The sequence below is a fragment of the Marinobacter sp. G11 genome, from assembly GCF_021282325.1.
GTDB lineage: Bacteria > Pseudomonadota > Gammaproteobacteria > Pseudomonadales > Oleiphilaceae > Marinobacter > Marinobacter vinifirmus.
Genome location: NZ_JAJSPB010000031.1, coordinates 1 through 41,307, shown reverse-complemented (window position 1 = coordinate 41,307; position 41,307 = coordinate 1). Strand labels below are relative to the sequence as shown.

59 protein-coding genes, 1 tRNA gene and 1 pseudogene are annotated in these 41,307 nt (G+C 57.8%); 36 read left to right on the top strand and 25 right to left on the bottom strand.

The annotated features are described in order from the left end of the window. Window positions 1-128: 128 nt before the first annotated feature. A pseudogene (locus tag LWH94_RS16135) lies at window positions 129-473 on the top strand (manganese efflux pump MntP); the annotation flags it as partial. 875 nt (window positions 474-1,348) lie between these two features. After that, window positions 1,349-2,050 carry a VIT1/CCC1 transporter family protein gene (locus LWH94_RS16130; RefSeq protein ID WP_227498342.1) on the top strand — a complete coding sequence of 234 codons (702 nt, stop codon included), beginning with the start codon at window positions 1,349-1,351 and terminating at the stop codon, window positions 2,048-2,050. 671 nt (window positions 2,051-2,721) lie between these two features. On the opposite strand, the gene LWH94_RS16125 is transcribed toward LWH94_RS16130, so the two are convergent. The 23 genes from LWH94_RS16125 to LWH94_RS16015 all read right to left on the bottom strand — a co-directional run bounded on the left by LWH94_RS16125 (window position 2,722) and on the right by LWH94_RS16015 (window position 13,033). After that, window positions 2,722-3,855: a phage integrase Arm DNA-binding domain-containing protein gene (locus LWH94_RS16125; protein WP_232902887.1), complete on the bottom strand. Its 1,134-nt coding sequence runs from the start codon at window positions 3,853-3,855 to the stop codon at window positions 2,722-2,724. Continuing rightward, complete coding sequence (locus LWH94_RS16120; protein ID WP_232902886.1) at window positions 3,855-4,058, bottom strand: DNA-binding protein; 204 nt, start codon at window positions 4,056-4,058, stop codon at window positions 3,855-3,857. Before LWH94_RS16120 ends, LWH94_RS16125 begins: the two co-directional genes overlap by 1 nt. A 29-nt stretch (window positions 4,059-4,087) precedes the next feature. Continuing rightward, window positions 4,088-4,276, bottom strand: a complete 189-nt coding sequence (locus LWH94_RS16115) for a hypothetical protein (RefSeq protein WP_232902885.1) — start codon at window positions 4,274-4,276, stop codon at window positions 4,088-4,090. Then, complete coding sequence (locus tag LWH94_RS16110) at window positions 4,266-4,409, bottom strand: hypothetical protein (protein ID WP_232902884.1); 144 nt, start codon at window positions 4,407-4,409, stop codon at window positions 4,266-4,268. Before LWH94_RS16110 ends, LWH94_RS16115 begins: the two co-directional genes overlap by 11 nt. After that, a complete protein-coding gene (locus LWH94_RS16105) occupies window positions 4,406-5,221 on the bottom strand; it encodes a hypothetical protein (protein ID WP_232902883.1) in 816 nt (271 codons plus the stop codon). Before LWH94_RS16105 ends, LWH94_RS16110 begins: the two co-directional genes overlap by 4 nt. 437 nt (window positions 5,222-5,658) lie before the next feature. Further along, window positions 5,659-5,943, bottom strand: a complete 285-nt coding sequence (locus LWH94_RS16100; protein ID WP_232902882.1) for a hypothetical protein — start codon at window positions 5,941-5,943, stop codon at window positions 5,659-5,661. Beyond that, window positions 5,940-6,329, bottom strand: a complete 390-nt coding sequence (locus LWH94_RS16095; RefSeq protein WP_232902881.1) for a hypothetical protein — start codon at window positions 6,327-6,329, stop codon at window positions 5,940-5,942. Before LWH94_RS16095 ends, LWH94_RS16100 begins: the two co-directional genes overlap by 4 nt. A gap of 179 nt (window positions 6,330-6,508) precedes the next feature. Continuing rightward, window positions 6,509-6,799, bottom strand: a complete 291-nt coding sequence (locus tag LWH94_RS16090) for a hypothetical protein (protein ID WP_232902880.1) — start codon at window positions 6,797-6,799, stop codon at window positions 6,509-6,511. Then, window positions 6,792-7,088, bottom strand: coding sequence for a hypothetical protein (locus tag LWH94_RS16085; RefSeq protein ID WP_232902879.1), 297 nt, complete (start codon window positions 7,086-7,088; stop codon window positions 6,792-6,794). Before LWH94_RS16085 ends, LWH94_RS16090 begins: the two co-directional genes overlap by 8 nt. Next, window positions 7,085-7,408 (bottom strand): hypothetical protein, encoded by a 324-nt coding sequence (locus LWH94_RS16080; protein ID WP_232902878.1) that lies wholly within the window; start codon window positions 7,406-7,408, stop codon window positions 7,085-7,087. Before LWH94_RS16080 ends, LWH94_RS16085 begins: the two co-directional genes overlap by 4 nt. Beyond that, window positions 7,405-7,773 carry a hypothetical protein gene (locus LWH94_RS16075; protein WP_232902877.1) on the bottom strand — a complete coding sequence of 123 codons (369 nt, stop codon included), beginning with the start codon at window positions 7,771-7,773 and terminating at the stop codon, window positions 7,405-7,407. The genes LWH94_RS16080 and LWH94_RS16075 overlap by 4 nt, the downstream gene beginning before the upstream one ends. Window positions 7,774-7,788: 15 nt before the next feature. After that, on the bottom strand, window positions 7,789-8,361 hold the full coding sequence (locus LWH94_RS16070; protein WP_232902876.1) for a 3'-5' exonuclease: 573 nt from the start codon (window positions 8,359-8,361) through the stop codon (window positions 7,789-7,791). A gap of 78 nt (window positions 8,362-8,439) precedes the next feature. Next, window positions 8,440-9,300, bottom strand: coding sequence for a DUF2303 family protein (locus tag LWH94_RS16065; protein ID WP_232902875.1), 861 nt, complete (start codon window positions 9,298-9,300; stop codon window positions 8,440-8,442). A 3-nt stretch (window positions 9,301-9,303) separates the two neighbouring features. Continuing rightward, complete coding sequence (locus LWH94_RS16060; protein ID WP_232902874.1) at window positions 9,304-9,669, bottom strand: hypothetical protein; 366 nt, start codon at window positions 9,667-9,669, stop codon at window positions 9,304-9,306. Continuing rightward, complete coding sequence (locus LWH94_RS16055) at window positions 9,666-9,971, bottom strand: hypothetical protein (protein ID WP_232902873.1); 306 nt, start codon at window positions 9,969-9,971, stop codon at window positions 9,666-9,668. Before LWH94_RS16055 ends, LWH94_RS16060 begins: the two co-directional genes overlap by 4 nt. Window positions 9,972-9,974: 3 nt before the next feature. Next, window positions 9,975-10,403, bottom strand: coding sequence for a DUF7673 family protein (locus tag LWH94_RS16050; protein ID WP_232902872.1), 429 nt, complete (start codon window positions 10,401-10,403; stop codon window positions 9,975-9,977). Further along, a complete protein-coding gene (locus tag LWH94_RS16045) occupies window positions 10,400-10,606 on the bottom strand; it encodes a hypothetical protein (RefSeq protein WP_232902871.1) in 207 nt (68 codons plus the stop codon). The genes LWH94_RS16050 and LWH94_RS16045 overlap by 4 nt, the downstream gene beginning before the upstream one ends. 10 nt (window positions 10,607-10,616) lie before the next feature. After that, window positions 10,617-10,865, bottom strand: a complete 249-nt coding sequence (locus LWH94_RS16040) for a hypothetical protein (protein WP_232902870.1) — start codon at window positions 10,863-10,865, stop codon at window positions 10,617-10,619. Next, window positions 10,865-11,158: a phage antirepressor KilAC domain-containing protein gene (locus tag LWH94_RS16035; RefSeq protein ID WP_232902869.1), complete on the bottom strand. Its 294-nt coding sequence runs from the start codon at window positions 11,156-11,158 to the stop codon at window positions 10,865-10,867. Before LWH94_RS16035 ends, LWH94_RS16040 begins: the two co-directional genes overlap by 1 nt. Next, window positions 11,155-11,352 carry a hypothetical protein gene (locus tag LWH94_RS16030; RefSeq protein ID WP_232902868.1) on the bottom strand — a complete coding sequence of 66 codons (198 nt, stop codon included), beginning with the start codon at window positions 11,350-11,352 and terminating at the stop codon, window positions 11,155-11,157. Before LWH94_RS16030 ends, LWH94_RS16035 begins: the two co-directional genes overlap by 4 nt. Next, entirely contained in the window at window positions 11,352-11,762 is a 411-nt protein-coding gene (locus LWH94_RS16025) for a helix-turn-helix transcriptional regulator (RefSeq protein ID WP_232902867.1), read from the bottom strand. The genes LWH94_RS16030 and LWH94_RS16025 overlap by 1 nt, the downstream gene beginning before the upstream one ends. An 88-nt stretch (window positions 11,763-11,850) precedes the next feature. Beyond that, complete coding sequence (locus LWH94_RS16020; RefSeq protein ID WP_232902866.1) at window positions 11,851-12,588, bottom strand: hypothetical protein; 738 nt, start codon at window positions 12,586-12,588, stop codon at window positions 11,851-11,853. A 28-nt stretch (window positions 12,589-12,616) separates the two neighbouring features. Next, window positions 12,617-13,033 (bottom strand): hypothetical protein, encoded by a 417-nt coding sequence (locus LWH94_RS16015; protein WP_232902865.1) that lies wholly within the window; start codon window positions 13,031-13,033, stop codon window positions 12,617-12,619. 86 nt (window positions 13,034-13,119) lie between these two features. On the opposite strand from LWH94_RS16015, the gene LWH94_RS16010 reads away from it, so the two are divergent. The 34 genes from LWH94_RS16010 (at window position 13,120) to LWH94_RS19450 (ending at window position 40,728) form a co-directional block, all read left to right on the top strand. Further along, a complete protein-coding gene (locus LWH94_RS16010; protein ID WP_232902864.1) occupies window positions 13,120-13,356 on the top strand; it encodes a YdaS family helix-turn-helix protein in 237 nt (78 codons plus the stop codon). Between the two features lie 67 nt (window positions 13,357-13,423). Beyond that, complete coding sequence (locus LWH94_RS16005; protein WP_232902863.1) at window positions 13,424-14,320, top strand: toprim domain-containing protein; 897 nt, start codon at window positions 13,424-13,426, stop codon at window positions 14,318-14,320. Further along, on the top strand, window positions 14,307-15,803 hold the full coding sequence (locus tag LWH94_RS16000) for a DUF5906 domain-containing protein (protein ID WP_232902862.1): 1,497 nt from the start codon (window positions 14,307-14,309) through the stop codon (window positions 15,801-15,803). The genes LWH94_RS16005 and LWH94_RS16000 overlap by 14 nt, the downstream gene beginning before the upstream one ends. A gap of 1 nt (window position 15,804) precedes the next feature. Continuing rightward, window positions 15,805-15,939 (top strand): hypothetical protein, encoded by a 135-nt coding sequence (locus LWH94_RS19455; protein ID WP_269802632.1) that lies wholly within the window; start codon window positions 15,805-15,807, stop codon window positions 15,937-15,939. A gap of 2 nt (window positions 15,940-15,941) precedes the next feature. After that, window positions 15,942-16,397, top strand: a complete 456-nt coding sequence (locus LWH94_RS15995) for a hypothetical protein (protein ID WP_232902861.1) — start codon at window positions 15,942-15,944, stop codon at window positions 16,395-16,397. 310 nt (window positions 16,398-16,707) lie between these two features. Further along, on the top strand, window positions 16,708-17,028 hold the full coding sequence (locus LWH94_RS15990; RefSeq protein ID WP_232902860.1) for an antiterminator Q family protein: 321 nt from the start codon (window positions 16,708-16,710) through the stop codon (window positions 17,026-17,028). A 209-nt stretch (window positions 17,029-17,237) separates the two neighbouring features. Next, entirely contained in the window at window positions 17,238-17,783 is a 546-nt protein-coding gene (locus LWH94_RS15985; protein ID WP_232902859.1) for a glycoside hydrolase family 108 protein, read from the top strand. Between the two features lie 8 nt (window positions 17,784-17,791). Next, complete coding sequence (locus LWH94_RS15980; RefSeq protein ID WP_232902858.1) at window positions 17,792-18,226, top strand: holin family protein; 435 nt, start codon at window positions 17,792-17,794, stop codon at window positions 18,224-18,226. 35 nt (window positions 18,227-18,261) lie between these two features. After that, window positions 18,262-18,510: a holin gene (locus LWH94_RS15975; RefSeq protein ID WP_232902857.1), complete on the top strand. Its 249-nt coding sequence runs from the start codon at window positions 18,262-18,264 to the stop codon at window positions 18,508-18,510. Beyond that, window positions 18,507-19,292, top strand: coding sequence for a hypothetical protein (locus LWH94_RS15970; RefSeq protein ID WP_232902856.1), 786 nt, complete (start codon window positions 18,507-18,509; stop codon window positions 19,290-19,292). Before LWH94_RS15975 ends, LWH94_RS15970 begins: the two co-directional genes overlap by 4 nt. 51 nt (window positions 19,293-19,343) lie before the next feature. Continuing rightward, window positions 19,344-19,697, top strand: a complete 354-nt coding sequence (locus LWH94_RS15965; protein ID WP_232902855.1) for a four helix bundle protein — start codon at window positions 19,344-19,346, stop codon at window positions 19,695-19,697. A 302-nt stretch (window positions 19,698-19,999) separates the two neighbouring features. Beyond that, window positions 20,000-21,037: a reverse transcriptase/maturase family protein gene (locus LWH94_RS15960; protein ID WP_232902854.1), complete on the top strand. Its 1,038-nt coding sequence runs from the start codon at window positions 20,000-20,002 to the stop codon at window positions 21,035-21,037. 4 nt (window positions 21,038-21,041) lie between these two features. Beyond that, window positions 21,042-21,680 (top strand): DUF4376 domain-containing protein, encoded by a 639-nt coding sequence (locus LWH94_RS15955; protein WP_232902853.1) that lies wholly within the window; start codon window positions 21,042-21,044, stop codon window positions 21,678-21,680. 19 nt (window positions 21,681-21,699) lie between these two features. Next, window positions 21,700-22,047 carry a hypothetical protein gene (locus tag LWH94_RS15950; RefSeq protein ID WP_232902852.1) on the top strand — a complete coding sequence of 116 codons (348 nt, stop codon included), beginning with the start codon at window positions 21,700-21,702 and terminating at the stop codon, window positions 22,045-22,047. Window positions 22,048-22,172: 125 nt separating this feature from the next. Further along, entirely contained in the window at window positions 22,173-22,691 is a 519-nt protein-coding gene (locus LWH94_RS15945; RefSeq protein WP_232902851.1) for a terminase small subunit, read from the top strand. Continuing rightward, window positions 22,576-24,603, top strand: a complete 2,028-nt coding sequence (locus LWH94_RS15940) for a phage terminase large subunit family protein (RefSeq protein WP_232902850.1) — start codon at window positions 22,576-22,578, stop codon at window positions 24,601-24,603. Before LWH94_RS15945 ends, LWH94_RS15940 begins: the two co-directional genes overlap by 116 nt. After that, window positions 24,600-24,806, top strand: coding sequence for a gpW family protein (gene gpW / locus LWH94_RS15935; protein WP_232902849.1), 207 nt, complete (start codon window positions 24,600-24,602; stop codon window positions 24,804-24,806). Before LWH94_RS15940 ends, gpW begins: the two co-directional genes overlap by 4 nt. After that, window positions 24,803-26,404, top strand: a complete 1,602-nt coding sequence (locus LWH94_RS15930) for a phage portal protein (RefSeq protein WP_232902848.1) — start codon at window positions 24,803-24,805, stop codon at window positions 26,402-26,404. The genes gpW and LWH94_RS15930 overlap by 4 nt, the downstream gene beginning before the upstream one ends. 55 nt (window positions 26,405-26,459) lie before the next feature. Then, a complete protein-coding gene (locus LWH94_RS15925) occupies window positions 26,460-27,785 on the top strand; it encodes a S49 family peptidase (protein WP_232902847.1) in 1,326 nt (441 codons plus the stop codon). A 42-nt stretch (window positions 27,786-27,827) separates the two neighbouring features. Then, window positions 27,828-28,199 (top strand): head decoration protein, encoded by a 372-nt coding sequence (locus tag LWH94_RS15920; RefSeq protein ID WP_232902846.1) that lies wholly within the window; start codon window positions 27,828-27,830, stop codon window positions 28,197-28,199. Between the two features lie 40 nt (window positions 28,200-28,239). Further along, window positions 28,240-29,250 carry a major capsid protein gene (locus LWH94_RS15915; protein ID WP_232902845.1) on the top strand — a complete coding sequence of 337 codons (1,011 nt, stop codon included), beginning with the start codon at window positions 28,240-28,242 and terminating at the stop codon, window positions 29,248-29,250. Between the two features lie 72 nt (window positions 29,251-29,322). Further along, entirely contained in the window at window positions 29,323-29,514 is a 192-nt protein-coding gene (locus LWH94_RS15910; RefSeq protein ID WP_232902844.1) for a hypothetical protein, read from the top strand. Between the two features lie 2 nt (window positions 29,515-29,516). Next, window positions 29,517-29,852: a head-tail joining protein gene (locus LWH94_RS15905; protein WP_232902843.1), complete on the top strand. Its 336-nt coding sequence runs from the start codon at window positions 29,517-29,519 to the stop codon at window positions 29,850-29,852. After that, on the top strand, window positions 29,836-30,453 hold the full coding sequence (locus LWH94_RS15900) for a phage tail protein (RefSeq protein WP_232902842.1): 618 nt from the start codon (window positions 29,836-29,838) through the stop codon (window positions 30,451-30,453). The genes LWH94_RS15905 and LWH94_RS15900 overlap by 17 nt, the downstream gene beginning before the upstream one ends. Next, a complete protein-coding gene (locus LWH94_RS15895) occupies window positions 30,453-30,866 on the top strand; it encodes a hypothetical protein (protein ID WP_232902841.1) in 414 nt (137 codons plus the stop codon). The genes LWH94_RS15900 and LWH94_RS15895 overlap by 1 nt, the downstream gene beginning before the upstream one ends. A gap of 54 nt (window positions 30,867-30,920) precedes the next feature. Beyond that, a complete protein-coding gene (locus LWH94_RS15890; RefSeq protein WP_232902840.1) occupies window positions 30,921-31,892 on the top strand; it encodes a hypothetical protein in 972 nt (323 codons plus the stop codon). Then, window positions 31,889-32,395: a hypothetical protein gene (locus tag LWH94_RS15885; protein ID WP_232902839.1), complete on the top strand. Its 507-nt coding sequence runs from the start codon at window positions 31,889-31,891 to the stop codon at window positions 32,393-32,395. The genes LWH94_RS15890 and LWH94_RS15885 overlap by 4 nt, the downstream gene beginning before the upstream one ends. Before the next feature lie 194 nt (window positions 32,396-32,589). Beyond that, window positions 32,590-35,298, top strand: coding sequence for a phage tail tape measure protein (locus LWH94_RS15880; protein WP_232902838.1), 2,709 nt, complete (start codon window positions 32,590-32,592; stop codon window positions 35,296-35,298). Then, window positions 35,295-35,645 carry a hypothetical protein gene (locus tag LWH94_RS15875; RefSeq protein ID WP_232902837.1) on the top strand — a complete coding sequence of 117 codons (351 nt, stop codon included), beginning with the start codon at window positions 35,295-35,297 and terminating at the stop codon, window positions 35,643-35,645. Before LWH94_RS15880 ends, LWH94_RS15875 begins: the two co-directional genes overlap by 4 nt. A 233-nt stretch (window positions 35,646-35,878) precedes the next feature. Beyond that, window positions 35,879-36,025 carry a hypothetical protein gene (locus LWH94_RS15870; RefSeq protein ID WP_232902836.1) on the top strand — a complete coding sequence of 49 codons (147 nt, stop codon included), beginning with the start codon at window positions 35,879-35,881 and terminating at the stop codon, window positions 36,023-36,025. Next, complete coding sequence (locus LWH94_RS15865; protein WP_232902835.1) at window positions 36,022-37,317, top strand: hypothetical protein; 1,296 nt, start codon at window positions 36,022-36,024, stop codon at window positions 37,315-37,317. The genes LWH94_RS15870 and LWH94_RS15865 overlap by 4 nt, the downstream gene beginning before the upstream one ends. After that, window positions 37,317-39,806, top strand: coding sequence for a hypothetical protein (locus LWH94_RS15860; protein ID WP_232902834.1), 2,490 nt, complete (start codon window positions 37,317-37,319; stop codon window positions 39,804-39,806). Before LWH94_RS15865 ends, LWH94_RS15860 begins: the two co-directional genes overlap by 1 nt. Window positions 39,807-39,879: 73 nt before the next feature. Beyond that, entirely contained in the window at window positions 39,880-40,152 is a 273-nt protein-coding gene (locus LWH94_RS15855; RefSeq protein WP_232902833.1) for a hypothetical protein, read from the top strand. A gap of 447 nt (window positions 40,153-40,599) precedes the next feature. Then, window positions 40,600-40,728 carry a hypothetical protein gene (locus LWH94_RS19450; RefSeq protein WP_269802631.1) on the top strand — a complete coding sequence of 43 codons (129 nt, stop codon included), beginning with the start codon at window positions 40,600-40,602 and terminating at the stop codon, window positions 40,726-40,728. 138 nt (window positions 40,729-40,866) lie between these two features. On the opposite strand, the gene LWH94_RS15850 is transcribed toward LWH94_RS19450, so the two are convergent. Both LWH94_RS15850 and LWH94_RS15845 read right to left on the bottom strand, forming a co-directional pair. Continuing rightward, window positions 40,867-40,943, bottom strand: a tRNA-Val gene (locus LWH94_RS15850). Window positions 40,944-40,986: 43 nt separating this feature from the next. Then, the coding region (locus tag LWH94_RS15845) for a DMT family transporter (RefSeq protein WP_232902832.1) at window positions 40,987-41,307 on the bottom strand (321 nt) is incomplete at its 5' end.

Below are 41,307 nucleotides of genomic sequence, written 5' to 3'. Positions count from 1 at the left end.
TATGGGGCGGCGACAACTTCGCCAGCACGGAGGCTTTACGTTCTTCGGAATAACGAGGCACTATCAACACCTGAACCGCCCAACTGGTTAAAAATTAAGTAGTGCCAACTATCCTGCCAGAGGGGGGGATCGCGTTTGCGCTACTGATGATTCTCGGTCTTCATATGATTTATGAGGGTATGAAACCCGAGGAAGACGGCGTAGAAAAGCCGGCGGAAAAGTCCTTGCTCCGGACCTGCATTACCGCTTTCAGTACCAGTATTGACGCCATGGCGGTGGGCGTGAGCCTGGCATTTATCAACGTCAATATCTGGATTGCTGCGGCTTTAATCGGACTGGCAACAACCCTGATGGTGACTATTGGCATAATGCTGGGCCGCGCTATCGGAGCTGTGATGGGGCACCGAGCAGAAATATTCGGCGGTCTTACGCTGGTTGCGGTGGGCGCCTGGATATTATACGGCCACCTGTAAGTTTCGTTTCTGAGGCTCAGAGTCACTTAGGCCCGGCATTCAAACCGGCGAGCATCGGTGATTTCAGGTATTAAACTGTTGCCTTGACTTCATCGATGGCCTGCCGACCTGGCTGTAGAGGCCAGACAGAATCGTCGAGGAAATGTCCGGATGCGATTGATGCGTATGGGTGATTGCCATGTTAACTCCCACGGTTGACTACAATGATATTTGAAATATCCAGCAATCTTGAAATCAGTCCTGAAGTTGTCTCTGAGCTGTTTACGATGGAAGGGGTCAATAGGGAGCTAAGTCCTCTCATCCGCAGACGGCCCCCTCCGAGTGGTCAAACAAGGCAATCTCCGATTGGCCTACTGGTAGGGTGCTGTTTTCAAGCTGGATACTCCTGTTTGGTATCGTGCCTATCGATCGACACAAGTTCTTTTTCGCTAGCATCGATCGACAAGTGGGATTCGCGGAAGAATCCAGCTCGTTTTGCAATAGGTTGTGGCGCCATCATCGGAACATAGATCGATACGGGACGGCATGCAGGCTAACCGACACTGTCGAATTTCAATGCAGGTTGCCCATGTTCACCTTGTTACTGACACCGGTTTACCGGTTCATTTTCAAGCATCGCCATCAGGTTCTCAGGTCTGCTTATGGTCGATCTTTCGATGCACCGCGTGCTGATTAGCACGCACACTATTCCAGACCGCGTCATTCTTGAATTCCGCGGGATAACGTTGGTTGCTCATGGCACTCTCTGCTATGCTCTAATCATAGGCTAGAAGTTTCTAGTGGACCCGGGTAAGTCCACCCTTTACATTGCGCCTTCGGCTCCATTTCATGGGCGCGCATGCTGCAAACGTTAGTAACTTTCTCTTCCTTTTTAATTGGAACTTGGTATGAGGCATGCTGAAAGGCACAGGACAGAACGGATTGGCTGGCTCCGTGCTGCGGTTCTGGGCGCAAATGATGGAATTGTATCTACCGCTAGTCTGGTTCTTGGGGTTGCGGCGGCAGGGGCGGACTCGAAGGCTGTCTTGGTTGCTGGTGTTGCCGGTCTTGTTGCAGGCGCTATGTCGATGGCAGCGGGTGAGTATGTGTCAGTCAGCTCTCAATCTGATACGGAGCGGGCGGATCTTGCCAGAGAGAGTGGAGAGCTCGTTAGGGAGCCCGAACAAGAACAAGCGGAATTGGCTGAGATCTACGTAAGGCGAGGGTTGGATCCAGAGCTTGCAAGCACAGTAGCAATTCAGCTCATGAAGCATGATGCGCTTGGGGCTCACGCACGCGATGAACTTGGTATTTCAGAGGTATCGACGGCTCGCCCGATTCAGGCCGCGTTTGCGTCGGCAGGTACATTCTCGGTTGGCGCGGCACTTCCCCTGCTCATCGTTTTGTTGTTGCCGAGTCACATACTTATGTGGGCTGTTCCAAGCAGCTCTCTCTTGTTCCTTGCGTTGCTGGGCTCACTAGCAGCAAGAACGGGGGGCGCTCCCGTTCTTGTGGCTGCTTCTCGGGTAACTTTTTGGGGCGCCCTGGCAATGGCCCTGACTGCGGGGATCGGTGCCCTTTTTGGGGTGGCCATTTGATTTGCCTACAGTGCTTTGTATCGCCTAAGAAGGCGCTGCTGCCGGACATATTTTCCACTGCGCTCCAAATTTGCCGTAGAGCGCGGCGTTATTCCAAAACCTGAATGTTCGCTTTGCGACCTTACCGGCCACTCCGGTGTCTCAAGTTTCGCCCAAGTTGTGGCGACATGACGAATCGATGTTGAAGCTCGGTCGGGGCTGGTGCGCAGGAAACGGCGTATTTCTAGTTCGTCGTTGATAATCAGAATACAGGGCTTTTCCCAGTTATGATCCTGTGCGGGTGTGTGTAAGCTATTCCTACAGCGATGACAACCCCCGGGGCTCTCGGCTTCAGAGTATCCATAACATGGAGATCATTGAAGTCGGATGTGCCTTCGCCGCTCTGAGAGGGGAACTGCTGGATGCCTGCTCGTTTATGGTGTGTCTTTGTGTGGGAGATCATGCGGAGAAACAAAAAAAGCCAGTTCTCACGATCTCCGTAAGCAACTGACTTTCTTGGCAAGATTGGTAGGACCACGCGGATTCGAACCGCGGACCTCTACCATGTCAAAATTAAGTTTCTAGCTCTGCAACCATCTGAATATAAAGAATTTACCCGCCAAAATTGCCCGCCCTTTTTGCACAATTTGCACACCTTAGAAATCAATGCATTGCGCACTGTATATCGGGAATCAATTCTTGCTTCTGGCAATGCTCAACCCCGCCTCAACCCGCACCCACTCCCGCTCATGCCCCTGCTGATAATGCTCCGTCATCTTCTGATCGGCGTGGGCCATAAGCGGCTGTATGTACGTTTCGGTGTCGTAGCCCTGTTTTTTGTACAACCAGGAGCCCAGGGCGCGGATTTCGTGGAAGGTGGGGCGCGCTTCTCTGGGCATTTTCTTGAAGCTTTCGCACTTATCCCGGGTTTTGCGGAATTCTGCGGTGAAGGTGTTGGGGGTTAGCTTGGTCCAGTGGTCCCGGCCTTCGGCTTCTACCTTGCGCACCGGCCGGCGGTGGATGATGTAGGGGCTGGGTACGTTGGATTGCCGGGCCCTGGTGATGATTTCTTCCAGCTGGGGGCAGTGAATCATCAGGTGTGAGTGCTCGTGCTTGCTGGATTTCTGGCGGATTACCTGAAGGGTTTGGTTGTGGTAATCGGCGAATTTCATGTTGATGACTTCGGCGCGGCCCTGCAGGGTGATGAGCGCTATTTCCATGGCCAGCTGCATCCACGGCTCTGCTTTGGCGTGGATCTCCCAGAACTGTTCCAGGGTAAGACGGCGGCGGGCTTTTTCGTAATCGGATTTGGCGTAGGTGATCTCTGCCGGGTTGCCGATATCGGCCGGGTACAGGCCTTTCATGATGGCGAAGCGGAAGAGGTCTATCAGGGTGGCGCGGTGCTTGATGTAGGCGTCACGCTCGAAGCTGTCGTCCAGGTACTTGGCGATGGCTTGCACGTCTACTTCATCGATCTGTTTGTTGCCGATGTCCCGGCTGATTCGGTTCAGGCGGTACTCGAGTATTTTCTGGGTGCCAGGTGCCAGGCGCTTGGAGGGCAGCAGTTCTTCCTGGTACCGGGTGATGAGGTGGTTGATGTCTTTGCCGGCGGTGCCGAGTACGCCACCTACCAGATCGGCTTCTTTGATGAGTATGCTGTTGAGCTGGCGCGCGGCGGCCTGGGCTTCGGCTTTGTTGTTGCCCATGGCGTGGTACTGGCCGGTACCGGGGTGGCGGTACTGGTAGTAGGTGACGCCGTTTTTCACGCTGGCGTATAAGTTTTGCGCCAGATCTTTGTTCCGTTTTAGCCGCCTTCTGGGTGCCATTAGCTTGCCTGCAGTACCTTATCTACCAGCGGGTTGCCGGTGGTTCGATTTGCTTTGTCTGGATCCACAAACCAGAGCCCGCCAATTTTACGCGCCCCGGGAATGTGGCCTTCATTCGCCCATTTGTAAACAGCCCGCATGGATGGGCCGGGTTCTTCAAAGGTTTCTTCTCGCCATTTTTCCAGTGATTTGAGTTTGGCCATAGTGGTCACCTTGCTACTTTCGGTTTTCTTCAGGCGTGAATATCGCCCCATTCGGTACTTTTGGCCTGCTCCAGACAGCGGGCGCATTCAAAACCGGATTCTCCGTTGTAGTTTCGGTACCAGTTTTCAGTAATGGCACCGCAGCAGTTGCAGGGCCCGCGCTCTTGAGCTGCTGGGCTGGCATCAACAGCGCCATCGCAGTATTGCTCAATCGCCACAACACACTCCGATAATGTCGTACCAGAACCAGGCCGATTGCGGCTCTCCCGCTAGGGCCAGCCCGTATGTGATCAGCCCGATAGTGGCACACGCGCCCAGCATTACTGCCACCTGGATAAGCACCTCTCTCATTGTTCTGCCCCGGCATTCAGCGCCGAACGAATCACCCGCTCCGCATCGTTCCTGGCAGCTGCAACCACCATCGGGCCCCAGCTGTCCGGCCAAACGCTGCCGTCTTCCCAGGCCACCAGGCGCTGGGCTCCGGCTTCGATCATCTCATCAGTAACTTCCGGTCCGACCGCCGGCTGAACACTCTGACCACCTGCAGCTTCCGCCAGATCACACAGCGCGCTGATATCCCGCATCTGCACCGCTGGCCATCCATCGGGCTCGTGGTCTTGCTCAAGGCTGCGCATTCTTTCTATCAGCCCTTTCGCGCCGCCCTCCACCAGCTCTTTGTGGGCCGGCCCGGCAGCACTGGATGGATGCTCTCGAACTGGGCTGATGCTGGCGCCCCGAAAACGGTCTGCCCTGGCGTAATTCAGCGCCGAACGAATCACCCGCTCCGCATCGTTTCGGGCCGCTGCAACCACCATCGGGCTACAGCTATCCGGCCACTCGCTGCCATCGTCCCAGGCCACCAGGCGCTGCGCTCCGGCATCGATCATTTCCGGTGTGATAGTTACTTCGCTTCCTGAGCTATCAAGGATTCCTTGACAGTTGCCCTTCAGCCCCCGGAGTTCGCCAACCATTTCCAGCATCATGTCGTGCTCAGCTTTTACGTGCGCCTCGGATTCTGGCCACTCGCCCTCAATCGAGTGCGACAGCATCAGCTCATAGGCCTGGCCAGCAATGAGTACGGCAGCGCCATCAATCAATCGCTCGGCTTTACTCTGGCCGCTCAGCTTGCGGTCCAGTGCATCTTCTCGTTCAGTTGTTGCCATGCTTCTTCTCCCATTCGCTCAGCTTCTTGCGCTGATTCCGCACCTGCGCCCGAAGTCTTTTGTTCTCGCGCACTTAGTAGTCTTTCCGGTCACGCAGCTTGCTCAGGCGTTCCAGTAAGGCGCTGCATTTGTCGCAGCTCATGTCGAACCACCAGCCGACGAGCCTATAAGTCCGCTAACCAGGTCTTTCTGTTTGGCCCTGTAAAGCCAGGCCCCTTTGTGGAGCTCGACTTCTTCCGTGTTCTCCCGAAACCAGTCAAGGTTCTGTACAGCTCGGTCTATACACTCATAAGTCACGCTCGCCACTTGGTCTCGGTAGCGCATTTCAATAGGCCCGGGCAGCTTCGGATACCTCGGATGTTTCAGGAAGCAAAGCTCCCAGCCTTGAAGGATCATCCGTTTGAGATCCGGCACCCGGGTAACGTCAGGAAGCCGTTTCATGCCACACCCCCGATCGCATCATGTTTATCCAGCGGCCGACTGCTCACGATCCGGCTTGCCTTCAGCCGGCGGCCATCGACTACCATCGGAATCATCGCTCTTGCTTCACGGAAGCCTGCTTCCTCCGCCTGGTTCTCGCTGGTTGCCCGGACATAAACCGAACGGGTGGCAACGATCTTGCGGTTGCCATGGGCCCGGTAACCCACCAGCACCTTGTATGGCCAAGGCCGTGAAGGGTCGGTGCGTAGCGGGTGGTCCGGTGAAAGGTCGCGAATGTTCATGCCGCCCTCCGAATTTGCTCTGCCTGCTGCTGGTAAACCTGCTTCTGCCGGCGCACCAGCGTGGTTTTGGAAATGTTGTGCCGAGCCATCATGGCCTGATCGCTGTACCGGCTCTGAAATTCCTCACGAGCCAGCCAGTAGATCCGCCGACGACTGAACGCTTCTTCCAGCTTCTTCTGGTCAATTCGCGGGAATAGCGCCGGGCAGACTTTGCGCAGGCGGTCCACTTTCTGGATGGTTCGAGCCGAAATACCAACTTCCAGAGTGACAATCTCGGCGGCGTTCTCAGCCATGCGCCGCCGCAGCTCTTTGCGCTTGATCAGATCGGCGTCAACAGCTGCCCGCTCATGCGCTTTGAGGTGATGTCTTTTTCGAATCTGTTCCATCGTCTCTCACCAATTCGCCATTGATCAGCTTGTAGGGATACTTCGCCGGCTTATGCTCCGGGTTGTCGTCCCGCTCGATGGCATGTCCATGTACTCCCTGGCTGTGCTTGCAATCTCAATCAGCACGTATCGAAGCCTTTCTATGTCGCGGGCTCCGTGATGGTCTGGGCTTTCGGGTTTCACGATTTCATCCTCCGCACTGTCTCTTCCCTCCGCACCTCCAGCCCTCGGCTGGTGATGGTCCAGTTGTGGCTGCGTTGCAGTTCTATCAGGCCCTGGGCTTCGGCTTCGTTCAGGGCTTTGCGCAGGCGCTCGGGGCGCCATGAGGTTTTGGGGCGTTTGTCTGGGTTTTCGAAAACGCTGTGGTAACGCTGCAGCAGGTCTGTCCAGCTTTGGGGCACGTCTATGCCCCGGTGGTTTTCGAACAGGCGCAGCAGGATCAGTGCGTCATTCGAGATTGGCTTACTCATTGGGGTGGCCCTCCGGGTGGCTGGGTGTGTCGAAGCCGCGCAGTTCTGCCACTTTGCCTTCCGGGATGTTGAACACTACGCCGCCCATGTCTACCTGGGCCGGGCCGGCCAGGTAGGTGGTGGGGGCTTTGCCCTGGTATTCGTCCCACAGTTCGGCTTTGTTGGTGAGTTCGCGGATGTAGCGCACCAGTTCGCCCTGCATGCGCTGGCCGCGGTCCCGGCAGGCTTCGCGGATGTCTGCCAGCAGGTGGAGCAGGGCGGTGGTTTCGTCGTTTTGCTGCTGGCTCATGCCGGGTACTCCGCAAGGCTGGCCATGGCTTTCCGCGCGGCACGCAGCATGGCCTGCCGGTGTGATTTCTTGTCTATGCCCTGGTGGTTCATCATTACCAGCACTTGGGTGATTTCGCCGATGGTTTCTACCGGATTTCTGTTGGCGCTGTTGATGAGGGTGATGCTGCAGTCATCGGCGCTGGTGTTGATCAGGCGCTCCATTTTGGCTTTCACAACGCTGAAGATTTCGGCACCGGTGAGCTGCGGGCGGGGCTGCTCAATGCCGTCTTCCCGCAGGGCTTCTTCAAATTCGGCTTTGGTGCAGGGTTCAACGCTCATGCCACGCTCTCCGCTGTTGTAATCACTTCCGCTTTGTCGATCACTTGCTGCAGCCAGTCTGCGTAGGCACACAACCGGGCCATGCGGCCGCGCCATCGGCCGGCCTGCTCGGCTGGGCTCATGTCTTCAAAATCAAAGCTCACATCTACCTCGTTAACGCGGGCGTAGCTGCTGCCCATGCTGTACCTGGTGTCTGCCGGCAGGGTGCGGGCGGTAAAACGGCGCACGTGGCCGCTCATGTCTACAAAGCTGTGAGCAAGCCCTAATTCAGAAATCTGGGCGCTTAGCCGCAGGATTTCGCAGGCTTTTTCAAACATGGCGGCGGTCATCCGGGGGACGCTGGTTTCTACTGGGGCGGTTTCCATGGTGCTGTCTCCTGTTCAGGCTGCTTTTGGCAACCAGGCGGCCATTTTGTTAATGAGTGCCAGGGTGGTTTTGCAGTCGGTTAGGGCCCGGTGGGCTTCGCCGTCTACTTCGATCTGGGATTGCCAGGCGGCGTTGGCCAGTGATTGCCATTTCCAGCAGTTGCGGTCTTCGTCCCACTGGCCGTAGAAGCGGGCGTAGTTTTGCATGGCACAGTGGGTGCTCATGCGGGGGCTGGGCAGGCCGTGGCGGGTTGCGCTTTGGTGGATCAGCCGGCTATCGAAAGGAGCGTTGAACATCACCACGGTGCTGCCGTGCACTATGCCGGTGAGGTCTGGCAGTACATCGGCAAAGGTGGGGGCGCTGGCTACGTCTTCCATGGTGATGCCGTGCACGCGGGCTGCGCCGGCGCTGATTTCACCCAGGGGTTTTACCAGGGTGTCTAGCAGTACGTTGCCCTGGCAATCGATGGCGCTGATTTCCACAATTTCGTCTGTGGTGTCCAGCCCGGTGGTTTCGGTGTCTATAATGATGGCGTTTTCTTTGATCCAGAACCGGGCCATGTCTGCTGCGAGTTCTTTGGGTGTCATGCTGATCTCCTTTCTGTTGGCATCTGGCAGGGCTCTCGGTGAAAGCCCTCTCAGATGCGCCCCGTGGGGCGCGGCTGGTTACAGGGTGTGAAATTCGCCTACGAAGGTGCGCACTTCGGAATCCTCAAAGCCTGCGCGCAGTTTTTCTTCCAGCTCTTTGGCCATGTCTTCCTGGGCGGTTTCCAGGCGCACGATGCGGGCGCTGATCAGGGGCTTTTCGCCGGTGATCAGGCTGAGGCGTACGGTGAAGGTGCGCTCCTGCAGGCCCTGGTAGGGTTCGCAGGTGAATTTCAGGAAGGCCGGCAGCTGGTCTTTGTGCTTGGCCTCTACTTCGGCCATGGCGCTGCGGCGGCTGCTGAAGGTTTGTTCTTCACTGGTGGCTTCTGCGTTGGTGCCGATGGTGATGCGGCGGATGGCGGCTACCGATGCAGCCAGTGGCAGTTCGGTGCGGCCGTCTTCGGCAAAGGTTTTCAGGTGGTCTATCCAGTCTTCCAGCCATTCGGCCAGTTGGCGCTGGTCAAAACGTTTGCCGTTGATGTTCAGCAGCTCGCGGAAGGCTTCGGTTTTTTGCAGGGTGAGGTGTGCCTGGTGGTCTCCGTGGCCGGGCTGGTCGATGTCGCCCAGGTTGAAGAAGGCGATGGCGCGCATGGCCTGGGGGTTGATGAAGCACGGGAAGTGTTCACCGGTGAACTCGTCGTACCCGCTTACGGTGACTTTTACGAATTCCACAAACTCTTCAATCAGGTTGGTAGACATGCTGCCCCGGAAGCGGCGGCGGGTTTCCAGGTACTGTTCCAGATCGGCAATCTTTACGCCTTCCGGAAGGGCCACGGCGGAGCCGTCAGACTGCGAAAAAATGAGTTGTTGCAGTTCTTTGGCCTGAACGGCTTTGGTGTATTCGTGCAGGGCGCTGTTGTCGTGCAGCAGTTCGGTGCTCATGGCTTATTCCTTGTCGTCGTCGTGGCTTTGGGGCTCACCTTTGCGGGTGAACAGCTGGCTCTGGTTTTCGGGGAACATGCTCATGCGGCCGCCGGTGTTCACGTGCATTACGCTTTCGGTGGTGTTCTCCTGGCTGTAGCTGCCGTTGGCTTCGGGCACTTTGTAGGTGAGGGCGTGCTTAACGCCTACCCGGTAGCTGTTGCCGATGCGTTCCAGCTTGAGCTTGATGTTGAGTTCGCCTTTGCCGTCGTGGTCGATCACGCCGGCGGCTACGTCGCTTAGGGCGCGTGATACTTTTTCGGCGAACACTCCGCCGTCCAGATCGTTGATGAATTGGGGCAGGTCTGTACCCCGGTTTTGGCTGCTCACAGGGCTATCTCCGGTTGGTGTGAAAGTACTCTTCCTATGGTTTGCACCTCCCGGCCCACCAGATTGTGGAGGCCCGGGCGGCTTGGGTAGTACTGCTGGGCAGCCAGCAGTTCGTGGCACAGGTGCAGTGCGTTCAGCGGGTTGGCGGCGGTGGCCTTCTGGATCTCTACGGTGAGTTCCAGGTTGGACAAGCGCATCAGCCCTGCCAGGTTGTGGGTTTTTGCTACACAGGCGCGCGGCACGGTGCTTTCCTCCAGCCAGGCAATCATCTGTTCTTCGTGGGTGAGTGCTGGCGCGTTCATGGGTTACTCGTTACCCCAGGCGGTGATTACCGGGGCAATCTCGCTGGGGGCTATCAGGTGCCTGCCGGTGGTGCCGGTGGCGCTTACAAAGTTGATCAGGTGCCGGGCCGCACGGTTAAGGTGTGCGGGCAGGCGGGCGATGTCATTCAGGGCCAGGGGGTACTGGTCTGGGGCCCATAGGGACAACAGTAAGCGGCCGGCCTGCCGGCCTTGCAGGCTGGCTGCCATGGCGGCGCGGTACAGGGCGTTCAGTGCGGTGGCGATGTGGGCGGGCTTGGTATCCAAAGCCAGTTCGCACAGTTGGTTTTCCTGGCTGTATAGGCTCCAGCTGCTGACTGTGCGAGAGGTAAATTCGGCTGGTTCCGCCTGGGTGGTGGATGGCAAGCCAGTGCACGGTTTTTTTGCGGCGTATTCCGCTTTCGGTGAGCTCATGGGTGCTTGTCTCCTGCAGCGTGGCGTTGGCCAGCAGCCACACGGCTGCCAGGCTGATCAGCAGTAAGGCGAGTGTTTCGGCCATTGGGGGTGTCCTCCGGTTGGCGGCGGGCGGGTTTTACCTTCAGGCTTTTGCCCAGGGCGCCGAATGCGCGTTCCAGATCCGCAATGGTTGTGGTGTCTGGGATGGTCAGGGTTGCCATGGGTGTCTCCTTACAGGTTTCTGAGCAGGGTGGCGCCGCGCACCATGTGGGCACGGATGGCGTTGGGGTTGCCGCTGTAGGCGGCGATGGTGCGCCGGATTCGGGCCTCTACTTCGGAGCGGTTACCCTTGGGGAACAGCCGCACGTGGCCTTCAATGGCTTCTTTGATTTCGCTGGGCTTGCCGTTCAGCTTGCGCTGCCACAGGCGTTGCCAGCTCATGAGCAGTTCTTTGGTGGTTGGGCGGTTTTCGCTAAGCATTAGTGCGCGGCTCCTTCGGCTTGGTTGTTGGCTTTGGCTATTTCCACCTCAAACTGTTTGGCCAGCCACTGGATGCCGGCATCGGTTACGTGCGGCGTGGCGTACAGCTTTGGGCCCAGGGTGGGGTGTTCGTACTGTTTGAGTTCGCTGGTGAACAGCCCGCGCACTACGTAGCAGCGGTAGGGCAGGTTGTTGTTGTTCAGCACCTTGCGGGCACGCAGGGCGCGGTAGAGTTTTTGCGGGCCCAGGTTGAGCATGCGGGCGGCTTCGTGCAGGGGGGTGGTTTGGTTCATGCCTGGATCTCCCCCAAGGCTTGAGTTGTGTCTCTGCACAGCTCCAGCAGTTCGCCAATAGTTAGTTCTTTGGTTGTTTTGCCAGTGGCCTGAATGCGCTTTGCCAGCTCCTGCTGGTAATAGGCATTGGTGCCGCATTCTCTGTCTAAGTCCCAGATTGGCCCCAAGATTTGGCATACGGTTTTGATATCCATCACGCAGCACTCCCATGGTTGGCCGGCAGTACTTCTTCCCAGCGCACGCGCTGGGCGCTTTGGGTGCGGCTGCTGGCTGTGCGCAGGAATGAATCACCGGTGCCGGTACCCGCAGAAACGCCGCTGACGACAATCAGCAAAGCGGCAACCACCTGCAGGGTGTTGCGGGTGGCTTTCAGGTAGCCGTTGGAGAAGGCCCGGGCGATGGCCAGGCACCGGTTGTTGCAGTTGAGTTTGTGGAGTACCGACGACACCAGCTTTTTGGCGCCGGGTTCGCCGTGGCCCCGCAGCAGGCCGATGGCGCTGTTTTCTTTGCCTTCCGCCATCCACGCGAGGGTTTCCAGCTCGGCGCGGGTGAACAGATGGTTCAGGTTGCAGGCTGTAAATTCTGTGGCGGTGAAGGTTTGCATTTAGTCTGCCTCAATTTGATTGAGAATTAAGGCAAACTTAACCCCGGTTTAGCGGAGAGTCAAGTAAATTTAGAAAAACTTAATGCGGTTAATTTCTGAAGGGGGAAAGTTCTTTTTCAAGCAACAAGAATTTAACAAGCGCCTTTCGAAGATCTTTGTAGTGGGAAGAGCCTTGGCGGGTGACTACAGACCATGGCCGGGATCGCTCACGAGTTACTAGCTCGCCTTCAGCGCCATCCCAATCATAATCTTCGTAGGTAGGAGAGTAGGCCAAGGCGAGTGCTGGCGTTTTTCGGGGTTTCATGTTTTTGAAGTGGTCAAATAGTTCTAGCCGATCATCCACGTGTTTGACCGTCCAGCCTTTAACCTCAAAGGCAGGCAGGTAATCGCGCTTGAAGGAATCTATCGACTCTAACGAGCCGTTGGACTCGAAGTCCTGATAAGTAACAGGTGTGTCGGAAGGAAGAATCTTAATTTTCTCAACGAAGAAGTCTTTTTCACTCTTGGAGGTGTGGCAATAGGCGCGAACCTTGTTGCTATGGAACTTGATTGGGAATATTTGCCGGGTTGTTCCTGGCTGCATGCCGCCAGAATAAGCGACAGTAAGAACCTCTCCATCCTTAAGTGCCTGCAGCAGTAGCCGTTCATTTTCTAGTTGGCTTTTGGTTCGCACCCTGGGCTTTAGCCTTTTAGGGCCGGAATCCTGCTGATATTTCCGCTCGGCGCCTTTTTCAGGCAACTTGCTTCGGCGCCGCTTGCTCCCCTTCTTCGGTCCAAAAATGGCCGCAAGTATGAAAATGATAAAAAGCCCGGTAAGAAATTCCATGTCCTCTTCCGTGGTGCTGGCCAGCCGGCTATCTGTTGGTGAGTGTCTTTATGAAGCTGGCGAGGTGGGTGATTGACTGGTCTGAAAGTACCTTGGTGGCATGCGCCTTGCGGATTGCTTCGATTAACTGCTCAACTTCGCTTGATTCGGTGTCTGTGTCCCTGGCGTAATAAACCTTGGCGTTCTCTTCCTCCATGTACTCCCTGCGGTTTTCAGATACGGAGGAGATGCGCTTGGTGCCGGTGCCGTGTTTTATCCAGAGGTAGCGGTAGCCGCTGATTTCGCTGAGTGAGAACAGGTTGTTTTTGCTGATCTGGCCCTTGCGCTTCCACCGGGCAACAGCCTGCTCGGATACGTCGCAGTATTCGGCAATCCGAACCTGCTTGGCGTCCCCGTCTTTTATGGCTTCGTTAAGCCGATTAAGAAAACCTTCATGTGTATCCATGGCGCAACGTTAAATTCTAACCTTGTCATTGCCCAGCAAGGGGGTTAAGCTCGTCTTAATTAAATTAAGTTTGCGAGACCGGAGCGATGACCCTCAACCAGATATTCGACAAGCTGACAGCTCACCCGAACATCAAAACCAAGCGCCAAATTGCGCATATCTGCGGTATCACTCCGCCTGCCCTCAGTTGCTGGAAGCGTGTGCCATCCGAACACTGTATTGCCCTTGAGACCGCCTGCGACGGTGATGTAACCCGTTATGACATGCGGCCGGATGTGTTCGGGCCTGCCCCAAATACTGAAACAAAACAATCAGTGGCATAAGTAACCACGCGGATACTGGATAGAAGGGCTCTTTCCATGCGATTTTTGTCTGTTCCTGGAGGCCGCCATGAACATTGATGCGGTGCTCACTCAAATGCGTGAACTCGGCCTTGTGGTCGATTCTGTTGATACCTCGGGCAAGTTGGTCCGGGTTCCTGTCTGTTTCCCTCGTGCCGATAAAGGCAAGAAAAAATCCGGCTGGTATGTGGTGCATGAGTTTCGGCTTAGCTCTGGCGGTATCGGGCTGGCTGGCTCTTTTGGCAACTACAAGGCCGATGAGAAGCGCAAGGTTGGCATGCCGGCCGGATCGCTGACAGAGGCAGACCGGGCGGAATACGAAAAACGGCGCAAGTTGGCCCAGGAGAAAGCCCGCAAAGAGGCGGAAGAGGCAGCCCGCAAGTGCAAAGCGCGTGCGCAGCGTATTTGGGCTGGCCTGCCAGAGCAGGGGCCCAGCCAGTACCTGGCAAAGAAGGCGGTGGCGCCGTTTGGCTTGAAGTTCAGCCGGGGCAGTGTGGTTGTGCCGCTGTACAAGCCGGTGGCTACCGATGGCCCGGAGCTGTTCGCGCTGGATTTGGTGAGCCTGCAGTTTATCGATGCCGAGGGTGACAAGAAGTTTCTCACCGGCACACCCAAAGAGGGCTCCTTCCATTGGCTGGGCCCGGTACCGAACGCGGAAGACCCGGTTGTGATTGTAGAGGGCTACGCCACGGGTGCCAGCGTGCGCATGGCCACGGGCCTGCCGGTGGCGGTGGCGTTTGATGCGGGCAATCTGGTGCCGGTGGCCCGTGCGCTGCGCCAGTTTATGCCCACGGCGGTGATTTGCATTGCCGGTGATAACGACACAGACACCGAGCAACGGCAGGGCAAGAACCCGGGCCGGGTGAAGGCCCAGGCAGCTGCGCAGGCGGTTGGCGGGGTGTGGGTGCTTCCGGAGTTTGCGGAGGCTGCCCATGGCGCTGAGTGATTTTAACGACCTGCACAAAACCAAGGGGCTTGAGGCTGTTCGGGGCCAGGTGATGGCCGCTATCAAGGCTGGCCCGGCTAATACGGAACAACCACCGGCATCTCCCCCGGCCCCCTCTGATGCTGGGGGTGCGGGGGAGGCTGACCCCCTGGCGAATGCCCTCAAGCGTTATGCGCTGATCCATGGTGAAACCAAGGTTTACGACGAGCACGCCAAGAAGGTTTACAAGCAGGCGGGCATGAAGGCGACCCTGGGCGCAAAGGTGTTTAATGAATGGCTGAATCACGAGGGGCGGCGAACCACCACCTGGGTGGCAATTAATAGCGCCGGTGAAACGCCCGAAAAGGGGGGAAGTACCGATCCTCTGGAGAAGATGATTAAGCGTTTTACCTACATCTACCCAACAAAGAATGTATGGGATGACGATTACCAGGACGTGGTTACGCTTGAGGCGCTGAAGGCGCTACATCCTAATGAGTTTGCCAGATGGAATGAGCACCCAAGGCGGAAGGTGAAGCTGCAGGAAAACATTGTTTTCGACCCTACTCAGCAGGCAGACCCAGAGACAACGATTAACACCTTTACGGGCATTCCGCTGGCGCCAGACGAGCCGGCGAAAGCCGACGGGTATTCTCGGTGCCAGTCGATTATGGCGCTGATAAAGCACCTTTGTAACGGTGATGAAGAGGTGCTGGACTGGGTTCTTAAGTGGCTGGCTTACCCGCTGCAGCATGTGGGTGCCAAGCTGGACACGGCACTGCTGTTTCATTCGGACGTGCAGGGCAGTGGTAAATCGCTGTTCTTTGGCCGTGTGATGACCACCATTTACGGCCGTTATGCTTCGATCCTTGGCCAGCACCAGCTGGAAAGCCAGTACACAGACTGGCGCAGCCGGTTATTGTACGCGGTGTTTGAGGAGGTGCTGTCTCGCACTGAGAAGCACAACCAGATGGGCACCATCAAGCACATGATTACCGGCACCACCCAGCGGATTGAGCGCAAGTTTGTTTCCGGCTGGGAGGAAGCCAACCACATGAACGGCGTGTTCCTGAGTAACGAGATACAGCCGTTCCCGCTGGAGCCTTCAGACCGCCGGTTTCTGGTGGTGTGGCCCAGGCATACCCTTAGCCCGGAGTTGCAGCACGGCGTTAGCCTGGAGCTGGACAATGGCGGCCCTTCGGCGTTCTACCAGTTACTTTTGGACTACCCGCTGGGCGATTTCTCTCCCCATAGCAAGCCGTTGCAAACGCGGGCCCGCGAGCGGATTGTTGAGTTCTCTCTACCCAACTTCGAAGTTTTCTACCGTGAGTGGAAGAATGGCGAATTGGATGTGCCTTTTGGGGCCTGCCTGACGCGGGACTTATACGGCGTTTATCAAACCTGGTGCAAGCGCACGGGTAACCGTGCCCTGAGTGAGACCAAGCTGATCACGATTTACGCCAGCCGGATTAATAAAGAACGTAAGTTCTACCGGCTTGAATGATGTGGCACCAAAGTCAGGTATGTTCTTTATTCCGGAAGGCTGCAACAAGCCGGACAACACCACCGATATGGATTGGCTGGGCGGTTGCGTGAGAGAGTTCCGTAACAAGCTATCTGACGATGAGGAGGCATTCTGAACATGACGAGTGACAGTGTTGTTATTGCCGTAGGTGGAAATGTTGTAGGCGTTACCCAGGTGGCCCGGCAGCTGGGCATAACAGAGGATAAGCTTCTTAAAGCCATCCGCGGTGCGGGTTCTGGTGTGGCTGAAGGGGTGGAAGCGTTCTATAAGGCCTGGCTGGGCGGTGAGCTGCCCATACCGGTGATGCCTTGCCGATCTACCAGCCTGTACCGGTTTTATTCCTGGTGGTGCGCCCAGCGCGGTGCGCGGGTGCTGTCTGAGGTGATGCTGCTGCGCACGATGCCGGTTGGGCTTTCCAAGGTGAGGCGGTGGGTAAAGGTGGGTGGCGCAATGAAAACCTACACGTTTATTGAGCCAGACGACTGGAGGCCACCGCAAGGCGTGCCACTGGCAGAGGTGATGGCAAAGCATGAGGCGGAGTTTTCGGAGAGGCTGGCAGGCATAAGGGGGTAGTTCAGCCGGTTTTATACAGGGTTTACAGGCACCATTTTTAAACCCTGTATACGTTCAGCCCTTGGGGCACAAGGGATATACAGGGTCTACAGGGTTTACAGGGTTTTCCGCGCGCGTGTGCGCATAAATCCAGAATAACAATAAGCGCTGCGAGTGATTAATTTTTTTTCTTACGCGAGAGAATAACTATGTAAACCCTGTAGACCCTGTATATCCCTTGCAGCAGAAGGGCTAGATATATACAGGGTTGTGGTTTAACCCTGTATATACCCTGAATATTCAAAAAAAACGGACAGAGGGGAGTTGCGTGATGTTGGAAGACACCAAAAACCGGCTGCAGGATTGGGGTGAGTGGGTGCGCAGTGGCGGGCCCAGCCTGGGGTATTCTGCCGTTAAGCTGGCCGCAAGCTGTGGCGGCTGCACGGTGCCGGATGATGAGGCCCTGGTGGTAGACCAGGCGGTGGCACGGCTTAAACGCCGTGAGCCGGTGCTGGGCAGGGTGCTGGTGAATTACTATGTGCGCCGGTGGGATTACACGATGATTGGGATGGAGGTGAAGATGAGCCGGGAGAAGGCCCGGGTGCTGCTGCGGAGTGCGGAAGCCTGGGTGGATGGGCGGCTCTTCACTTAATGGAATTCATATAAACTAAATTAGGTTGACTCCGTGCATGCACGAAGGTAGGCTAAATCCCGTACAGTCGCAGAAGTGCGCACTGAACACCAAGAGCCCGCAGAACCCCAGTCAGAAATGGCTGGGGTTTTTTTTGGGGTCTGCTTTTTCCTGTTGGTTGACTCTCACAGCGCTTGCCCTCGTTTGAGGGCTTTTTTCCGGAGGTTTCCATGAGCAAGCTGATTCGCGTGATCGATGGCCTTATCGAGCGTGAAGGGGCGTTTGTGGATCACCCGGACGATAAGGGCGGCGCAACCATGTACGGGATTACGCAGAAGGTGGCCCGGCTGCATGGCTGGGATGGCGATATGCGGCACTTGCCCAGGGCGTTGGCGGTGCAGATCTACAAGGATCAGTACTGGAGCGCTCCGAATTTTGACCGCGTGGCAATGCTGAGTACCCGGGTGGCGGAAGAGCTGCTGGATACGGGTGTGAATATGGGCATTGCCTGGGCCGGTAAGTTTTTGCAGCGCAGCCTGAATGCGCTGAACAACCAGGGCACGCATTACGCGGACCTGGTGGTGGATGGCCTGGTTGGCAATGGCACGCTGGGCGCGCTGAAAGATTACCTGGATATCCGGGGCCGCTCCGGTGAGGACGTTCTGATGAAGGCGCTGAACTGCCTGCAGGGCGCTCGCTATATTGAGATTGCTGAGGCCCGGGAGAGAAATGAATCGTTTGTGTTCGGGTGGTTTTCACACCGCGTGAACCTGTAGGAGTGGTTATGGCGTTCCCGATTCCGGTGATTGATGGCCTGCTGGATGTAGGCGGCAAGCTGATCGACAAGATTTGGCCAGATCCCGCTGAACGCGATAAGGCGAAGGCCCAGCTGCTGCAGATGCAGCAGAACGGGGAGCTGAAGGAGCTGGAAACGCGCATGAGCGCCATTCTGGCTGAGGCCAATAGCAAAGACCCATGGACAAGCCGGGCCCGCCCTTCGTTCCTGTATGTGATGTACGCAATGATTCTGGCGGCTATCCCGATGGGTGTGCTGCATGCGTTTGAGCCGGCGGTGGCCAGTTCGATTGCCGAGGGCATGAAGGCGTGGCTGGCTGCGCTGCCAGAGGAGCTTTGGTGGTTGTTTGGCGCCGGGTACCTGGGGTATTCCACAGCACGCAGCGCAGACAAGCGAGGGCTGCTTAAGGGGCGGGCCGGGTGAGTTTGAGAGATCTCCTGGAGTCTGCAGGTTCCACTATGCATATCAAGGCTGACGCGGTTGTGCCTCAAACGTCGTATTGGACAAACGGTATTGGCTTTGCTTTTGGTGCGATTTCGTTCAATCAGTGGATTATGGCGATAACACTGCTGCTGGGTGTGGCTACGTTCCTGGTGAACTGGCACTTTCAGCGCCGGCGTGATTTGCGTGAAGCGGAGCTGCACCAGAAGCGCATGGCGGAGGCGCGCGGTCTTTACCAGGATTTGAATCATCGGAGTGAGTTATGAGTGGATCAAGACCGCTGTTCCGCCCCCTGTTCGGCGGCACGCAACCCCAGGCCACCGGCCCGGGCTCCCAAACGCCGATTGTAGACGGCTTCTACGGCGAGGTTTCTGCCCAAGAGCTGTATACGGGTGATGAGCTGGCTTTGATGCTGGGGGTTACTGAGGGCGTTTCGATTAACAGTGATGCGGGCTGGCTCAAGTTTGCGCACGAAGACAGCATTCTGTTTATTGCCAAGCGGCCTTTTCGCTATTCGATCAGCTGGGCGCATTTGTATGAGCGCGGGCTGGTGTATGGCACGGACGATACCGGCAAGGCGCCCTATGGCACTCCGACGAATCAGCTCACCAAGGTTCGGAAGAACGGCAATGATTTTGTTGTTCGGCTGATGACTGGGGCGAATGCGGATCCTTTTGCTGAATCTGATCCACTGTTTTTTACGGCAGATATGTATCAGCAGAATGTTGGCGGCGGATCTGAGTGGAATGATCTGATCTATCGGATTCACCAGGCGGTGCCGAGTGATCCGGCTACTGACGGTTTTCAGGCTGACCGCCATGGCGGCCCGCAGGCTGGTCCGAACTGGGCCAATTATACGGATGCTGATATCGGTATTGCCTCTGGCCTTGCACGGGCTTCATGGGTCCAGGAGCAGTCTGACGTGAACTCCGCCTACCGCGCGTACCGTGGCCACTATGACCTCGCGTACTTCTATTGCTATACCGCGACGTATGTGGCTTCGTCTCTCGGGTGGCGGCCCGTCTTGCAGCTAATCCCTAACAACTGATTGCGCGCCGCTCGGCGGGCTTGACCCGCCGGCAAGCGTTTGAGGACCGACATGGAAGTAACGCACAAGCCTGGCGACGCGGAAAGCTTGAAGCTGTACGCAAAGGCCCAGGCACTGCTGATGAAGGTTTATCCGACGTTTCAGAACTACCCCCGGGTAGAGCATCACCAGCTTTGCGCCACGATCAAAACCCTGTTCGCAAGGCTGCTGGAGCATATTGCCCTGGCCAAGTATGCAACCTCTGTGAGTGTACGCATGGCGGCCTGCAAAAAGGCCGCAGGTGTGCTGCAAAACCTGACTACCTGGTATGAGCTGAGCTCCAAAAGGCGCTACATCAAGAAAGAGTTTTTGAGGAGGTGGATACTGATCTCACCGAACTCAAAAAGATCCTGGCAGGCTTCATGAAGACTGTCGGGGAACCAAGGCGCAAGCCGTAACTCCGCCAACCGCGCGAACCGTGGCAACAATGACCTCGCGAACTTCAATCGCAATACCGCGACGAATGTGAATTCGAATATCGGGTGGCGGCCCGCCCTGCTGTGTTTCTCCATCCCGGCGGTTACGGCTTCCGGGAGGTACTGCGTGCGTACGCGCACTGCAAGGGGGCTTGTGTCTGCTGCAGGTGGCTTTTGTCATCAGGCAGAAAACCGAAAGAGGGCGTCACTCTCTGTATTGGCGCCCTCGACCTAATTTGACAAGGATCGTTGATGTTTTCCGAAATCACGTCGAAGGAGAACTTCGACGAGGCTTTCCGAAAGACCCAGCTGGGCGCCCCGAAATATAAGCCAGATGCCATTCGCTTCACCGAGAACCAAACGGTAAACCTTGCCCGGCTACGGCAGCTGGTGATCAGCGGCGAATACCAGCCTGGCGAGTATCTGGAATTCTCGGTGTTTGAGCCGAAAGAGCGTGTGATCTACGCGCCCAGGTACAAAGACAAGATTGTGCAGCATGCTGCCAACAACGTGCTTCGGGATTTCTACGAACCGAAGTTCATCTTCGATAGTTATGCCTGCATCCGGGGCAAGGGCAATCAACGGGCAGTTCTGCGCATTCAGCAGTTCGAGCGCCGGGCCTCGCTGACGTATGCCGATCCCTGGATCATCAAAGCCGATGTTCAGCGGTTCTTCTACAGCATAAACCGGGACGTGATCCTGGCGATTGTTCGCCGGAAGATCACTTGCCCGGAAACTTTGGCGCTGCTTGAGCGGATTGTTCTGAGCTCCCCGGGTGATCTGGGCCTGCCACTTGGCAACCTGACTTCGCAGTTACTTGCGAACGTGCTCATGAATGAGCTGGATCACTACATCAAGCGCACCTTGGGCGTTCGGCTGTATGTGCGCTACGCAGATGACCTTGTGCTGATCGTGGACGGCAAGGCCCAGGCACAAGACGTTCTTGCCTGTATTCGGGCATTTGGCCGCGATGTGCTGGACCTCCACTTCCCAGACCGTAAGTGCTTTATCAGGCCGCTGCACCTTGGCCTGGAAACGCTGGGTTACCGGATAACGCCAGCGGCGATCTTGCTCACATCGGCGGCTAAGTCGCGCTTCATTAAACGGCTGAAGGCGCTGGAAGGGCTTCTTGCCAGCAAACGGATTACGCCAGCAGAGGCCTTGCGGTCACTCACCAGCTGGTACAGCTACGCAGGCACAGCGGCCTGCCAGAGATTTGTTCGGGATGCCTGCTTGCGCACTGATCGCATACGGTTTGCCGACAACGAACGATTCATCATTCTAGGGTGATCACATGATCAAAGATGACATGACCCCATACCGGTTTCGGGTGCGGTTTGAGGATAACGGCGTAGAGCGCACGCATTACACAGACGACCGCCGGTACTTTGAGCAGCTGATTGCTGCACACGGCCACCTTTCAGGCCTGCACATTGATCCTCTGATCCTGACCCCTGAACAGCAGCAGCGCCTGGATGACATCAAGTCTGCAGGCCTGACCGGCCATGATGCTGGCGTGTATGTGCAGCACGGCACCACCGAGGCGGAAGACACCGGCTATTACGATGCGGCAAAGATCGATGCCTATCACCGTTCTATGATTGAGCCTTCGGTTAGATGTCAGCGGAAAATGGCGGAAGTGGCCGGCGTTGTGATCAACGGCGTGCGCTACGCAGGTGATGCCGGAAACCGGCAAGCGCTGCAGGAAGCCATTCTTGCTGCGGACGATGGCGGTATGACGGTGTTTTCGGCGTGGAAAGACTCAGACAACCAGTACCACGTAAACCACCCGGTCTCCGCCGTGAAAGATGCACTGCGCAAGATTGGCCAGCGCAGATCCGCCTTGATTGCCCTTGAAGCGCTGTACGTTGCCCAGGTTGCAGATGGCACTGCTGATCTGGCCAGTTTGGACTGGACAACCGAATACGACTGATCAACCTGATAGGTGACTTATGGTGCACACAACTCTGAACCCGGACATGGACGATAAGCAGTACCTGGATAACCAGGCCATCCATCGGCAGCGCTTCAACCACAAAGAGCAGGTTAACGGTACCGGCGATTGGGTGCTTATCCCCCCCGGCCCGGCTGAACTTGCCGTGAGCGTGGAGCCTTCTTCTGGTACCGCACGCATTGAATATACCCAGGACCCCATTGCAGATGTTGAGGCAGGAACAGCTTCCGGAAAAGTCTGGCCCGATGGTGACGTTGCCGGCTACACCAGCAGCGTGATGGCCAACGCGGTTACTGCGGTCCGGTGTGTGAGCACCGGCGCCACAGATTTCCGGGTAACCATGTGATGTCCAGAATGGGCACGGGTCCTTCCTGGCACCTGGCCTGCTGAGGGGGCGCAGACTCGCGGTTTTTTCGCAGACTCAGGGCACCCTTGGCCTTCCTTCCTCAGTTCTGATTCAGGTAGTTATCGATGGGTAAGCGAGTTAACAAGAGAGAGCTCGCTGAAATTTTCGGCGTGTCTGAACGGTCTTTCACGGAGTACCAGAAAGACCCGACGTTTCCGATTGCCAAGGCCGGTGGCCGTGGCCAGTCGAACGAATACGACACGCAAGACGTGCACGAGTGGCTGATGGATCGGGCGGTTAACGGCGCCCGCCGTGAGTCTGCCCGTGAGCGGCTGGAACGAATCAAAGGGGACCGGGAAGAACTGGCCCTGGCGAAAGATCTTGAAGAACTGGTGCCGGCGGCACTGGTAGGGGCTCGACTGGAATCCGTGGCGTTGTCTATCCGGAGTGAACTGCTGACCGGCAACCCGAAACTCAAGACAGAGATCGACACGCTGTACGACATCGATCTCGATATCGAGCTACTGAATGAGCATTCTAGATCCGTCCTCCGACAGCTGGCAGCGCTTGGCCGCGAACCTGAACCTGGTAGTCACCCAGGCTCTGGCCAAATTCCAGCCGCCGGAGAAGATCAGCTCAACTGATTGGGCGAACCGGAACCGGTATCTGGCGCAGGAAAGCAGCCCTATGCCGGGAAAATACTCCACGGACCTGACCCCGTGGGTGCCCGGCATGCTCGATGCGCTTGATGATACCCAGGTGAAGAAGGTGGTTTGCCGGAAGTCTGCCCAGGTGGCATGGACAGACGGCGTGTGGAACAACTACCTGGGCCGCCGGATCCACAACGATCCGTGCCCCATCGTACTGCTGTTCCCGAAAGACAAGACGATCCGCAAGTACCTGGATCAGAAATTCGTGCCGATGGTGGAAGCCAGCCCGGTGCTGCGGCCGCTGGTGGATGTATCCACATCCCGCACCACCGGAAACCGTACGGACTACAAGAAATTCCCCGGTGGCTTTCTGGCCCTGGTGGCATCCAACGCACCGGACAACGTGAAGTCACTCTCCGCCCCGGTGGTCTGCGTAGAAGAGCCAGACGACTGTAACACCAACGTCCGGGGGCAGGGCGACTCCATCAACCTGCTGGAAGAGCGGGCCAAAACCTACGAATACCGTAAGGTGATCTTTGGCGGCACACCCACCGTGAAGGGCCTGTCCCGGGTGGATGAAGCGTTCCAGGGTAGTGATCAGCGCATGTTCATGGTGCCCTGCCACGAGTGCGGAGATGAACACGTACTCAGCTGGGAAAACGTGGTCTGGAACGAAGACAACCCGGTACCGGACGAAGTACTCGGCAAAGCCCAGACGGAAACCGCCCGTTACGCCTGCCCCCATTGCGGGGTTTTGTGGCGTGACGTGGACAAGAACCGCAACGTGCGCAAAGGCTACTGGAAAGCCCACAAGCCCTTCCGGGGCGTTGCTGGGTTTTACATCAACGAGCTGTACAGCCCGTTCCCTGGCTCCAAGCTGGCCCTGCTGGTAGAGAAATACCTGAAAGCCCGGCACGCGCTGGAGCAGGGTGACGACAGCTACATGATCGGCTTCGTCAACAACACGCTGGGCCTTTCCTACGAATACCAGACAGACGCACCAGACACAGACACCCTGCGCGAACGCGCCGAAAACTACGTGGAGCTGTCCGTTCCGGCCGGTGGCCTTGTGCTCACGGTTGGCGTGGATGTTCAGCACGACCGCCTGGCCATCATCGTTCGGGCCTGGGGGCGTGGTGAAGAAAGCTGGCTGGTGTTCTGGGGCGAAATCTACGCCGCACAGAGCTGCACAGACAAAGCGGACCCGGTCTGGGATGAGCTGGACAAGTTCATATTCGGGGCCTACAGCCACGGGCTGGGCTTCAACATGCCGGTATCGGCGGCCAGTATTGACTCCTCAGACGGCCAAACCAACGACGCCGTTTACCACTACGTGCGCAGCCGCAAAGGCCGCGGCGTGAAAGTGATGGCCATCAAAGGCGAATCCAACAACCTGAACCGGGAGATCGTAACCCCGGCCAAGAAAGTAGACGTGAACAGCAAAACCACCAAGGCCGCCCGCTACGGCCTGCCGGTGTTCATGGTGGGCACCGAAAAGGCCAAAGACCTCATCGATGCGCGCCTAAAACTCACCGGCAACGGCCCGGGCAGAATGCACTGGTACAGCAACGTTCGAGACGACTACTACAGCCAGATAACCGCCGAAATCAAAGCGCCGGACCGTAAACGAGGCGGCCGCAAAACCTGGCAACCGAAAGCCGGTGTGCGCAACGAAGGCCTGGACTGCGAAGTTTACGCCCTGCACGCAGCCAGAACCCTGAAAGTACACGTGCGCAAGCCAGACCAATGGGATGCCCTGGAAGCACAGCTCATGCAGGGAGACCTGCTGGCACCCACACCGCCGGCACCGGTGGCAGACAACAAGCCCAGAGCCACCCAGACCAAAACCCAGAATTCAAAGCCAGAGGGCAGAAGCCTGGCTGACATTGCCCGGAGAATGCGATGAGCGTTGAAACCCAACTGACAGAGGCCCGCACGGCCTACCACAACCTGCTTACCGGGCAGTCTGTGGTGCGGATTCAGCGGGACGGCAAAACCGTGGAATTTTCACAGGCCAGCAAACGAGACCTGGCCGCTTACATCGCCAGCCTGGAAAGCCAGCTGGGTGGCGCTGGCCGGCGCATGCGGCCGGGGAGGGTTAGCTGGTGAAACTACCTGACATCAACCTACTCGACAGCTCTGGCCGCCCGATCCCGAAGGCAGACACAGGCTACACCGGCGCCGGCGAGGGCTTTGGCGGGCAAATGCGCCGCTGGAACCCGCGCCCACAAACCGCCGATGCCGCCCTGCTGCCCAGCCTGAAAACCGGCAATGCCCGCGCGGAAGACCTGGTGCGCAACCACGGCTTGGCCAGCAACGGCGTACAGCTGCACGTTGATAACATCGTTGGCCACCTTTTCCGCCTGAGCTACAAGCCCCGGTGGCGTGCCCTGGGTATCAGCGAAGCAGACGCCCGGGCCTTCGCCAGCGAAGTAGAGGCTGCCTTCACCGAGTACGCGGAGGACCCCATCAACTGCTGGGTAGACGCAGAACGCAAGCGCACCCTCACCATGATGATCCGTGAAGTAGTGGCCACCCACAGCACCGTAGGCGAGGCCACCGGCACGGCGGAATGGATAGAAAACCGGCCCGGCTCACTGTTCAACACCGCCATCAAACTGGTGAACACCCACCGGATCTGCAACCCGCAGAACAAACCCGACTCCCAGAGCCTGCGGGGCGGAGTAGAAGTTGACCGGTTTGGCGCGGCACGCCGTTATTGGGTGCGCTCCACAAGCATCAACGGGCTGGGCCTGAACAACGGGCTTGGCGACATCTGGACCCCGGTAGACCGGGAAACCAGCTGGGGCCGGCAGCAGTTCCTGCACGTATTCGAGCCCCGCGGCGATGGCCAGACCCGTGGCGCTAACCAGTTCCTGAGCGTAATGGAGCAGCTGCCCCAGCTGGGCAAGCTGCAGCAAACCAAGCTGCAGAACGCCATCGTGAACGCCATGTATGCAGCGGTGATCGAAAGCGAACTGGGCAGCGAAGCCGCTATGGAAATCATCGGCGGCGAGATGAGCACCGACAAGCTCACCGACTACATGGCCACCCTGGCGGACTACCACGAAGGTGCAGATATTCGCCTGAACGGCGTGAAAATCCCGCACCTGATGCCGGGCGAAAACCTGAAGTTCACCACCAGCAGCAACGCAGACAACGGCTTTAGCGAACTGGAATCCTCCATCATCCGCTGGATTGCTGCCGGCCTGAACGTGCCGTACGAAGCCCTGGCCAAAGACTACAGCCGGACCACCTACAGCAGCGCCCGGGCCAGCATGATGGAAGGCTGGCGCTACTACATGGGCCGCCGCAAGATCATCGCCAGCCGCTGGGCCAGCATGGTATTTGCCCTGTGGCTAGAAGAAGCCCTGGACCGGGGCATCATCCGCCTGCCAAGGGGTGCAACCCGCACCTTCTGGGAGGCCAAAGCTTCCTGGTGTAACGCAGAGTGGATTGGCTCCGGCCGCATGGCCATCGACGGCCTGAAGGAAGTCAAGGAATCCATACTCCTGATCGAATCCGGCCTGTCTACCTACGAAAAAGAGCTGGCGAAGATGGGAGAGGACTACCAGGAAGTCTTTGCCCAGCAAGTGCGGGAAATGGAAGAGCGCCGCAACGCCGGCCTGCCACCGCCCAGCTGGGTAAAAGCCCTGGCCCTTGCCCCGGACCAGGAAGAGCCCGAAGCGGCCCCGGCCACCGCCTGAACGAAGACCTGACCAACCCCGCCCCGGCGGGGTTTTTAATGCCCGGAGAAAACCTATGCACAACCACAACATTGCAGCCCGCGTACTCAACCAGGCGCTGTTGCTGGAGCCTGGCTACGCCCGGGTATTCCTTGGCGCGCTGGCTCCCAAGCTTGGGGTTACCTCGCTGCGGGATGAATCCGGCCTGATCGAATCGCAGGAAAAGCTGCGCATGCGGGCGGATTCGTTCGAGACAGACCGCCCCCGAAATCGACCCTACGAAGTGATCAACGGCATTGCCGTGGTACCGGTATCCGGCACCCTGGTGCACAAGTTCGGGCACCTGCGGCCATATTCCGGCATGACCGGCTATGACGGCATTGTGGCCCGCATACAGGAAGCCCTGGCAGACAGCACCGTGAAGGGCATCTTGATGGACCTGGATACCCCGGGCGGCGAAGTGGCCGGGTGCTTCGACACCGCCAAACGCATTGCAGAGCTGCGGGGCGTGAAGCCTATCGGCTCCATCTCTTACGACATGGCCTGCAGTGCCGGCATGGCCATCCACAGTGCAGCGGACTACCGCTACACCACCACCACCGCGCGCACCGGCTCGGTAGGCGTGGTGATGATGCATGCCAGCTTTGAGGAACAGCTCAAAGCCAACGGCGTAGACGTAACCCTGATTCACTCCGGCGCGTTCAAAGTAGACGGGAACCCCTACGAAAACCTGCCGGAGCGAGTGCTCCGGGACTTTCAGGCTGAATCTGACCGCATCCGCAACGAATTTGCGGCCATGGTGGCAGACCAGATTGGCCTGAACCCATCGGATGTGCTTGCCACCGAGGCGGCCATCTACACCGGGCAAGACGCAATCGAAGTGGGATTTGCGGACGAGCTCATCAACGGCCACGACATGCTGGCCGCCTTCTCTGACTACATCCAAACCACCCAGAAAATCGGAGTAAGCACCATGACGGTAGAAAACCAGAACAAGCCGGCAGCTACCGCACCGGCCACCACCCCGGAGGCCTCCACCACCCAGGCGGAGACCGTAGACACGAACAAACTGGCGGCCGATGCCGCTGCTACAGAGCAGGCACGCATTGCCGGCATCCTGCAGGCGGAAGAAGCCGAAGGCAAAACCAAGCTGGCCCAGCACCTGGCCTTCAACACCCAGATGTCTGTTGCCGATGCCAAGGCCACCATGGCGGCTTCCGACACCGGCACCCCGCAAGCTGCAGCACCCACCGGCCTGCTGAATGCGGCCATGAGCAACACCCAGCAACCGAACATCCCGGCAGAGGCGCAAACCGCTGCCAGCGCCGGCGAAAAAAACGAGCTTAGCGAAATCATGGGCTCTTACCGCCAGGCAACCGGGCGCAAGCCTACCACCCACTGAGCCAGCCACTGCTGGTTAACAGAAAACTTCAGGAGTTAAGCGATGAGCAACTTCCCCCTCGCTGGTTCAGTCACCGAAGCCTTCCAGGATGACGACCTGGTACTCGGCGGCCTGATCGACTTTGGCAACGGCACCCTTGAGTCCGGCCAAAACCTCACCCGCGGCACCGTAGTTGGCCGTGTAACTGCCACCGGAGAGCTCAAGCAATCCGTTCAAACGGCAACCGATGGCTCCCAGGTGCCCGTTGGCGCACTGGTGCACGACATCGATGCCACCAGCGCAGCAACCGGCTGCCAGATCGTACGCGGCGGCTGGCTGAACCGCAGCCTGCTGACCTGGGATGCAACCTGGACAGAAGCACTGCAGGCCGGCGCATTCGACGGCACACCCATCCGGCTGGTAACCCCTGAGTAAACCCCGGCCAACACAAAACTGAACCAGAGGTAAAAGATCCATGGCATACGAAACCGAAACGCTCCTGGGTGTGTACCGGGAGCTAGACCCGTTTAACCCGTTCCTGCTCAACCTGCTGTGCCCCACCAAGGTAGAGTTTGAGGACGAATCCATCTCCTTTGACAAGCTGTCCAGCGACAAGAAGCTGGCCCCGTTTGTGAGCCCCATGGTGGCGGGCAAAGCCCAGCGCACCCGCGGCGGCAACAAGTACGCCTTCACCCCGGCTTATGTAAAGCCAAAGAACGTGCTGGACCCCAAGCGCATGGTTAAGCGCCTGCCGGGCGAAGCCATCGGCGGCCAGTTGAGCGCCAGCCAGCGCCGGCAAGCCATCCTTGTGGATACGCTGGATGAGCAGCGCCGCAAGATCAAACGCCGGGAAGAGTGGATGGTTGCCCAGATCATCCAAACCGGCAAAGTGGTGGTGGAAGGCGAAGACTACCCCACCTCCGAAGTGGACTTTCAGCGAGACCCCAACCTGACCATCGACCTCTCCGGCGGTGCAGCGGCATGGGACCAGACCACCGCCAAGCCAGCGGAAGACCTTGAAGACTGGTTTGCCCTGATGATGGCACCGGCTACCCACGTAATCATGGGGCGCGGCGCTTACCGCAAGTTCATCGGCTTTGACGCCGTGAAGAAAGACCTGCTGGACACCCAGCGCGGCTCTGAGACCGAGCTGGAGATGGCACCCAGCACCCAGCTGGCCAGCTTCAAAGGCCGCCTGGGCGGGGCAGGCCCTGAAGTGTGGACCTATGCCGGCTACTACGAAGACGCCAATGGCGACAAGCAGCTGTTCATTCCGGACAACGGCGTGGCCATTGTGTCTGTAGGTGCAGAAGGTGTGCGTGCTTACGGCGCCATTCTGGACGGCGATGCCGACTACGTGGCCACCGAATACTGGCCGAAAAACTGGGTAGAAAAAGACCCGGGCGTAGAGCAGGTGATGACCCAGAGCGCCCCGCTGCCGGTGTTCATGGAAATCAACGGCCTGGCATTCGCCACCGTTTATTGATCCTGAGTGCGCCAGATAGGGGCCCGGCGTTATGCCGGCCCCGAACGCCTACCACAACGTGAGATGCAAACCATGGCTAACAAAGTAACCGTTGAATTTTTAAAGCGCTGCGAAGACCGCGACAAAACCGGCGCGAAAGTTGTCATCAAAGCCGGAACCCGCCTGGAAATGACCCCGGCTGAAGCAAAAAAAGCAGGCGACAAGGTGCGGGTTCTTCCGGCTGAACAGCCAGAAGACACCGAAGACGAAGCCAGCGGCGGCTGACCGTGAGCAAATTCGATGCAATGGCGGCCCGGCTTGAGGCCGCCATTGATGATCAGTTTGCCATGGACGCCATGTACGACGATGGCACCAATGCGCCGTTTCCGGTGCGGGTGATCATTGATCTTCAGGTAGAGCAGCGCCAGGCGTTCGAAACCAACATGCCGGCCAACCGGGACGAACTGGAAATTCGCAAAACCTACGTGAACCGCCCACGGCGCGGGCACAAGGTGGTGATTACAGACCCCAGCTGGACCGGGGACAACACCTGGACCTTTGACGGCATGATCACTGACGACGGCTATGTAACGAGGCACTGGGTAAATGGAAGTTCAAGTTGATCGTACCAGTTTGCAGGAAGTTAAGGCCCTTTTGGCTCGATTTTCAAACGGAGCGGCGCGGGCTCGAATGCGGGCTACTAACAAGACGGCCAAAAAGGCACGCACGGAGTCCAGCAAGGAGATCCGAAAGCAGGTCCGGCTGAGCGCGGCTTACGTCAAGAGCTTGCTGGCAATCAGCGACGCATCCATACGCAATCCTCAAGCAAAGGTTTCAACACCTACTCGCGGCCTTCTGTTGTCCCGATTCTCAACTGACACCATGGTTTCTGGTGACAAAGTGGGCTGGCTTAAGCCCCCGGCTATTCCTTCGCGCGGCCTGAGGGTAAAGGTTAAGCCCACGGGCGGCGCCAAGGTGTTCTCCGGAGATGACGAGATAGAGGGGAAACCGTTCTACATGGTACTGCCGGGAACAGAGGGCCGAGTGGCCATCGTTGGCCGGAGGGCCAGAACCGGCACCCAGGGCGGCAAAATCAAGGTGTTCTATGGCCCGTCGCTTTCCCAGGTATTCACCGATGTAAAAGAAACCGTTGGCGAAGACATGGCGCTGTACCAAATGCAGCAATTTGAAAAAGAGATCGATGCAATTCTGAGGGGCTACTGATGGCAGACAGCATTCGGGAACAGATTGTTCAGGCCTTCGCCACCCGCCTTGGCGCGGCCCGTGGCGAACAGCTGGACAGCGAAAGAGACCTGCCCGCCCGGGTACTTTGGGACCCCTCCGAAACAGCGGAAAAGCTGAAGTACCGGAAGTACGAAGTAACGCTCACCGTGAACGTGGGCGAAATGGCCACCCGGGATTTCAGCATTAACTCCAGCGTTCAGGGCAACCGAATGCTGGCAGAGTTGCTGAACGATGCCCTGAGTGAAGACAACACCCTGAACGGCCTGTGCAAGCACATCAGCTACACAGACTCCGTGATGGATTCGCCAGACCCCGGCCAGAAAGAAATGATCATTCTTGTGACGTTCGAAATTGTGTACGAAACCAGCAACACCAGCCCCTACCAGCAATAAACCCAACCGCACTAACCCCGCGCCCGGTGGCGCTAGAAAACCAGGAGAAACCCTATGTCTACAGACAACGCGCTGCTCGAATTCGAAGGCGGGCAGAATGCTTTCCCCATGACAGAACTTAACGATTCCGGCGATGCCCAGCTGTTTGAATCCGGAGAAGAGCTGTGGTCTCAGGCTGCCGGCTTTGCTCCGGTAGTGCGCCCCGATGGCGTAGTGACCGGCGCAGACATTACCCCGGCAACCGGCAACGATTCCGTAGCCGTGGCGGCCTTTACCGCCTTCGTTGGCGGTGTTGAGCTGGCGGTGGCCTCGCAGTCATCCCTGTCAGTCACCCGCGCCCTTTCGGATACCCATCTGATTACCAGCATCGTGTGCGACGGCTCCGGCGCCGTGACTGCCGTGGCGGGCACCGAAGGTACCGAGTTCGTAGAGACCCGCGGTGGTGCGGGCGGCCCTCCCTACATCCCGGTTGGCTCTATTGAGCTTGGCCAGGTGCGACTGAGCAGCGGCACCGCTGCAGCTGTGAAAGAAGGCGAGATCTACCAGCTGGTGAACCGCCACAAAGAAAGCGCCATCTTCCCGATCCCGACCATTGATTACGCCCTCGGCAACGTGGAATTCAGCTCCGCCCTGCCGAAGATCCACACCGGAGACCTGGCGAAGGGCGTATTCGCCAGCTTTGCCACGCCGGAGTTTATCGAAGCCTTCGATGCGTACGACTTCGTACCCTCGGAAGTGGGCTATTCCTCATCCAGTAAACAGACCTACACCCGGGTGAAGAACAGCACCTCCCAGAGCTTGAACAACGCTTCGTTCAGCGTAGACCTGACCGACGGCATCAGCGACACCATTGCCAGCGTGCAGGGCCAGAACCTGTACTTCCGGTTCTACCCAGACAAAACCAAGCCGCAGCACTTCATTGAGCAGGGCATTCTGGCCATTGCCCGAACCTTCCCAGCCGGTGGTGACATTGTGGCCAGCTGCACTATCAACGTGGCTGAAAAGGGCAAGGAGATCACATTGTGAGTGATTTTGACCTTGCAGCGTTTCGCAAGGCCAAGTTCCAGGCGCGGGTGGAAGATTGCCCGCTGCCCGGGCTCACCTCTGCGGGCTTTGCTGGCTACGATGGCGAGGGCGATAACGCCGAACCGAAGCCGGTAGTGTTCCGGGTGCGAGGCCTTACGGCGCAGGAACTGGCAAAGGCGGAACAGGAAGCGGACAACAGCAAACTGCTGGCCAAAGTGGCTGAAAAGCTGGCAGGCACGGATTCTGAACGGGCCCAGGCACTGCTGGACGGCCTTGGCCTGGGTGACGACACCCCGCAGGCGCTCGCCAAAAAGCTGGTGCATGTGCAGCTGGCCGTGGTGGAGCCGGAGCTGAAGCTGCAGGATGTGGTGCGCATTGCCGACGCATACCCCACTGACTTTCTGGAGCTGTCCAACCAGGTTTATATGCTGACCGGCCGGGGTAAGGTTGCCCAGGTAAAGCCAAAGCCCTCTGGCAAGACCCAGGCATCCAAGCCAGCATAGCCTTGGCGGACCGAAAGGGCCGGTTTCTGTTCGAGATCCGGCCCGACGTTTTCCCAGAGGGCTACCTAACCGATACTGAAATTGGCCTGTGGTCTATGTGGTATGAACACAACAGCAAAACATAGCGTGCCGATAACCACCCCGAACACCAGAAGCCCGGCCAAGCGCCGGGTTTTTTAATGCCCGGAGAAACCATGGCAGACCTCAAAAAAACGGTTGACCTGATCTTCAACGGCACCGACAAAACCGGCGGGGCCATCTCATCGGTTGGCCGCGGCCTGGATTCGCTCACCGATAAAGTGGGCAGCGTAACAGGCCCGATGGCCAGCGTAACCGACAGCATCATCAAGCTGGATGCGGCCCTGGCAGCGGCTGCCATCGGTATCACCGGGTACGCCATCAAGATCAGTGACGATTTCCAGACCGCGTTCGCGGAAATCGCCACCATCATTGGCCAGCCTGCCAGCGAACTGGGAGAGTTTCAGGACGCCCTGCTGGCATATTCCGAGCGGTCGTCTCAGTCCCTTGAGCAGATCACCTCTGCCACTTATTCCGCTATCTCTGCCGGCGTGGATTACCGGGAAAGTATCGACCTGATTGCCGCCGCGGAACAGCTGGCGGTGGCGGGCCGGGCAGACCTCGGCGAAACCACCGTTGGCCTGGTGAGCGTGCTGAACGCATTCGGGGCGTCTGCCAGTGAAGCCGGGGATTACGCGGATTCGTTCTTCACCGCCGTGAAGTTGGGCCAGACCACCATCCCGGAACTGTCCGCGTCCATTGGCCGGCTTGCGCCACTGGCCGCCGCTGCAGGGCTCGACTTTGACCAAATGGCGGCTGCCATCGCCACCATCACCGCTGAGACCGGCACCGATACTGCCGCCGCTATCACTGGCATCCGTGCCGCCATCACCAACATCCTGAAGCCCACGAAAGAAGCCACAGACCTGGCCGCAGAGCTAGGCCTTGAATTCAGCGCATCCGCCCTTGAAAGCAAGGGCTTTGCCGGCTTCCTGAAGGATGTAGGCGAGGCCACCGGCGGAAGCACCGAGCAAATGGCCCGGCTGTTTGGCTCCGTTCAGGGCCTGACACTGGTACTGGCGCTGACTGGTAACGCCTCTGAAGCCCTGGCTCGCAACCTTGAGGCGTTCGAAGACAAGGCTGGTTCAGCCGGGAATGCCGCCGACGATCTGGCTGCCGACCTGAGCAAGATCACGCAAACCCTGCAGAACAACATCGACTCTGCGTTGATTGCGTTTGCCGAGGATCTGACAGACGAAACCCAGAGCATCGTTAAATCTGTCACCTCGATTTTCAACAGCATGGGCGATGAGCTGCGGCTGGAAGATGGCGTGTTCGCACCCATCCTGGCGGGCATGGAAGGGCTGGCCCAGGGTATCGATGAAAAGCTGAAGCGCATTGCCGAAAACTTCCCGGAAGCGCTGGCGGGGCTGGATATCTCTGGCTTCATGGAGGCCTTCGGCGTTCTGGGCAGCGAGCTGGAAGAGCTGCTTGCTGGCATCTTTGGCGACATTGATCTGGACACTGTGGAAGGCCTGCAGTCTGCCATGCAGCAGGTGGTGGATGCTTTCACGGCGCTGCTCAATCTATCGGCGGGGATAGCCAACGGGCTGCAGCCCCTGTTTGATGCCATCGGTGTAGGGATCGATAAGTTTCAGGACCTGGATGACGCCACCTACAAAAGCATTGGTGAAATGCTGGGGCTGGCGAAAGCCATTGATACCGTGCTGCCTGCCATCAGCGGGCTGGCCGGAGGGCTGGAATCCATCGGGACCGGGCTTACTGCGCTGGCCGGGGCTCAGGGATTTAAAGCCCTGATTGGCAACCTGAACAGCGTGAAGGCCGTCGCAGCTGGAGCGGGCAGTCTTGGCCTTGTGGGCGCTGCTCTTTTCGGGGCAGGTGCTGTTGGCTACGGCATCGGCACCGTTATCAACGACAAGATCATCAGGCCGATGGAAGAAGCCTTCGGCGGGTCTATCGGCAGCTGGCTGTACGATCAGCTTAACGCGGACGAGCTGGAGCGCATTGCCCAGGCCTTTGCCCCAGTGTCTGAAGCGCAGCGGGCGCTGAAGCAAGATACCCAGGATCTGCGAGACATGAACGCCAGCCTGGCGAACATGCTCAACGACACCGCCCTTGCCACTGATGAAACCCAGCAGGGCTGGCAGGATTACGCCGACAACTTGGTGGAAGCGGCGAATCAGCAAAAGGAAACCACTCAGGCCATCGAATCCTCCGGCGGTGCGCTGGATCGGGTCAAGACCGACACCGAGAAGTTGGCAGAGGCAAACACCTCTCTCACGATCGGCTACGACGAAGCCACCGGCAAGGCCAATTCGTTCAGCGGCACCATCGTCAAAACCGGCAAGTCGCTGGACGACACAGCCAAGAAAACCGAAGACGCGATCAAGCAGTCTGAGGCCTACCAGATCAAGATGCTGGAACTTGCCAGCAACGAGAAGATTGCGCTGATTGAGGGCAAGGTAAGCCTGAACATTGCCGAGGCGGAAGCGGACGCCAAGAAAGTGGAAGCCATTGCCCAGAGTATAAGCGACAGCTTTCAGAGCACCGGAGATGTGATCAGCTCCCTGTTCAGCAACGATGCGCCGGACTGGGACCGCTTCGGCTTCGAAACACAAAAACAGCTCGATAGGGAAAACGAGCGGCGCCAGCGGGCCATGGATCAACAGGAGAAGCTGAACCAGGCACAGATCGAATACATGAAGCAGCGCACCAAACAGATGGCCAGCGGCGATGCCATGATAAAGATTGAAGGCGATGGATTGGCTCCGCACCTGGAGGCGTTTATGTTTGAGGTACTGAGAAACATTCAAACCCGCGTCAATCAGGATGGCCTCGATATGCTGTTGGGGGTAGACACATGATTGCATCACTGACTGCACTGAAGTTTGATCCAGAGGGCCATGTGCAGCTGCCCTACCTGCCCGACTCTGATCTGGGCGATGTCAGGAGACGCGCAAACCGGATTGCAACGCTAGACGGCGGCGCCGTCTTTAACGACGCCGGCCACAGCCCGGCAGATCGCACTTTCGTGATTCGATGGCGAGTTCGCAGCGCCGATCAGTACCGAAGAGTGCAGCGATTGGTGCGGCTGCACGCATTTTTGCGAGTGGCGGTGCCGGAGGGGATCTTTATTTGCAAGCCTGAGTCTGTGGTTGAGAGTAATGGCGAGGGTGTTTTGACTTTACTGGTATCGGAGCAGGAATTATGAGCTGGAGTTCAGAGATTTTGGGCCGGGCGCATGCCGAGGTGTTGGCTCGCATGGATGAAGGGGTCGCCGCTGGGCCGGCGGAAATACGGATACTTGATTCGGCAGACAACACGCTTGTCGTGCTGCCGTTAGCAGAGCCTGCCGGCTCCGTGGACCCCGGGACGGGAGCTCTGATACTGACGCCCGGTCCATTGGCAAGCGCCGTGCTTACAGGAGAGGCCGTAAGTGCAACTGTGTCGGACAGTGACGGCGTAGCGCTGGGATCTGGCTTCGCGGTGCAGTCCGGCACCACGGCAGTGCCTGGTGCGGTCGTGCTGTCGTCTGTGAATATCGTGTCCGGCGGGTCGGTTGAGCTGGTGTCTGCGCAGATTGGTGAATGACTGTGACTTCGGTCGTATTTGCTCAGCGAAACGTCTCTGCAGCGGATTATGACTCTGCTCTGATTGATCTGCTGGAAGCCGCAGGCGCCACTGTAACCGTCGAAACGGGCAGCCTCAGCTCAATCGACTGGTCCGGCCACGACTTGCTGATCATTGGCGCCCCGGGGACAAGCTATGTCGGGCATCAGAATGCGTCAGAGATCGCTGGCTACCCCGTTGCCGTGATGTCTCTGTGCCGTCATACATCGCGAGTCGCGCTGCAGATGGCAAACAGCTCTAGCCTGACCTCGGCATCCACCTACACGCGCGCCACCTATGCCAGCAATGACCCAAGAGCAAAGCTTGAAAGCTATGGCCTTTTGGCGGATGGCGGGGACGCCGCGTGTCACAGAATTAGCGATCATGCGTGGCCCACCTGGATCATTTACCACCACTCGGCAGATACAACTTACGCGGGTGTCGCGGAGGCTCCTGGGCCCAACGGCTACCGGCGCATTCACCATGGCTTTTATCAGCTTCACATTGCCACCGATGAGGCCAGGCAGTCGTTTCTGCGTTTTGCATTCGGGGTGGCTAGAGATCCATTCAGGGTCGTTAACGATTTAACCGCTTTTGCGATTGCCGACACTCAGGCGCGAGCAAGCATGCCATCGCCAGTCGGCTCCCTAGCCGGGTGGCTTGATGTGGCGTCCGGCGCACTGGCGCGGCTCCCTTCGCCAGTCGGCGGGCTTCGCGCGGCGGGGGTTAACGACTGGTCAACAATCATCGACCCGCTCACAACGCAGACATACTATGCTTGCGACCTGGAGTCTGCCGGCGGCGAGACGGTGCGGGTGCCTATCAGCAGTTGGCAGGGAACGCTTCAGCAGGGCCGGGCCAGTTTTCTGCAGGCCGTCGTGCCAGCCGCTGACAGCCGAATGGCTGACATTAACAATGCAGACGAGTTCGTGATCCGACGCGGTGCGCGATTTGAAGATGGCACGATACTGGAGACCGATATGGCGCGAGCCCCAATCAATACGATCCAGTACAACGAGGGGCCAACAAACAGCACGGCCACTCTGCGCGGGCACATGCAGATGGCTGAGATGGAGGGCAGCGCCAATCGCAACCTGCAGGGCTTGCGGTCCTGGTCAACGTCGCCGGCAATCCGGGCTCGATCAGCCATTGATTGGTTCTTGCGTCCGGGGATGACGTGCCATGTGGGGGGCGCATCATTTACTGCCGGGTTTATCAACTATTACGTCAACATCACCGACCAGTACATGGACGTTGGCGAAGGCAGGTTGTAATGGGCAAAGTCAGGATCATCGGCGGCGGACGGGCAGGGCTGTATGGCGTCGAGCCTGTCTATCACCGCAAGCAATATGAGCAGCGCAAGGCGGACATAGAAGAGCGCATTGATGCCTACTCTGAAAAACAATCAGAGGCCGAAGAGAGCCTCGATGGCGCAAAAGCGGATTATGACACCGCAGCCGAGGCAGTGGATCAGCTGATGGCCGAATGGGTGGCGGCTTACAACGGAACGGCTGCGCCTGGCGCGCCGGCGCCGTCCATGGAGGATTTGGACAAGGCGGTAGCCGAAGCCTCCAGGCTGGCCCTACTGGTGAGCGAATACCGCCGTCAGGTAGAGCGCTGGAAAGCGACCATTAAAAACCTGGAGGCCGAGCTTCAGGAGATGGAAGATGCAGACGATGCGCCGGCCCTGGCCGCCTGGTGCGCAGACTTCACCGAGACTTTGCCCCCTGGCGCCGAAGTTGCCAGCATCGAGATACCCGGCGAGCCTCAAAGGCTAATGATTTACCCGCAGGCGATGGGGGAGGGCGGCCACGACGCAGGCAGGGATGGGCAACTGGTCCCTCGGGCATGGCAAGTTCCGGCGCAGGTGTTTTTTAATGCCGCCATCCTCCCCGGCTGGCAGCGGCACGTTTATCGCCATGTCCCCATGCGCGTGAGCGAAGACGCAACAGCCTACGCGGTCACCGGCTATGGCGCGTTGTACCGGATAACCGGCGACCAGGCCGAGCGCACCGACACGCTGTCGTGCCTGTTACATGAGCCCGAAAGAAGCAGCGCCATGGACCTGCCGGTTCGCCCTTCAGACGAGCCTATCCAGGGGGCGATCGCGGAATACATGGATCGGGACGCAGACGCTTTTATCGCTGGCGACCGCGTGATTTATGACCGCATTAAAAGCGCCGTGATCGGGTTTCAGGAGCACCCTGTTGATCGCCGATACGCGGGCTTGACCGACTGGTTTAATCCCGAAAAACCGTGGGAGCAGATTACATGGGGTGAATCAGGGGCGCGGTATTACCTTTACCCAGACGACAAGGTTTACATGCACGGGCGCATTCTTGCGCAGATACCGGGCGACGTTTTGGGTGCCGCCATTATGGACACCGAGCAAGGAAGGCTCTTGCTGGTCGCCGGTTATGACGCGCCGGCGACCATCGCAGTGTGGAGCTTACCCGAATCAAGCTGGTTTCTGGGAGTTCTGCCGGATCAGATTGGCAGCGTTAATATGCCGTTTGCCCACGGCGACGGCGTTCATTCTGCGTGCTTCTCACCTGACGGGGCCAGGTTTCGTATGTTGCATATAAGCCACGATGTTGTTGGCGTGGTTCACGCCGTCACTGAGGTGTCAGGACAGATCGGGCCGGATAGCAGTGTGAGCTGGAGCACGTTACCTGCATCGTCGGGCACAAGTACCGGCAGCATAGAATCGACGCAGGACATTTGGACGATAAGCGCATACGCAAAAATCACGACGTTTCAAGATTCGCAAACCCGTTATTCGGTGAGTGCAACGGCAAAGATCGCGGTTGATATTTCGCCAGATGGCACGGACTGCGAGGCCGTTATGCAGTACACGCTATCCGAAAACGATAGTGTGATCGTCAACTATGCGACGGCGCAACATAACAGTGTGCTGGGTGGCCAAACCCTTTACATGGCAAGGGATCGAGAGGAATCTAAGCGCGCCAGTGAGTACCTGGTTGTTAAGTTCTCAGGCAACGGTCAAGGCGATATTGTGCTGTGGGACTTAAAAGAGGACGACGCGCTGAAACATCCGTATTACTGGGAGACCATGGTAAAAGACGGCGAGTTTGCTGAAGAACATCTAAGGATCAATCAACGCGGGCCTGCCTGGGAGGAATGGCTCAGCCGAGTTGATGAGGCGCTGTCTGATCGAAACGATGAGCAGATTGCATCCCACACGATGACGTTGACGACGGGAGAGCTGTCACTAATCGACATCAGAGCCGGCGGCGAGCTGGCTCACCAGCAATACAGCTATCACTACAAGGGGAAAAGCGGCGGCATCACGGCGGAGCTCACCTTCGACATCAACAAAAGCCGCCAACTGAGAGACGTGTACGGAGGCACCGTTTGGCAGTTCCCAGCGGATAGCACTTGGGTGCGTCATAACTCGCGATGGCAAGAACGGCAATCCTTTGAGATGCGATCGCGGTCCGTGAACTTTACGGACGACGAGTATGAGAACCAGGGAGCGCAGGGGGCGATCCCCCTAGGCGGCATTCCGCTCTACGCGACTGACGTCCCGCCCACCAGAACGACAAGCTCTGACGTCCTACCGGATGCGAGGTGGGCTTTTAGAGGCGCGAGAGTGTACCCGTTTTTCACGGTCACGAGCGACTATAAGCGGGTCGCAGCCGAGGATTGGAGCGGCGTTGTGCATAGCAACATCAGCGGCCTGGATGAAATGCCCGCCGGGTTCTTCACGCCGCCATCTTCGCAAAGCTCCGGCGAGGACTAACCCGATATCTCCCTGCAGTAATGCCGGCAGTGGCGTGCGCAAAGTTACGGCGCCGCACTTCCGGTGGGATGAAATGGAGGTGGTTGACGTTGCGGTGCCGGAGCCGTTGCAGGCGGTGGCGTTTCTGGAATCGCAGCTGGGCAAGAAGTACGACTGGATGGCGCTGGTTGCGCTGCCTTTCGGGCGAAACTGGCAGAGCCCGTTCAAGTGGTTTTGTTCAGAGCTGGTGGCGAAGGCCCTTGTGATGACGGGGCACCCGAACTTTTTCATTAAAAAGCATCGGATCTTTCCGTCGCATCTTTGGGCGGTTGCGCCGTTTCTGAAGAAAAAGCGGCTAAAGCAATGAAATGGTTTTTTTGATCTGAATCAATAAAAGTTCAAATCAAACATTATCAGATCTTTTTATTCTATGGTAACCCCTGCGAAGCTTTCCCGAAGTTTCTAGCCAGCGGCTGCAGTATGACACCACTGGCTACAGGCCCCGCCGTTACTGGGCGGTTAACATAATCCGGCTAGAAAATGGCGAAAATCAGAATATATTTATACTTTTAAAACAATATATTACCTGTGATTCACGGGCTATAGACCTTGGCCGTAAAAAGTTTGGTTGGTAGCTTGCGCACTTTGGCAGGAATGGTTAGAAATGTTCTCAGCAGGCCCCGGGAGACCTGCTGAGATGGCGGGCAAAACTTTTGGCGAGGTCTGACCGCACTCCGAATTTACCCGATTCGGGCGAAAATTTCAGCATCCATCCGGGGCCCTGCTCTCAAATCAAACTTAACGGAGCATGAAGATGGACCCGAACTTTCTCAAAGCCTTGATCGATATCCTGGTGTATTACCTGCAGAGCGTTGCTGGCCAGCCGGACAAGAGGATGGTTGTGCCGATACTGGAACACATCCAGGCAGCGCTTGATTCGTAAGCCGGGAATGGGGGCTTCTTGCCCCCAGCACAACCACTGTATAAGTGGTTCGTTTTGGGAAAATATTGGGAAAATATCGGGAAACAAAAAAAGCCAGTTCTCACGATCGCCGTAAGCAACTGACTTTCTTGGCAAGATTGGTAGGACCACGCGGATTCGAACCGCGGACCTCTACCATGTCAAGGTAGCGCTCTAACCAACTGAGCTATGGTCCTGTCTCGCAACGGAGACGAAATATACGGATTTCGCGGGGGTTGGTCAACCTCTTTGAGGCTGATTTTTGGCTTTCAGCAGGCCTTTGATGGCGCGGCTCAGGGCGCTCCAGCGGTTCACCAGCAGTGCTGCGAAGATCAGGCCGCAACCGGCCATTTGCAGGGCGGTCATGCTTTCGCCAAACCAGGCGGTGGCGAATAGTGCTACCCACACCGGTTCCAGCACCAGTATCACCACTCCATGGCTGTGTATCGAAAGGCTCTGGGCATAGGTTTGCAGCAGAAAGCGCCCCGCAGTGGCGACGACTGCGCTGGCCAGTACCCATACATAAAGCATGGGGGGCGGGTTGGTCAGGGTGGGCGCCCA

Bases quoted from the DNA above. Each gene is read 5' to 3' on its own strand.
- LWH94_RS15915 (WP_232902845.1), top strand. From the start codon at position 28,240: ATGGCATACGAAACCGAAACGCTCCTGGGTGTGTACCGGGAGCTAGAC.
- LWH94_RS15890 (WP_232902840.1), top strand. From the start codon at position 30,921: ATGTCTACAGACAACGCGCTGCTCGAATTCGAAGGCGGGCAGAATGCT.
- LWH94_RS16105 (WP_232902883.1), bottom strand. From the start codon at position 5,221: ATGGCAACAACTGAACGAGAAGATGCACTGGACCGCAAGCTGAGCGGC.
- LWH94_RS16065 (WP_232902875.1), bottom strand. From the start codon at position 9,300: ATGAGCACCGAACTGCTGCACGACAACAGCGCCCTGCACGAATACACC.
- LWH94_RS16000 (WP_232902862.1), top strand. From the start codon at position 14,307: ATGGCGCTGAGTGATTTTAACGACCTGCACAAAACCAAGGGGCTTGAG.
- LWH94_RS15950 (WP_232902852.1), top strand. From the start codon at position 21,700: ATGGTGCACACAACTCTGAACCCGGACATGGACGATAAGCAGTACCTG.
- LWH94_RS16075 (WP_232902877.1), bottom strand. From the start codon at position 7,773: ATGGAAACCGCCCCAGTAGAAACCAGCGTCCCCCGGATGACCGCCGCC.
- LWH94_RS16025 (WP_232902867.1), bottom strand. From the start codon at position 11,762: ATGCAAACCTTCACCGCCACAGAATTTACAGCCTGCAACCTGAACCAT.
- LWH94_RS16100 (WP_232902882.1), bottom strand. From the start codon at position 5,943: ATGAACATTCGCGACCTTTCACCGGACCACCCGCTACGCACCGACCCT.
- LWH94_RS15955 (WP_232902853.1), top strand. From the start codon at position 21,042: ATGATCAAAGATGACATGACCCCATACCGGTTTCGGGTGCGGTTTGAG.
- LWH94_RS16015 (WP_232902865.1), bottom strand. From the start codon at position 13,033: ATGGATACACATGAAGGTTTTCTTAATCGGCTTAACGAAGCCATAAAA.
- LWH94_RS15895 (WP_232902841.1), top strand. From the start codon at position 30,453: ATGGCAGACAGCATTCGGGAACAGATTGTTCAGGCCTTCGCCACCCGC.
- LWH94_RS16070 (WP_232902876.1), bottom strand. From the start codon at position 8,361: ATGACACCCAAAGAACTCGCAGCAGACATGGCCCGGTTCTGGATCAAA.
- LWH94_RS16030 (WP_232902868.1), bottom strand. From the start codon at position 11,352: ATGGATATCAAAACCGTATGCCAAATCTTGGGGCCAATCTGGGACTTA.
- LWH94_RS15865 (WP_232902835.1), top strand. From the start codon at position 36,022: ATGACTGTGACTTCGGTCGTATTTGCTCAGCGAAACGTCTCTGCAGCG.
- LWH94_RS16080 (WP_232902878.1), bottom strand. From the start codon at position 7,408: ATGAGCGTTGAACCCTGCACCAAAGCCGAATTTGAAGAAGCCCTGCGG.
- LWH94_RS16010 (WP_232902864.1), top strand. From the start codon at position 13,120: ATGACCCTCAACCAGATATTCGACAAGCTGACAGCTCACCCGAACATC.
- LWH94_RS16085 (WP_232902879.1), bottom strand. From the start codon at position 7,088: ATGAGCCAGCAGCAAAACGACGAAACCACCGCCCTGCTCCACCTGCTG.
- LWH94_RS15965 (WP_232902855.1), top strand. From the start codon at position 19,344: ATGGAAGTAACGCACAAGCCTGGCGACGCGGAAAGCTTGAAGCTGTAC.
- LWH94_RS16020 (WP_232902866.1), bottom strand. From the start codon at position 12,588: ATGGAATTTCTTACCGGGCTTTTTATCATTTTCATACTTGCGGCCATT.
- LWH94_RS15900 (WP_232902842.1), top strand. From the start codon at position 29,836: ATGGAAGTTCAAGTTGATCGTACCAGTTTGCAGGAAGTTAAGGCCCTT.
- LWH94_RS15985 (WP_232902859.1), top strand. From the start codon at position 17,238: ATGAGCAAGCTGATTCGCGTGATCGATGGCCTTATCGAGCGTGAAGGG.
- LWH94_RS15945 (WP_232902851.1), top strand. From the start codon at position 22,173: ATGGGTAAGCGAGTTAACAAGAGAGAGCTCGCTGAAATTTTCGGCGTG.
- LWH94_RS15980 (WP_232902858.1), top strand. From the start codon at position 17,792: ATGGCGTTCCCGATTCCGGTGATTGATGGCCTGCTGGATGTAGGCGGC.
- LWH94_RS16055 (WP_232902873.1), bottom strand. From the start codon at position 9,971: ATGAACGCGCCAGCACTCACCCACGAAGAACAGATGATTGCCTGGCTG.
- LWH94_RS15860 (WP_232902834.1), top strand. From the start codon at position 37,317: ATGGGCAAAGTCAGGATCATCGGCGGCGGACGGGCAGGGCTGTATGGC.
- LWH94_RS15960 (WP_232902854.1), top strand. From the start codon at position 20,000: ATGTTTTCCGAAATCACGTCGAAGGAGAACTTCGACGAGGCTTTCCGA.
- LWH94_RS15910 (WP_232902844.1), top strand. From the start codon at position 29,323: ATGGCTAACAAAGTAACCGTTGAATTTTTAAAGCGCTGCGAAGACCGC.
- LWH94_RS16035 (WP_232902869.1), bottom strand. From the start codon at position 11,158: ATGAACCAAACCACCCCCCTGCACGAAGCCGCCCGCATGCTCAACCTG.
- LWH94_RS16090 (WP_232902880.1), bottom strand. From the start codon at position 6,799: ATGAGTAAGCCAATCTCGAATGACGCACTGATCCTGCTGCGCCTGTTC.
- LWH94_RS15975 (WP_232902857.1), top strand. From the start codon at position 18,262: ATGCATATCAAGGCTGACGCGGTTGTGCCTCAAACGTCGTATTGGACA.
- LWH94_RS19450 (WP_269802631.1), top strand. From the start codon at position 40,600: ATGGACCCGAACTTTCTCAAAGCCTTGATCGATATCCTGGTGTATTAC.
- LWH94_RS16045 (WP_232902871.1), bottom strand. From the start codon at position 10,606: ATGGCAACCCTGACCATCCCAGACACCACAACCATTGCGGATCTGGAA.
- LWH94_RS15855 (WP_232902833.1), top strand. From the start codon at position 39,880: ATGGAGGTGGTTGACGTTGCGGTGCCGGAGCCGTTGCAGGCGGTGGCG.
- LWH94_RS15925 (WP_232902847.1), top strand. From the start codon at position 26,460: ATGCACAACCACAACATTGCAGCCCGCGTACTCAACCAGGCGCTGTTG.
- LWH94_RS15875 (WP_232902837.1), top strand. From the start codon at position 35,295: ATGATTGCATCACTGACTGCACTGAAGTTTGATCCAGAGGGCCATGTG.
- LWH94_RS16095 (WP_232902881.1), bottom strand. From the start codon at position 6,329: ATGGAACAGATTCGAAAAAGACATCACCTCAAAGCGCATGAGCGGGCA.
- LWH94_RS16120 (WP_232902886.1), bottom strand. From the start codon at position 4,058: ATGGCCAAACTCAAATCACTGGAAAAATGGCGAGAAGAAACCTTTGAA.
- gpW (WP_232902849.1), top strand. From the start codon at position 24,600: ATGAGCGTTGAAACCCAACTGACAGAGGCCCGCACGGCCTACCACAAC.
- LWH94_RS15970 (WP_232902856.1), top strand. From the start codon at position 18,507: ATGAGTGGATCAAGACCGCTGTTCCGCCCCCTGTTCGGCGGCACGCAA.
- LWH94_RS15940 (WP_232902850.1), top strand. From the start codon at position 22,576: ATGAGCATTCTAGATCCGTCCTCCGACAGCTGGCAGCGCTTGGCCGCG.
- LWH94_RS15990 (WP_232902860.1), top strand. From the start codon at position 16,708: ATGTTGGAAGACACCAAAAACCGGCTGCAGGATTGGGGTGAGTGGGTG.
- LWH94_RS15995 (WP_232902861.1), top strand. From the start codon at position 15,942: ATGACGAGTGACAGTGTTGTTATTGCCGTAGGTGGAAATGTTGTAGGC.
- LWH94_RS16110 (WP_232902884.1), bottom strand. From the start codon at position 4,409: ATGAGAGAGGTGCTTATCCAGGTGGCAGTAATGCTGGGCGCGTGTGCC.
- LWH94_RS16125 (WP_232902887.1), bottom strand. From the start codon at position 3,855: ATGGCACCCAGAAGGCGGCTAAAACGGAACAAAGATCTGGCGCAAAAC.
- LWH94_RS15880 (WP_232902838.1), top strand. From the start codon at position 32,590: ATGGCAGACCTCAAAAAAACGGTTGACCTGATCTTCAACGGCACCGAC.
- LWH94_RS15920 (WP_232902846.1), top strand. From the start codon at position 27,828: ATGAGCAACTTCCCCCTCGCTGGTTCAGTCACCGAAGCCTTCCAGGAT.
- LWH94_RS16050 (WP_232902872.1), bottom strand. From the start codon at position 10,403: ATGAGCTCACCGAAAGCGGAATACGCCGCAAAAAAACCGTGCACTGGC.
- LWH94_RS16005 (WP_232902863.1), top strand. From the start codon at position 13,424: ATGAACATTGATGCGGTGCTCACTCAAATGCGTGAACTCGGCCTTGTG.
- LWH94_RS16040 (WP_232902870.1), bottom strand. From the start codon at position 10,865: ATGCTTAGCGAAAACCGCCCAACCACCAAAGAACTGCTCATGAGCTGG.